47 protein-coding genes and 3 pseudogenes (1 of these 50 running past the window's edge) are annotated in these 45,881 nt (G+C 65.2%); 28 read left to right on the forward strand and 22 right to left on the reverse strand.

Going from position 1 to position 45,881, the window contains the following annotated elements; all coding sequences use genetic code 11:
• A protein-coding gene (locus J8I87_RS23055; protein ID WP_209934252.1) for a class II glutamine amidotransferase crosses the window boundary here: on the forward strand, positions 1-756 show its 3' portion. The gene continues 78 nt to the left of window position 1, outside the view; 756 of the gene's 834 nt are visible here — the last part of the coding sequence; the start codon falls outside the window, past its left edge; it ends in the stop codon at positions 754-756.
• 91 nt (positions 757-847) lie between these two features.
• Positions 848-3,203 (forward strand): annotated as a pseudogene (locus tag J8I87_RS23060) (putative bifunctional diguanylate cyclase/phosphodiesterase).
• Positions 3,204-3,236: 33 nt separating this feature from the next.
• On the opposite strand, the gene J8I87_RS23065 reads toward J8I87_RS23060, so the two are convergent.
• Positions 3,237-3,863, reverse strand: coding sequence for a LysE family translocator (locus J8I87_RS23065; RefSeq protein WP_209934306.1), 627 nt, complete (start codon positions 3,861-3,863; stop codon positions 3,237-3,239).
• A gap of 158 nt (positions 3,864-4,021) precedes the next feature.
• A complete protein-coding gene (locus tag J8I87_RS23070) occupies positions 4,022-4,780 on the reverse strand; it encodes a glutathione S-transferase family protein (protein ID WP_209934254.1) in 759 nt (252 codons plus the stop codon).
• Between the two features lie 209 nt (positions 4,781-4,989).
• On the opposite strand from J8I87_RS23070, the gene J8I87_RS23075 reads away from it, so the two are divergent.
• Entirely contained in the window at positions 4,990-5,160 is a 171-nt protein-coding gene (locus tag J8I87_RS23075) for a hypothetical protein (RefSeq protein ID WP_209934255.1), read from the forward strand.
• 311 nt (positions 5,161-5,471) lie between these two features.
• Here the strand turns inward: J8I87_RS23075 and J8I87_RS23080 are convergent, their stop codons facing one another.
• Complete coding sequence (locus J8I87_RS23080; protein WP_209934256.1) at positions 5,472-6,377, reverse strand: 2-hydroxy-3-oxopropionate reductase; 906 nt, start codon at positions 6,375-6,377, stop codon at positions 5,472-5,474.
• Positions 6,378-6,751: 374 nt separating this feature from the next.
• Here J8I87_RS23080 and J8I87_RS23085 point away from each other — a divergent pair, with 374 nt between their 5' ends.
• The 3 genes from J8I87_RS23085 to dinB all read left to right on the forward strand — a co-directional run bounded on the left by J8I87_RS23085 (position 6,752) and on the right by dinB (position 8,663).
• A complete protein-coding gene (locus J8I87_RS23085; RefSeq protein ID WP_209934307.1) occupies positions 6,752-7,015 on the forward strand; it encodes a hypothetical protein in 264 nt (87 codons plus the stop codon).
• A 3-nt stretch (positions 7,016-7,018) separates the two neighbouring features.
• Positions 7,019-7,324 carry a hypothetical protein gene (locus tag J8I87_RS23090; RefSeq protein ID WP_209934257.1) on the forward strand — a complete coding sequence of 102 codons (306 nt, stop codon included), beginning with the start codon at positions 7,019-7,021 and terminating at the stop codon, positions 7,322-7,324.
• A gap of 184 nt (positions 7,325-7,508) precedes the next feature.
• Positions 7,509-8,663, forward strand: a complete 1,155-nt coding sequence (dinB, locus tag J8I87_RS23095) for a DNA polymerase IV (RefSeq protein WP_209934259.1) — start codon at positions 7,509-7,511, stop codon at positions 8,661-8,663.
• Positions 8,664-8,670: 7 nt separating this feature from the next.
• On the opposite strand, the gene J8I87_RS23100 is transcribed toward dinB, so the two are convergent.
• Positions 8,671-9,012 carry a hypothetical protein gene (locus J8I87_RS23100; RefSeq protein WP_209934261.1) on the reverse strand — a complete coding sequence of 114 codons (342 nt, stop codon included), beginning with the start codon at positions 9,010-9,012 and terminating at the stop codon, positions 8,671-8,673.
• A 217-nt stretch (positions 9,013-9,229) separates the two neighbouring features.
• On the opposite strand from J8I87_RS23100, the pseudogene J8I87_RS23105 reads away from it, so the two are divergent.
• The 4 genes and pseudogenes from J8I87_RS23105 (at position 9,230) to J8I87_RS23120 (ending at position 14,017) form a co-directional block, all read left to right on the forward strand.
• A pseudogene (locus tag J8I87_RS23105) lies at positions 9,230-10,708 on the forward strand (PLP-dependent aminotransferase family protein).
• Positions 10,709-10,984: 276 nt separating this feature from the next.
• The gene (gene pstS, locus J8I87_RS23110) at positions 10,985-12,016 is read left to right on the forward strand and encodes a phosphate ABC transporter substrate-binding protein PstS (protein ID WP_209934262.1); all 1,032 of its coding nucleotides are present in this window, start codon (positions 10,985-10,987) and stop codon (positions 12,014-12,016) included.
• 183 nt (positions 12,017-12,199) lie between these two features.
• Entirely contained in the window at positions 12,200-12,412 is a 213-nt protein-coding gene (locus tag J8I87_RS23115) for a hypothetical protein (protein WP_209934263.1), read from the forward strand.
• 492 nt (positions 12,413-12,904) lie between these two features.
• Positions 12,905-14,017 (forward strand): J domain-containing protein, encoded by a 1,113-nt coding sequence (locus J8I87_RS23120; protein WP_209934264.1) that lies wholly within the window; start codon positions 12,905-12,907, stop codon positions 14,015-14,017.
• Positions 14,018-14,264: 247 nt separating this feature from the next.
• Here the strand turns inward: J8I87_RS23120 and J8I87_RS23125 are convergent, their stop codons facing one another.
• Together J8I87_RS23125 and J8I87_RS23130 are read right to left on the reverse strand one after the other, a co-directional pair.
• Positions 14,265-14,711, reverse strand: a complete 447-nt coding sequence (locus J8I87_RS23125; protein WP_209934265.1) for a tellurite resistance TerB family protein — start codon at positions 14,709-14,711, stop codon at positions 14,265-14,267.
• 73 nt (positions 14,712-14,784) lie between these two features.
• A complete protein-coding gene (locus J8I87_RS23130; protein WP_209934267.1) occupies positions 14,785-14,973 on the reverse strand; it encodes a DUF3563 family protein in 189 nt (62 codons plus the stop codon).
• Between the two features lie 375 nt (positions 14,974-15,348).
• On the opposite strand from J8I87_RS23130, the gene J8I87_RS23135 reads away from it, so the two are divergent.
• The 6 genes from J8I87_RS23135 to J8I87_RS23160 all read left to right on the forward strand — a co-directional run bounded on the left by J8I87_RS23135 (position 15,349) and on the right by J8I87_RS23160 (position 19,349).
• Positions 15,349-15,615 (forward strand): hypothetical protein, encoded by a 267-nt coding sequence (locus tag J8I87_RS23135; RefSeq protein WP_209934308.1) that lies wholly within the window; start codon positions 15,349-15,351, stop codon positions 15,613-15,615.
• 119 nt (positions 15,616-15,734) lie between these two features.
• On the forward strand, positions 15,735-16,043 hold the full coding sequence (locus J8I87_RS23140) for a DUF4148 domain-containing protein (RefSeq protein WP_209934268.1): 309 nt from the start codon (positions 15,735-15,737) through the stop codon (positions 16,041-16,043).
• A 207-nt stretch (positions 16,044-16,250) separates the two neighbouring features.
• Positions 16,251-17,579 carry a sensor histidine kinase gene (locus J8I87_RS23145; protein ID WP_209934269.1) on the forward strand — a complete coding sequence of 443 codons (1,329 nt, stop codon included), beginning with the start codon at positions 16,251-16,253 and terminating at the stop codon, positions 17,577-17,579.
• Positions 17,580-17,591: 12 nt separating this feature from the next.
• Complete coding sequence (locus J8I87_RS23150) at positions 17,592-17,906, forward strand: hypothetical protein (protein WP_209934270.1); 315 nt, start codon at positions 17,592-17,594, stop codon at positions 17,904-17,906.
• Positions 17,907-17,958: 52 nt separating this feature from the next.
• Complete coding sequence (locus tag J8I87_RS23155) at positions 17,959-18,633, forward strand: response regulator transcription factor (RefSeq protein WP_209934271.1); 675 nt, start codon at positions 17,959-17,961, stop codon at positions 18,631-18,633.
• Positions 18,634-19,034: 401 nt separating this feature from the next.
• Positions 19,035-19,349 (forward strand): hypothetical protein, encoded by a 315-nt coding sequence (locus J8I87_RS23160; RefSeq protein ID WP_209934311.1) that lies wholly within the window; start codon positions 19,035-19,037, stop codon positions 19,347-19,349.
• A gap of 93 nt (positions 19,350-19,442) precedes the next feature.
• Here the strand turns inward: J8I87_RS23160 and J8I87_RS23165 are convergent, their stop codons facing one another.
• The 3 genes from J8I87_RS23165 to J8I87_RS23175 form a co-directional block, all read right to left on the reverse strand.
• Entirely contained in the window at positions 19,443-20,696 is a 1,254-nt protein-coding gene (locus tag J8I87_RS23165; RefSeq protein ID WP_209934272.1) for an MFS transporter, read from the reverse strand.
• A 114-nt stretch (positions 20,697-20,810) separates the two neighbouring features.
• Positions 20,811-21,752: a LysR substrate-binding domain-containing protein gene (locus tag J8I87_RS23170; RefSeq protein ID WP_209934273.1), complete on the reverse strand. Its 942-nt coding sequence runs from the start codon at positions 21,750-21,752 to the stop codon at positions 20,811-20,813.
• A 118-nt stretch (positions 21,753-21,870) separates the two neighbouring features.
• Positions 21,871-22,092 carry an FmdB family zinc ribbon protein gene (locus J8I87_RS23175; RefSeq protein ID WP_209934275.1) on the reverse strand — a complete coding sequence of 74 codons (222 nt, stop codon included), beginning with the start codon at positions 22,090-22,092 and terminating at the stop codon, positions 21,871-21,873.
• A gap of 280 nt (positions 22,093-22,372) precedes the next feature.
• Here J8I87_RS23175 and J8I87_RS23180 point away from each other — a divergent pair, with 280 nt between their 5' ends.
• Positions 22,373-22,960, forward strand: a complete 588-nt coding sequence (locus J8I87_RS23180; RefSeq protein WP_209934276.1) for an SLATT domain-containing protein — start codon at positions 22,373-22,375, stop codon at positions 22,958-22,960.
• Positions 22,961-23,325: 365 nt separating this feature from the next.
• Here J8I87_RS23180 and J8I87_RS23185 read toward each other — a convergent pair whose 3' ends face one another.
• On the reverse strand, positions 23,326-24,276 hold the full coding sequence (locus J8I87_RS23185; protein WP_209934277.1) for a PTS sugar transporter subunit IIA: 951 nt from the start codon (positions 24,274-24,276) through the stop codon (positions 23,326-23,328).
• Between the two features lie 208 nt (positions 24,277-24,484).
• Between J8I87_RS23185 and J8I87_RS23190 the strand changes: the two genes are divergently transcribed.
• The 3 genes from J8I87_RS23190 (at position 24,485) to J8I87_RS23200 (ending at position 26,612) form a co-directional block, all read left to right on the forward strand.
• A complete protein-coding gene (locus J8I87_RS23190; protein WP_209934278.1) occupies positions 24,485-25,174 on the forward strand; it encodes a glutathione S-transferase C-terminal domain-containing protein in 690 nt (229 codons plus the stop codon).
• 133 nt (positions 25,175-25,307) lie between these two features.
• Complete coding sequence (locus tag J8I87_RS23195; RefSeq protein ID WP_209934279.1) at positions 25,308-25,898, forward strand: YSC84-related protein; 591 nt, start codon at positions 25,308-25,310, stop codon at positions 25,896-25,898.
• Positions 25,899-26,066: 168 nt separating this feature from the next.
• Positions 26,067-26,612 (forward strand): universal stress protein, encoded by a 546-nt coding sequence (locus J8I87_RS23200; RefSeq protein WP_209934280.1) that lies wholly within the window; start codon positions 26,067-26,069, stop codon positions 26,610-26,612.
• Between the two features lie 34 nt (positions 26,613-26,646).
• On the opposite strand, the gene J8I87_RS23205 is transcribed toward J8I87_RS23200, so the two are convergent.
• Genes J8I87_RS23205 through J8I87_RS23215 form a run of 3 tightly spaced genes read right to left on the reverse strand, consistent with a single transcriptional unit; the run spans position 26,647 to position 31,909 of the window.
• Positions 26,647-29,457, reverse strand: coding sequence for an Hsp70 family protein (locus J8I87_RS23205; protein ID WP_209934281.1), 2,811 nt, complete (start codon positions 29,455-29,457; stop codon positions 26,647-26,649).
• 14 nt (positions 29,458-29,471) lie between these two features.
• Positions 29,472-31,331: an Hsp70 family protein gene (locus tag J8I87_RS23210; protein WP_209934283.1), complete on the reverse strand. Its 1,860-nt coding sequence runs from the start codon at positions 31,329-31,331 to the stop codon at positions 29,472-29,474.
• Complete coding sequence (locus tag J8I87_RS23215) at positions 31,328-31,909, reverse strand: DUF2760 domain-containing protein (RefSeq protein WP_209934284.1); 582 nt, start codon at positions 31,907-31,909, stop codon at positions 31,328-31,330. The genes J8I87_RS23210 and J8I87_RS23215 overlap by 4 nt, the downstream gene beginning before the upstream one ends.
• 403 nt (positions 31,910-32,312) lie before the next feature.
• Between J8I87_RS23215 and J8I87_RS23220 the strand changes: the two genes are divergently transcribed.
• Both J8I87_RS23220 and xth read left to right on the forward strand, forming a co-directional pair.
• Positions 32,313-32,702 (forward strand): DUF3597 domain-containing protein, encoded by a 390-nt coding sequence (locus J8I87_RS23220; protein ID WP_209934285.1) that lies wholly within the window; start codon positions 32,313-32,315, stop codon positions 32,700-32,702.
• A gap of 78 nt (positions 32,703-32,780) precedes the next feature.
• A pseudogene (gene xth, locus J8I87_RS23225) lies at positions 32,781-33,554 on the forward strand (exodeoxyribonuclease III); the annotation flags it as partial.
• On the opposite strand, the gene J8I87_RS46360 reads toward xth, so the two are convergent.
• Together J8I87_RS46360 and J8I87_RS23230 are read right to left on the reverse strand one after the other, a co-directional pair.
• On the reverse strand, positions 33,514-33,885 hold the full coding sequence (locus tag J8I87_RS46360) for a pentapeptide repeat-containing protein (protein WP_409518789.1): 372 nt from the start codon (positions 33,883-33,885) through the stop codon (positions 33,514-33,516). The pseudogene xth and the gene J8I87_RS46360 sit on opposite strands and share 41 nt — an antisense overlap.
• Before the next feature lie 104 nt (positions 33,886-33,989).
• Positions 33,990-34,931, reverse strand: coding sequence for an LLM class oxidoreductase (locus J8I87_RS23230; protein WP_209934288.1), 942 nt, complete (start codon positions 34,929-34,931; stop codon positions 33,990-33,992).
• Positions 34,932-35,238: 307 nt separating this feature from the next.
• Here J8I87_RS23230 and J8I87_RS23235 point away from each other — a divergent pair, with 307 nt between their 5' ends.
• Both J8I87_RS23235 and J8I87_RS23240 read left to right on the forward strand, forming a co-directional pair.
• Positions 35,239-35,517, forward strand: coding sequence for a hypothetical protein (locus tag J8I87_RS23235; protein ID WP_209934289.1), 279 nt, complete (start codon positions 35,239-35,241; stop codon positions 35,515-35,517).
• A 60-nt stretch (positions 35,518-35,577) separates the two neighbouring features.
• Positions 35,578-35,889 (forward strand): superinfection immunity protein, encoded by a 312-nt coding sequence (locus J8I87_RS23240; protein WP_209934290.1) that lies wholly within the window; start codon positions 35,578-35,580, stop codon positions 35,887-35,889.
• Positions 35,890-36,028: 139 nt separating this feature from the next.
• Here the strand turns inward: J8I87_RS23240 and J8I87_RS23245 are convergent, their stop codons facing one another.
• Positions 36,029-36,502, reverse strand: coding sequence for an NUDIX hydrolase (locus J8I87_RS23245; protein WP_313065554.1), 474 nt, complete (start codon positions 36,500-36,502; stop codon positions 36,029-36,031).
• A gap of 469 nt (positions 36,503-36,971) precedes the next feature.
• Here J8I87_RS23245 and J8I87_RS23250 point away from each other — a divergent pair, with 469 nt between their 5' ends.
• A complete protein-coding gene (locus J8I87_RS23250; protein ID WP_209934291.1) occupies positions 36,972-38,438 on the forward strand; it encodes an alkaline phosphatase family protein in 1,467 nt (488 codons plus the stop codon).
• 98 nt (positions 38,439-38,536) lie between these two features.
• On the opposite strand, the gene J8I87_RS23255 is transcribed toward J8I87_RS23250, so the two are convergent.
• Genes J8I87_RS23255 through J8I87_RS23265 form a run of 3 tightly spaced genes read right to left on the reverse strand, consistent with a single transcriptional unit; the run spans position 38,537 to position 41,412 of the window.
• A complete protein-coding gene (locus J8I87_RS23255; protein ID WP_209934292.1) occupies positions 38,537-39,790 on the reverse strand; it encodes a DUF3734 domain-containing protein in 1,254 nt (417 codons plus the stop codon).
• 9 nt (positions 39,791-39,799) lie between these two features.
• Entirely contained in the window at positions 39,800-40,582 is a 783-nt protein-coding gene (locus J8I87_RS23260) for a 3-hydroxybutyrate dehydrogenase (protein ID WP_209934293.1), read from the reverse strand.
• A gap of 20 nt (positions 40,583-40,602) precedes the next feature.
• Positions 40,603-41,412, reverse strand: a complete 810-nt coding sequence (locus tag J8I87_RS23265; RefSeq protein WP_209934295.1) for an acetoacetate decarboxylase — start codon at positions 41,410-41,412, stop codon at positions 40,603-40,605.
• 568 nt (positions 41,413-41,980) lie between these two features.
• On the opposite strand from J8I87_RS23265, the gene J8I87_RS45715 reads away from it, so the two are divergent.
• The gene (locus tag J8I87_RS45715; protein WP_280923091.1) at positions 41,981-42,109 is read left to right on the forward strand and encodes a hypothetical protein; all 129 of its coding nucleotides are present in this window, start codon (positions 41,981-41,983) and stop codon (positions 42,107-42,109) included.
• Positions 42,110-42,223: 114 nt separating this feature from the next.
• On the opposite strand, the gene J8I87_RS23270 is transcribed toward J8I87_RS45715, so the two are convergent.
• From J8I87_RS23270 to J8I87_RS23280, 3 genes are all read right to left on the reverse strand, one after another.
• Complete coding sequence (locus tag J8I87_RS23270; RefSeq protein ID WP_209934297.1) at positions 42,224-42,862, reverse strand: LysE family translocator; 639 nt, start codon at positions 42,860-42,862, stop codon at positions 42,224-42,226.
• A gap of 154 nt (positions 42,863-43,016) precedes the next feature.
• A complete protein-coding gene (locus J8I87_RS23275; protein WP_209934298.1) occupies positions 43,017-43,373 on the reverse strand; it encodes an HPF/RaiA family ribosome-associated protein in 357 nt (118 codons plus the stop codon).
• A gap of 127 nt (positions 43,374-43,500) precedes the next feature.
• Positions 43,501-44,385, reverse strand: coding sequence for a LysR family transcriptional regulator (locus J8I87_RS23280; protein ID WP_209934299.1), 885 nt, complete (start codon positions 44,383-44,385; stop codon positions 43,501-43,503).
• Positions 44,386-44,568: 183 nt separating this feature from the next.
• Here J8I87_RS23280 and J8I87_RS23285 point away from each other — a divergent pair, with 183 nt between their 5' ends.
• Together J8I87_RS23285 and J8I87_RS23290 are read left to right on the forward strand one after the other, a co-directional pair.
• Positions 44,569-45,384: a TerC family protein gene (locus tag J8I87_RS23285; protein ID WP_209934300.1), complete on the forward strand. Its 816-nt coding sequence runs from the start codon at positions 44,569-44,571 to the stop codon at positions 45,382-45,384.
• Positions 45,385-45,467: 83 nt separating this feature from the next.
• Positions 45,468-45,785, forward strand: a complete 318-nt coding sequence (locus tag J8I87_RS23290) for a zf-TFIIB domain-containing protein (RefSeq protein WP_209934302.1) — start codon at positions 45,468-45,470, stop codon at positions 45,783-45,785.
• Positions 45,786-45,881 lie beyond the last annotated feature (96 nt).

The raw sequence follows: 45,881 nt of genomic DNA on the forward strand, positions 1-45,881 counted from the left end.
GACCAGAGCCTGCATTCGCGGCTCGGCGCGACGACGACCAACGGCGACGGTTTTGGCGTCGGCTGGTACGGGCTGCCGGACGAATTGCCGTTTCGTTACCGCTGCGCGCAGCCGGCGTGGAGCGACCGCAATCTGCGCGACACCGCGCGGGCCGTGCGCGCGCCGCTGTTCGTCGCGCACATCCGGGCAGCCACGGATACGCCATCGCAGGAAACCAACTGCCATCCGTTTCGCTTTGGCCGATGGCTGTTCGTGCACAACGGCCTCGTGCGCAATTACCCGACGCTGCGGCGCGATCTGATGCTCGGCATTAAACCTGAACTGTTCCCGTCGATCGAGGGCTCGACGGATTCCGAGGTGATGTTCTATCTCGCGCTCACTTTCGGCCTCGAGTTCGAACCGGTGCGGTCGCTGGAACGGATGGCGTGCTTCGTCGAAGAGACGGCGCAAAAGCACGGTGTCGAGGCGCCGTTGAACATGACGGTGTGCGCCACCGACGGCGAACAGATCGTCGCCGCGCGCTATTCGAGCGAGCGGCAGTCGCGTTCCCTCTATCACAGCACGTCGATCCGTCATCTGATGGAGTTGTATCCCGACGATCCGCGCCTCGCCGCTGTCGGCAGCGATGCGTTTCTCGTGCTGTCGGAGCCGCTCGTGGATGTCGAGGGCTGGTGGCAAGAAGTGCCGGAATCGGTTGCGATTGTGGCGACGCGCGGCCGGATAGAAGGGCGGATCTTCAATCCGCATCGGGTATAGCGCACGGGCCGGCGCCGGGTCGTGCCTAAGCGTAAACCCGGGGTGTGCGGCGTGCGTCCCTCTGCCGTTGTTGCATCGAGGGAGTGCAACCATGAGTCGTCAAGTGACTGCAGACATCGCGACCGGCCAGCCATCCGAAAGCGCTCGCTACGGGTCTGATCTGGCCGCCGAGGTGCTCGCGTCGGAACAGAGCGTGTTGCGCCTTCTCACGCGCAGCACGCCGCTGCCCGAACTGCTGGCGGAGGTGTGCCGCCGCGCCGAGACGCTGCTCGGCGAAGGCGCGTCGTGCTCGATCCTCGTGCTCGACACCGACGGTGTCACCGCGCGCGTCGGCGCGGCGCCGTCGTTGCCGGCGCAATACAGCGCGGCGCTGAACGGCGTCGCCATCGGGCCGGGCGTCGGCTCGTGCGGCACGGCGATGTACGAGCGGCGGCTCGTGGTCGTCGAGGACATCGAAACCGATCCGCTGTGGACGAATTTCCGGCATCTCGCGTTGCCGCTCGGGCTGCGCGCCTGCTGGTCGGTGCCGTTCGAGGGCGACACGGGCCAGGTGCTCGGCGCGTTCGCCGTCTACTACCGCACGCGGCGGCGTCCCGACGAAAGCGCGCACGCGCTGCTGAGCGAAATCGGCCATAGCGTGGGCCTCGCCGTGCATCAGGACGTGATCCGCAAGCGTCTTGCGCAGAGCGAAGAACATCATCGGCTGGTCGTCGATCACCTGAACGAAGGCATCGTCGTGCAGACGCGCGACGGGATCGTGCTGGCCTGCAATCCGAGCGCGCGGCGCATGCTGCGCGTGACGGGCGAAGTGATCGGAAAGGACATCTACAAGGTGATCCTCGCCGCGTACTGGGAAGACGGCTCGCCCATCAAGATGGGCGACCAGCCGACGCAACGCGTGGTCCGCACGGGCAAGCCGCTCGTGGGTATGACGGTGCGGCTCGAGCTGGCGGGCGGCGAATCGATCTGGATCACCGAGAACGTCGTGCCGATCGTCAAGCCGGGTGAGACGGAGTCGGGCGCCGTGCTGATTTCGTTCAACGACATCACCGCCGTGCGGGCCGCGCGCGCAGTTGCAGCACCTCGCCACGCGCGATTCGTTGACGGGGCTCTATAACCGCGCGTTTCTCGCCGACCGGATGGGCGAGTTGCTGGCGCCTCGCGCCGGGCAGGTGGATGGCCATGCCGGCGGGCACGGTGTGCGTGGACCGGCCGTGCCCCGACCGGCCGTGCCTGAACCGGCCGTGCCTAAACTGGCCGTTCTCTTCGTCGATCTCGACGGCTTCAAGAAGGTCAACGACATCGCGGGCCACCAGGCAGGCGACGCGCTGCTGCGCAGTGTCGCCGTGCGCCTCGCGGGGTGCGTGCGTGGCACGGACACGCTCGCGCGCGTCGGCGGCGACGAGTTCGTGATCGTCACGGGCGAGTACGGCGATCCGTCGTTTCTGACGGCGCTTGCGCAGCGTGTGCTCGATACGATCGCGCTGCCGTTCGCCGTCGGCGGCAACGAGTACTACCTGGGCGCGTCGATCGGCATCAGCGTTTTCCCCGGCGACGGACGCGACGCGCAGACGCTGATGCGCAACGCCGATTCCGCGATGTACGACGCGAAGCAGCGCGGCCGCAACAATTTCCAGTTCTTCACGGCCGAGCTGAGCGAGCGGCTGCAGCGGCGCTTCGCGATCGAACAGTCGTTGCGGCGCGCACTGTCCTCGCACGAGCTGAGCCTCGCCTATCAACCGATCGTCGAAGGCGCGACGGGGCGCATCGTCGGCGCGGAGGCGCTGCTGCGCTGGCACAACGGCGAGCTGGGCCACGTGTCGCCCGCCGAGTTCATTCCCGTCGCCGAAGATACCGGCCTCATCATCGACATCGGCCGCCGGGTGCTGGAGAACGCCTGCATGCAGACGGTCGAATGGCGCAGGACGGTGATGCCGCAGCTGATGATCGCCGTGAACCTGTCGCCGCGGCAGATCAGCGGCGAGCTGATCGGGCACGTCGCGAGCAGCCTCGAACGGACGGGGCTCGACGCGTCGGCGCTCGAGCTGGAGATCACGGAAGGCGTGCTGATGCGAGACAGCGACGCCGTCATGCCGCTTCTCATGACGCTCGCGCGGATGGGCGTGCGGATTTCCGTCGACGATTTCGGCACCGGCTATTCATCGCTGTCTTATCTGAAGCGCTTCCCGCTGCATAGCCTGAAGGTCGACCGTTCGTTCGTCGCGGGCTTGCCAGGACATCGCGACGCCGTCGCGATCACGCACGCCGTCGTCGCGATGGCGCACTCGCTCGGCATGAACGTGACGGCGGAAGGCGTCGAGACCACCGAGCAGGCGGCGTTTCTGCGCTCGATCGGGTGCGAGCGGCAGCAGGGTTATCTGTTCGGCCGGCCTGTCGTCGCGGGAGACTTCGCGCGCGAGGCGCATCGCTTGCAGGCGGGCGTTTGAACGTTGACGCCGCGTGCACAGACGCATGCGCCGTCACGCGCGCGACGTCACCAGCTTGAGTCCCGCAAGCCCGAACACGACGGCCAGCCCGCCGTCGAGCCAGCGGCGAATCGACAAATAGATGCGCCGCGCCAACGGAGTTGAAAAGAGCGCCGCGTAGCTGCCGAACACCAGCACGCCGATCGTGAGGCATCCGGCGACCATCGTCAGCATTGGCGCGCTGCCGCCTGCAGGCGACGCGAGCGCGACGACGGATATCCATACGAGAATCGCTTTCGGATTCGTCAGGTGCAGCAGCGCGCCGCGCGCATAGAGACGGCGCAACGACAGTTGCGCGTTCGGCGTGGACGCTTTGGCGTGAGCGGGCCGCAACGCCGCGCGGCCGGACTTGTACGCGAGCCACAGCAGATAGCATCCGCCGAAGATCTTCAGTCCCGCCATCAGCCCCGAAAAGGCCAGCAGTGCCGCCGATAGCCCGAGCGCCGCCAGCGTCGCCCAGAAACACGAACCGCACACGACACCCGCGGCGAACGCGAGCGCGGCCTTGCGCCCGTCCGAGGTCGCGATCGACATGATGGCGAGGTTGCTCGGCCCGGGACTCGCCGTGCCGACGAAATATGCGGAGTAGGCGATCAACAGGTTCGCGGAAAGCATCGGCATGCTGTCATGGGCTGAGGGCGGCGCGGGAGTGAGCGGCCATTGTCCGTGGCGCACGGCCTGCGCGGAATAGACAGTTCGCGCACGATCAGGCTGGCCAGTGAAGCGGGTCGCGCCGGACGGTTCATGACAGTTGCCGCGCTGCCTGCGCGCACTGCCCGTCAGCCGCGAGCCGCCGGCGCGAGATCCCGCCAGCAACGCTGCGCGATCCGCTCGCGATAGGCCATCAGCGCGGGCTGCTTCGCGACGAAATCGCGCACGGGGCTTTCGAACGGATGCGCGACGGTCGTGTGAACCCACGCGAAACCGGTTGCGTCGATGGTCGTCGGCTCGTCGCCGAGCAGATAACGCTGGCCGCCCAGCAGATCGGCGACGGCCTGCCATCCTTCGATGCCCATCTGCACGATTTCGTCATAACCGTGCCGTCCCGTGCCTTGTTCCCACGCCTGGCGCAGCACTTTGCGGCGGACCATGGGCATGACGAGCGGCGCCAGCGCGCCCATCAACGGACGGGCGGGCGGCGGCGCGCTCAGACGTGCATATTCGATCAGATGCGGCTTGTAGATCGCCATGTTGCTGTCGACGGCCCAGCGGAAATACACGAGCACGAAGTACAGATGCGTTTCGAGCAGCGCCTTGATCGCGGCAGCCTGCGCGCGCCTGACGGGATCGAGGGCCGCGTCGCTCAGCGCTTGCGGGTTTCGGCGCTGCAGGCAGGCGATGATCGCCGACGAGTCGCAGATCGTCTCGCCGTCGATCACCGCGACGGGCAACTTCTTCTTCGGCATTGCATTGAGATTGCCGATGCGTCCTTCGTACGGAATGCCCGAGAGTCTTAGCCACGTTTCGAGCTTGACGACGAATGGACTGATATCGGGCGGCATCGCGCCTGAACCGTCTCCGAACTTGTACACGATCATGACGTTGCCCTCGTATCGCGCGTTGCAGTCGTTCGGCCTGAGTTTAACTTTCGTGCCAGCGCATTGGCGGCATTGTTGCCGTCCGCTGAACAGAGATTCCCCGTCCGTACGATTGATGTTGGACGGCAGACCCATAGAATGGCTGTCAAGAGGTGCTGGTTTTCTACGGCACGTGGCGATCAGGATTCAGACGGATATCGGAGGCGGTCATGGACATCGTCGATATTGCACGGCAAGCGGGAATGACCGTCGTGCTCGAAGCACGGATCGGTCGGCAGGAATATCACAGCGTACACGGCTCTCTCGCGGCGCTACAGAGTTTCGCCGAGCGGGTGAGGGCGTCGACGATGGAAGAGGCTATGGCCGTCGAGCAGGATTGAAAAACAGCGGAGCCGTCGACCTGCGACGGCTCCTGGATACAGCATGGTCTGCTGCGTTTCGATCTGGCGATCAGCCGCCGAACAGTTCGATAAGGCAGACGATCATCGCGAAAAGGCCGATGCAACCGCCCAGTGCGGCGGCTCCCTGCGTGAAACCTCCGAGATTTCCCACGTAGCGCTCCTCGATGTTTTGATGGTGCGCTAGTGTAAATCGAAAGAAATAAGAAAGGAAAAAGAAAGTTTGTCGCGCGGTGTGCGCTTTCTCACGCTTGTACGACGACGTATCCCAGCCGTTTAAGCGAATCTGCTAATCACCCTTTCGGCTTTTGACCGATTTCATGGTTCGCCATGATTTCGAGCGCGCGAACCATGCCGGAATGGTCCCACGCCTTGCCGCCGTGCGCGGTGCACGCATTGAACAACATCTGGCAGGTTGACGTGGCAGGCAAGGGCACGCCAAGTGCTTGAGCGGTCGACAAAGCAAGATTGAGATCCTTCTGATGTAATTCGATCCGAAAGCCGGGATTGAACGTGCGTTTCGTCATCCGCTCGCCGTGCACTTCGAGAATGCGCGACGACGCAAAGCCGCCCATCAGCGCCGTCCGAACCTTCTCTGCATCGACGCCTGCTTTTGATGCCAGCAGCAGCGCCTCGCCAACCGCTTCGATGGTCGCGGCGACGATCACCTGATTCGCGACCTTGCACACCTGGCCCGCGCCGACCTCGCCGATCAGCGAGATGTTCTTGCCCATCATGTCGAACAGCGGCTTGACCTTGTCGAACGTGGCTTGCGCGCCGCCTACCATGATCGTCAGCGAGGCCGCCTTTGCGCCGACTTCGCCGCCCGATACGGGCGCGTCCAGATAGTCGGCGCCTTTCTCGCGCACGCGCGCCGCGAAGCCGCGCGTGGCGATCGGCGAAATCGAGCTCATGTCGACCACGATCTGCCCGGCGCGCAAACCGTCCGCGACGCCGTTCTCGCCGAACAGCACGCGTTCGACGTCGGGTGTGTCGGGGACCATGATGAAGATCACGTCGGCCTGTCCCGCGACGGCGGCCGGGCTGTCACAGGCGGACACACCCGCCTGCTTCAGTTCTTCGGGCACGCCGCTGCGCGTGTAGGCCGCCAGCGTGACGTTGTGCTTGCGCAGGTTCTCCGCCATCGGGCGGCCCATGATGCCGAGTCCGATAAAGCCGGCCTTCAATGTCTGAGCCATGAGGTTCTCCAGATTCGTTGTTCGGGCGACATGCGCTTTCAGCTTAATGAGCGCGGGGAGAAATGCCTATGAACTCGCCATTCCGTGTTGCATGGCCTGCAGAAGTGTGGTGCGCGCGAGCTTCGGCGCCGCGCTCCGACAATGCCTTTGTTTTGCGGTTCGCCGCCGTTTCCGACACTTTTGTGCGCCGGGCGTCGCGATTTTGCGACGGCCCGGTTTTTTCGTTGCCGGCGGTCCGCGCGCGCGGGGTAGACTGCTGCGCGCGCTGGCGCACGGTTCGTCGTGGGTATTCGCGCAACGAGAGTGTTCATCGATTGCGCGAAAACCTGTATGAATATACAGTATCGGTGGTGCGATCGATGAGGAACTGCGTCATGGACATGCGCGTGCCGAAGCCCGCCGGCCATCCGATGCCGGAGATCGCCGCGTTCGTCGCGGCGCTGAAATCGGCGTTCGGCGTGCGGGAAATCGATGAGGCGATCCGCCGCGGCAAGGCTGGCGAGGCGACGTTTTACGCATGTGAGAACGGCCGCTCGGTGGGCACAGCAAGTTCGTCCGTGGCAAGCAGTTCCGCACATGAACTTCGTCTGGCACCTGCAAGCAACGCCCGTCAAGACGTACCCCGGCAAGGAGACTGAGCAATGAATGGAGGACGTCTGTCACTCGGACTGATCGCGCTGGTCGTGGCTTCGGCGGCGCACGCGAAGTACGTCGAAATCTGGAATCCGCCTGAAGCGCGCGGCCACTGCGCCGTGCAGAAACCTGTCCGGCCGCATGCGCAAGCGGCGCCAGCACCCGCATCGGCGCCACGGCTCGCCAGGAAGATCACCGAGCCGGACAATGCACGCCCGGACAAGGGGGCATCGTCAGTCATGCCGTCAAAGCCGCCCGCCACCCGGACCATTCCGCGCAAGATCGGCCCTGACGGCAATGTGTTTCGCGTCTAGTGGGAGAGGGAACGCTACCAGCGCCTGTACGCCGACCTCTTGCTAAACCCGGTGGCCGCGCGGGCTTGCCTGTTGCCGTCCACGCGAGCGGCATCGGCGGCGCACGTGGCGTATCGTTGAGGTGACCCGCGCCGGGTTCACCCGTCGCAACCGCATTTCCTCACTGCAAACCGCATCGCCCCACATGAGTGTCACCACCCGCCGTATCGCGCATCTCGACATGGACGCGTTTTACGCTTCCGTCGAATTGCTGCGTTATCCGGAGTTGCGTGGGAAGCCGGTGGTGATCGGCGGCGGTCGCGATGCGACGCCGCAGACGTTGCCTGACGGCACGCGCCGTTTCGCGCGGCTGCGCAATTATGCGGGTCGGGGCGTCGTGACCACGTCGACGTACGAGGCGCGCGCGTTCGGCGTCTTCTCGGCGATGGGCATGATGAAGGCGGCCCAACTCGCGCCCGATGCCATTCTGCTTCCGACCGACTTCGATTCGTACCGTCATTACTCGCGACTCTTCAAGGCCGAGGTGGCGAGATTCACGACACGGATCGAAGACCGCGGCATCGACGAAATCTATATCGACCTGACAGATGTGCCTGGCGATTCCGCCGACATCGGCGCGCGCATCAAGGAGGCCGTTCGCAGCGCGACGGGTCTGACGTGCTCGATTTGCGTCGCGCCGAACAAGCTGCTCGCAAAAGTCGGCTCCGAGCTCGACAAGCCGGACGGCCTGACCATTCTGACGGCCGCGGACATTCCAACGCGGATCTGGCCGCTCGCCGCGCGCAAGATCAACGGCATCGGACCGAAGGCGAGCGAACGGCTCGCCATGCTCGGCATCCATACCGTCGGCGACCTCGCGCATGCCGCGCCGGATCTGTTGCAGGCTCATTTCGGGCTTAAGTACGCGACATGGCTGACGCACGTTGCGCAGGGCGCCGACGAGCGTCCCGTCGTGGTCGAATCCGAGCCGAAATCGATGAGCCGGGAGACGACTTTCGAACGCGACCTGCACCCGCGCCTTGACCGGCCGGCGCTGTCGGAGTCATTCACGCGTCTGTGCGTGCGGGTCGCGGAGGACTTGCAACGCAAGGGCTACGTCGGGCATACGGTGGGCATCAAGCTGCGCTTCGACGATTTCTCGACCGTCACGCGCGATCTGACCATTCCCGTCGCCACATCGGACGCGGCGTCGATCCGGCGCGCCGCTACCGAGTGTCTGAAGCGGGTTGCGCTGACGCGCAAATTGCGGCTGCTGGGCGTGCGTGTGAGCGGGCTGTCGCATGCGAGCGAACAGGCGCCGCCGCTGCCCGTGCAAGCCGAGTTGCCTTTTACGGCTTGACCGCGGATCAGCTGCGTCGAAACCCCACGCGGTCCAGGCGGCCGAGCGAAACCAGCAAGCGCCCGACTGTTGCCCGGAGCGAGTGTTTCGGCGGACCCGGCTCGATTCGCGCGATAGACACGCGCGGCCCCGCCGAAGTCACCTCGACGAATGCCTCGTACGACAGCACATGCCGCTCGCCTTCGCGAACCACGATTGAAACTTTCGGCGCGGCATCGAGCAGCCAATCGAGTGATGCGTCGCGGTAGGTCACGCGAAGCGCGCCGTCGAGTGCGGCAATCGCGCTGCCGCGTCTGAACCACGTGGCCTGGATTTCGTCGGGGGCATATCGTTGCTCGAAGGGCTTCATCGCGAACTCGTTCCAAAGGCGGGTGATCGGATCGGCCCGAAACCATCAGACGCAACGGGCCACATATCGACAGCCTAAGGACGGCTCATCAAGCGCAACAGACTCACACGGCTAGAATCTGTACCGATACAGCGGTTGATTTTCGTTGCCTGTTTCGGTCTGAATTCTCGCGTTCTGTATCTGTTGAACCGTTGGAGCAGCAGGCACGATCGCAAGGATGAATCAGTTGATCGACGAGCTACTTCAGATCGTGCCCGAGACGGACGCGCCCCTCTATGAACGCCTCGCCGGGCACTATCGACGCGTGATTTCGTCCGGGACGCTCTCGCCCGGCGACCGGATGCCGTCGGTGCGCGCGTTGATGAGCCAGCATCACGTGAGTCTGTCGACGGCGATCGAGGTTTTGCGCCGGCTGGAAGACACGGGCTGGGTGCAGGCGAGGCCACGCTCGGGCTACTTCGTGCGGCGCGCGCCTGGCTCGACACTGCCGAGCGTCGCCGAGCCGGAGATTCCGACGCTGCCCGAACCGGCGCTACGTCGGTCTGCATGAACGGATCTCGCGCGTGATCGAGCGGGCTCACGCGTTTCCCGATGCGCTGAATCTGGGTGGCGCGACGGCCGACGCCGCGCTGTATCGGACGCAACGCCTGCAGGCGCTTGCAGCACGCGTGCTGCGCCATCGGCCGACGTTGCTGACAGAAGTGGGCGAGGACGGCGGCTCGGTCGAACTCAGGCAGGCGGTCGCGAAACGTGCGCTGCTGGCGGGCGTCACGCTCGCGCCCGACGACGTGCTCGTGACGAGCGCGGCGTCGAAGCCGTGAACCTCGCGCTGCGCGCCGTCGCCCAGCCTGGCGACACGATTGCCGTCGAATCGCCGGCGTTTTTCGGGCTGCTGCAGATTCTCGAAAGCCTCGGTCTGCGCGCGCTCGAAATACCGACCAGCCCGACGACGGGCCTGTCGCTCGAAGCGCTCGACATCGCGCTGACGACATGCCCGGGCGTCAAGGCGCTCGTCGTCGTGCCGAATCTGCGGAATCCCCTCGGCTGCGTGATGCCGGACGCGCGCAAGGCGGAACCGGTGCGGCTATGCGCGCGCCATCGTGTCGCGGTGATCGAAGACGAGCCATACCGCGAACTGATCGATGATCAGCCGGAACGGGCGCGGCCGCTGAAGGCGTGGGACCGCGACGGCGGCGTGATTTACTGCGTGTCGCTGAAGGTGCTCGCGCCGGGGATGCGCCTTGGCTGGATGTCGTCGGGGCGGTGGCGGGCGCGCGTGCGGCTGTTGAAGTTCGCGCAGACGCGTCATAACGAGTCGCTGGCGCAGTTCGTCGCCGCCGAGTTCATCGGCTCGGGCACGTACGAACGGCATCTGCATCGCCTGCGCGAGAAGTTGCGCGTGCAGCGCGAGGCGAGCGCCGACGCCGTCGGCCGCTATTTCCCTTCCGGCACGCGCCTGAGCCTGCCGCCTGGGGGACTGTTGCTGTGGGTGGCGCTGCCCGACGGCGCATCGTCGGATGCGCTTTTCGAGGCCGCATTGCCGCACGGCATCCGGATCGCGCCCGGATCGATCTTCTCGAACTCGGCGCGTTTTCGCTCGTACATCCGTTTGAGCTGCCCGCGTCCTTTCGATGAGCGCATGGACGCCGCGCTTCGCCAGCTCGGCCATCTGGCCGCGCGGCTGGACGCGGCCTGAAGCGGGGGCATGAATCGGCGGCCTGGATCGGCGGCGTAGAGCGGCAGTCTGAAGCGGCGGCGTAAAGCGGTGGCGTAAAGCGGCAGTCCGAAGCGGCGGCGCAAAGCGGTAGTCCGAAGCGGTGGCCCCAATCGGTGGCCACGGTGCATCGGCCGCGAGGCGGATTCGTCTGGCCGGACGCGACCGCGCGAGCGGCCGTTGCGATCGTCACCGCAATGTCATGATGCGCGGCTAATTTCGAAACGTACCCATACAAAACTTTCGAGGAGGCGCAACATGAAACTCGCTCTTTTCGCAGCGGCCGGCCTGATCGGCGCGCTCTCCGGTTCCTTCGCACAGGCGGCCGACATTACGGGCGCAGGAAGCACGTTCGCGGCGCCGATCTACACGAAATGGGCTGACGCATATCAGAAAACGGGCGGCGCGCGGATCAACTACCAAGGTATTGGTTCGTCGGGCGGCATCAAGCAGGTGCTCGCCAAGACCGTCGACTTCGCCGGTTCTGACGCGCCCCTCAAGGACGAAGAGCTCGCAAAGGACGGCTTGTTCCAGTTTCCGACCGTGGTCGGCGGTGTCGTGCCCGTCGTCAATCTGCCGGGCGTGAAGTCGGGCTCAATCGTGCTGTCGGGCCCCGTGCTCGGTGACATCTTCCTCGGCAAGATCAAGAAGTGGAACGACCCGGCGATCGCCGCGCTCAATCCGGGCGTGAAGCTCCCCGACACCGACATCGCCGTTGTGCGCCGCGCGGACGGTTCGGGCACGAGCTTCATCTGGACGCACTATCTGTCGCAGGTGAACCCGGAATGGAAGAGCAAGGTCGGCGAAGGCACGACGGTCAACTGGCCGACGGGCACGGGCGGCAAGGGTAACGACGGCGTCGCGGCATTCGTGCAGCGGCTGCCCGGCGCGATCGGCTATGTCGAATGGGCGTACGCGAAGCAGAACAAGCTCACGTACACGTCGCTGAAGAATTCGGCGGGCGCGGTGGTCGAGCCGAAGACGGAAACCTTCAAGGCGGCCGCGGCGGGCGCCGAGTGGTCGAAGTCGTTCTATCAGATCCTGACCAACGAGCCGGGCAAGGACGCATGGCCGGTCGTCGGCGCGACGTTCGTGCTGCTGCATTCGTCGCAGGACAAGCCTGACCACGGCAAGGAAACGCTCAAGTTCTTCGACTGGGCGTTCAAGAACGGCAACCAGACGGCACAGGAACTCGACTACATCACGCTGCCGGATGCCGTCGTGTCGGAAATCCGGACCCAGTGGAAGGCGAAGGTCAAGGACGCATCGGGCAAGCCGATCGCCGATTGATCTGAAAATACGCACAAAATCGGACCGGCGTGCAAAAACGCCGGCCGTCATTGAACAGTAACGGGGCGCCGCGATAATGCGATTCTTGGCCCGAGAGCAGATGCGATCGGGCGTGAGGCGAGCGTCCGCCGTTTGCGGCGGAGCGCGTCTCGAGCCCGCTCTACTGAAGCCAGAAACGTATCAATGACCATTCCCATGCTGACGACACACCGAGGGTACCGTTTGCAGGCCAGCGCCGAAATTGGCGAAGATGGCCTGCACGCGGCCGATCTGATCATCGAAAAACCGGGTCTGCCGCCTCGCGCGTTCAACGCGCTCGATTACTTCTACGACGGAGAGCAGGCGCTCAAGTACGCGACCGCGTGGGGCCGCATCTGGGTCGACATGAAAGGCTGATTCCGCATCCGGTGGACAACCGCCCCGCGCGTTCTGAATTCATACGATTACCTTACTTGTGCGTCGCAGCCAGTGTATGGCGTCGCACGCAGCCGTTCCGATGATGCTCGACCGTTGCGTCCGTGCCCGATACGATGGAGCGTGATGGAGCACGTTTGTTTGCCGGCTGATCTCGCCTGCGCCGGCGGTCCGACTCGTGCGATGAATGATTCGCCGGATGCTTCGCCGGATGCTTCGATACGGTCGGCGCATCGGGCGACGCGCAAGAGCGTAGCCGGCAGGCGGCGGAACCGGGCCCGCGGCTGCCCGGCCGGTTGAGCGCCCGAGCGGCGCGTGCCGCGTTGCACGAAACAGGGACGGCGCGGGAAAAAGTGCGGCCTCGTACACGGCCGCGCATCGAAAGCCGTTGTTCGGCCGCATCCGCAAACGGCCGGTGCGTCCGCGCTCGCGTAGAATCATCACAAAAGACCAGCACGGCAACCGGGGACGGTCGTGAAGATTCACAGCCATTACGACAATCTGAAAGTCTCGCGGGATGCGCCGCAGGAGGTGATCCGCGCGGCTTATCGGACCTTGTGTCAAAAATATCACCCCGACCGGCGGATCGACGATCCCGACGCCGAGCGGGTGATGAAGATCATCAACGCGTCCTATGCGGTGTTGAGCGATCCCGTGCAACGCAAGGAGCACGACGAATGGCTCGCACGCAAGGAACGCGAAGCGGCAGCGGCGGCCGCTGCCTCGGCCGCGCCGTCGCGTCAAGCGCCTCCCGCCGCGCAGAAGATGAACTGGCAGACGGCCACACAGGCGAGGCCACGTGCGGCGCCGCGTCCTGAGCCGCGCGCGAGCACATGGTCGTCGCAGGCGCGTATCGATCCGCGCGCCACACGGCGCAAGCCGCGTGCATCGTTCCGCTTGTTTCGAGGCAAGATCTCGCTGCGAAGCTGGGTGGCCATCGGCGCGTGCGCGTTGTTCGGCTACCTGACGATCAGCGAATCGACGACGCCGTGGCCGTACACGCGCAACACGGCGTCGTATGGCTCGTCGTACGATTCGCGCGGCCGCGCGGAGCCGGGAAGCGGTGCGGACGGCGACCGGCGCGCGCTCGCCGCGTTGTCGGCGGCGCAGGCGGCGACGTCGCCCTGGTCGCGCGATGTGTCCGTGTCCACCAGCGACACCGCGGGGCGTCACGAGTTCGTGCGGCCCTCGCTCGCGCCGAACGGCTTGCCGTGGCCGACGGAAGCGGGCTATCTCGACGGGATGTCCGTGGGCGCGTCGGGCGGCCATTCATCGGTGACGATCGACAATTCCGTCAATCCCTTCGACGTGTACGGCAAGCTGGTCTTCAATGCCTCCGTGTTCGATCAGCCCGTGCGCCACTTCTTCGTGCCGGCGGGGCACACGTTCACACTGACGGGCGTTGCGCCGGGCAACTACGAGATTCGCTACCAGAACCTCGCCGACGGCAGCCTGTATAAGTCGCGAGGCTTCGGACTCACGGAGCTGCCCTCCGGCAACGGCATCGACGCGACCAACGTCAGCGTCACGCTGTACCCGCTGCCCGGCAACGAGCGGCCGGCGACGATCGGCCAGGGCGAGTTCTGATCCGCTTGCGGCATCATGCGGCGACGCGCCGTCGCGCCGCGGCGCTCGTTTCACCCTTGTTGCACCACTACATCCTCTATCACCCGATTCCGCCGACACTCACGGGCACGTTGCCTGCCGGCGTGACGCGCCGTTGGTTGCGCGCGCAAGGAGCGCGCGGCAGCGCATCGGTCGAACGGATACATAAAGCGCTCTACCGCCAGGGCGATCGGGGCGCCCGGCGGGAACGAGGCATTGCTTGCAGGCGTCAGCCGGCCGGCATCTGCGCAAGCGTCAGCGTGCGGCGCGGGCGCGCCGTTTCGTGCGCTTCCGGCATCTGCCATGCGGTACGAAGCAGGCGGATGAACACGGCCTCGCCTTCCGTGATGTGCCCGTCCGCGTGCGCGCCTTCCTTGCACAGCGCCACCACTTCACGGCGCAGCCGCTCGTCCTTGACGTCGTGGGCGAGGGCGAAGATCACGGCGGGGTCAAGCCGGCATGTATCGCCCCAGTTCAGATAAGCCGTCGTCGTGAGGTCTTCGCACATCTGCTGGATGACGGCGAGCATTTTTCCGCGGTCCATGTTCAGCCGCTGCTCCATGCCATAGCGCTCGAGTGCTTCGAGTTCGTCGATGCCCACGTGGCCGTCCGCCAGCAGGCACGCGGCCACGAGACGGGCGGCGGCCTCAGGGCTGTCGCATCGATAGTGTCGCATTTCGGATCTCCTTTGCCTGGTTTCCGATTGGTACCGGTCGGTACCGATTGATTGCGGGTGAGCGCGCGGCGCCTCACGCGATCCAGTCGCGCGGCTTCACGCTCGAGTGCACGTGAAACGGATAGCCGCTGTCGTCGTCGAGATTGCGCATGCGGCGTTCGAGATCGGCAAGATCGGTCGCCGACGCGAGGTAGTCTTCGCGTTCGCGATCGCGGGACGACATGAACAGTGAGTCGAGACGTTGTGCGAGTTCGTTCAACATGATGTGCTCCTTCAGTAGTGCAACGAGAGAGGAACGCGCCGGCGAACAGGGTGTTCGCGTGGCGGCGTGCAGGCGATGCGTGCGCTGGATGTTGCGGGCCGGTCGCTTGCCGGTGAGAGTCGCTGCATCGACGGAATGGATCGTAGGCGCGGTGAATTAGCCGGAAATGAGAAGCGGGGTGCGCATTCCGCCGTGCAATCGGCGCTTATGGCATGACGTGATATAAGCGCGATTGCTCGCGCGCGATCGTTCAGCGTTGCTCCATGTCGCTTCATGTCGCGATAGCCGCGCTCATTCCCGGCTCATTCTCGGCGCACAGAATGCGATTCGAGCGATGCATGAATGGACACGGCATCGGACATCAAGGAGAACGACATGAAAGGGATTCGCCACATTGCAGTTGCCGGCGTGCTGGGCTTCGGGCTGGTGAGCGCCGCGCAGGCGCATGTATTCGTCGGCGTGGGCGTTGGGCTTCCCGTCGCCCCCGTCGTGCCCGTCGTGGCTGTGCGCTTTTATGCGCCGCCGCCAACATATTACGTGGCGCCTGCGCCCGTCTATGCGCCGCCGACCGTGGTGGCCGGCTACTGGGGCGCGCCGCATCCGTCGTATGGCCGCTACTACGGCTATGGCTATTGGCGTTGAAGCGCGCGTCAGATGAACCACATGCCCGCTCATTCTTTTCTAATTGTCGATCTTTACGATGAGCTTCATCGCAAACGATGCCTGACAGAAGGCTCAATCAATCACTGGAGGGAAGCATCATGAAATCGCTGATTCAAACGGCTGCAGTGGCCATGCTTGTCGCACTGCCCATCGCCGCATTCGCGCAAACGAATGCACCTGTCACCCGCGCCGAAGTGCAGGCAGAACTCGCGCAACTCGAAAGGGCGGGATACAACCCGGCCGCCGACAACGCGCACTATCCCGCCAGCCTCGAAGCCGCACAGGCTCGCATCGACGCGCAAGGTGCGGGCGGATACGGAGGCGTCGCCGATAGCGCGTCGCAGGGCGGATCGGCTTTTCATCCGCAATACGACGTCGGCATGAAGTCGATCTACGTCGGACATTGAAGGCTGGCCGGTTCCGGCAAGCCCTCGACCATCGAGCCGCGGGCGCGCAGAATTTTCTGCGCGCCCGCATCGTTGTCACTGCAATCAGGAGGGCGTGCAGCGCGGTGTAGAATCGGCTCGCATCGTCGGGACGCCGCGTGACGGGAATCGCGTTGCGCCGTCCCGGTCCACCTGCAAACCTCTTCCGCGGACGGCACGCTGCATATCATGTCCATGCCCAAGATCCGGTCGCTAAGAAATCAACTCGTGCTTGCGTTGTGTGTGCTGGTGAGCATCGTCGGCGTGGTGCAGGGCGTCAGTTCATATCAATTGTCGAAGGCGGGCATGAGCGCGCTGCTCGATCTGCGTCTCGAACAGGTGGCGACGCGCCTGTACCGCAGCGGACTGGCCGAGTCGTTGCCCGCGATTCCCTTGCGCGGTTCGCAACCCGAGCGGGACATCGTCCTCACCGTCTGGAAAGAAGGCATAGAGACCCCTTTCCGCTCGACGGAGCCGTCGCTGGCGCTGCCGCGCAATGCCGAACCGGGCTTCACGACGGAAGTGGTGAACGGCGAAAGCTGGCGCATCTACACGCTGCGCGAGCCTTCGACCGTGGTTCAGGTCGCGCAGCGCTCCCGCGTGCGCCACGAACTCGCGGAAGCGCGCTCGCTGAATACGCTGTGGCCGATGATCGTGCTCGTGCCGCTGGTGTGGGTCGCCGTGCTGCTGGTGGTGCGGCGCGCGCTGCGCCGTCTCACGCGGCTGGGCGCGCAGGTGCAGTCGATCGACATGACGCATTTCCAGCAACTATCGACCTCGGGCGTGCCGACTGAAATACGCCCGTTCATTGTTTCGATCAACAAAATGATCGAACGTCTCGAGCAATCGATCGAAAGCGAACGCAAGTTCATCTCCGATGCCGCGCATGAATTGCGCACGCCGCTTACCGCGCTGCAATTGCAGGCCGACAATCTGCAGCCGCATATCGCGCCCGGCAATCAGGAGCGTTTTCGCGAGCTGCAAAGCGGCATCAGGCGCAGCGGCCGGCTGATCGCGCAGCTCTTGCGGCTCGCGCGCGCCGACGCCACGCTGAAGGCGGATACGGTGACGCGCGTCGACGTCTCGGCCGTGGTCGTCGAAGCCGTCGCGGAAGTGCTGCCGATCGCGATGCAGCGCGGCATCGACATCGGCGCCGACGAGATGACGAGCGCCCATGTGCGCGCGAACGAATCCGATATCGGCATCGCGCTGCGCAACCTGGTGAGCAACGCGATCCGCTATACGCCGGACGGCGGCAAGGTCGATCTGGGCATCCACGTGCGGGACGGCATGGTGTGGATCGAAGTCGTCGACACGGGGCCGGGCATCGACGAGGCGCTGCTGCCGCGCGTTTTCGACCGCTTTTTCCGTGCGAATGTGCAGATCGAGGGCAGCGGTCTGGGTCTCGCGATCGTGCAGGCCATCGTGAACCGGCATGGCGGAGAGGCGCATTTGCGCAACCGCACGGATGGTCAGTCGGGCATCGTCGCGTCGATCGGTTTTCCTGCCGTGCCGTGAGCGCGAAAGCGCGTGTGCGGCACGCTCATTCTTCCGTCACTCTTTGCGCCCAGCATCGAACTGTTGGAGCAGGCCCCTCTGGTTCTGGCAACGGCGATCGGTCAAGCCAGAATCCTTCGGCCGACTGCGCAAGCGGTCGGCTTTTTTTCGGCCTTCATTTTGGCCGTCACATCGCGCCGCGCGCGACGTCGGCTCAGTTATGATGCGATGTGGCCGGTGCGGAATGTCGGGTTCGGTTGGTTCGGCTGGTTCGATTGGTTCGCACGGGCGGGCTACGGCCTGGAATCGCAAGCAGCTGCGGGCGCGCAGGGTGCCGCGGGCGGCTGAACGGTCCGCGTGCCGCAGCCAGTGACATTTTCGTTGCTGTGGATACGACATCATGCGAGTGCTACTGGTTGAAGACGATCTGCAGATCGGCCAAAGTCTGATGCGCGCGCTGCAGGACGCGGACTACAGCGTCGACTGGGTGCGCGACGGCAATGCAGGCAGCGCGGCCATGGCCGCCGCCGAATACACCGTCGTGCTGCTCGATCTCGGCTTGCCCGGCATGGGCGGCATCGAATTGCTGAGGGCATCGCGCGCGGCGGGCAACAAGGTGCCCGTTTTGATCCTCACCGCGCGCGACGACCTCGACGCGCGCGTCCAGGGCCTCGACGTGGGCGCCGACGACTACGTGCTCAAACCCTTCGACGTTCCCGAACTGCTCGCGCGCATCCGCGCCGTCCTGCGCCGCAAGGCGGGCTACGCGTCGTCGCGTCTGGGCGACGATGCGCTGAGCCTCGATCTCGACAGGCGTACGCTCTGTTGCAACGGCGTGTCGTCGGTGCTGTCGGCGCGCGAGTTCGCGCTGATGCTCGCGTTTCTCGAACGCCCCGGCACGATCCTGTCGCGCGACCAGCTCGAAGACAAGCTGTACGGCTGGGGCAAGGAAGTCGAGAGCAATGCCGTCGACGTGCTCATCCATTCCGTGCGCAAGAAGTTCGGGCAATCGGTGATACGCAACGTGCGCGGCCTGGGCTGGACCGTCATGCTGGGCGATACGCCGAAGACGTGACAATGGCTGCGCCGCGCAGCCTCGATTTTCCGCTTATTTTCCGCTCACTCCGAACCGGCACACTCTTCTCGACCACCCAGCAATCACGCTGATGATCTGTCGAGGAGAAAGCGATGAGAGGCATTGCGCAAGTTCAAGTCGTTGATGGATGCAACGATGGGCGCGACGCGCCCGCGTTGAGCGCACGCGTCCTGTGCTGCACGAGCACGCGGATCGCCGTGCATGTCGATTGCACGATGCAGCGCAGCGGCGCGACCGCGAACCGTCCACCCCCCTATGCAGTGCCTGTCTGCGTCAAGCACCGCACGCGGGCGACGGCGCGTACGGGCTCGCGCGTGCGAGATCGGCACTGCGCAGGCTGGGAAGACGGTTGCGGTTCGACACGGCAGTGAGGCAAGGCCATGGCGAACCATCCGGCTATCGACGGGCAGTCCGCACATGATGCGCCGAGCTGGCAGGCGCGCGTCGTTCGATGGGCGATGCCGCCCATCGTGTCGCGGCGCTTTTGCCCATGCCGCGCGTCCGTTCCCGATGTCGCGCAGGTGCGCGCACGCATGCACCGGCCGTCGATGCCGGGCGCGTTGCCGTGCTTCGCGCCGTTCCTGCCCGAAGCGAATCAGGCGTTGCGGCAGGCGGCGATGTTCGCGCGGCGCTGCCTCGCGACGCGCAAGAGCCAGGCTGCTCGTGTCACGGCCGCTCGTGTCACGGCTGAATGAGACGGGCTGGCGTGCCGTGGTCCCGCAAAAAAAAAGACGGCATGAGCCGTCCGCGAAACGAGCCGGGGCTGGCCTCTGGAAGTCTGGAGAGCTTCACGCGCGCGCCGGCTGCGCAGGCGTGCCCGAAGCATGAACGGTATCGTCGATCGGGAAATGCAGCAGCGCGGCGAACAGTCCCGCTAACGCCGTCGCGGCCCAGATCGGCGTGTACGAGCCCGTCATGTCGAACACGAAGCCGCCGAGCCACGCGCCGAGAAACGAACCCAACTGATGGCTGAGAAACACCACGCCGAACAGCGTGCCCAGATGCCGCGTGCCGAACACCTTCGCGATGAGCCCGCTCGTGAGCGGCACTGTGCCGAGCCACGTCAGACCCATCACGGCCGCGAACAGCACGACGGAGAGCGTCGACTTCGGCAGCAGGAAAAAGGCGGCGATCGTCGCACCGCGTATCAGGTACAGCCAGCCGAGCACATGTTGCTGGCGAAAGCGCCCGCCGAGCCAGCCGCACGCCCAGCTGCCCGCCATGTTGAAGAGGCCGATCAGCGCGAGCGCGGTTGCGCCGAGTCCCATCGGCATATGGCATAGCGTCAGATAGCCGGGCAGATGCGTGGCGATGAACGCAAGCTGGAAGCCGCACGTGAAGAAGCCGAGCGTGAGCAGCCGGTAGCCGCGATGCCGGCGCGCGTGCGCGAGCGTGTCGCGCAACGACACCGTGGCGGGCGACGCGTCCCCGTGCGGCGTTGCCGCGCCGTTGCGGCGATCGAGCAGGAGGCCGAACGGCGCGGCGACCAGCATCAGGAAGGCGAGCGCGAACAGCGACGTGGATACGCCCGACGTTTCGCGGACGATCTGCGCGAAGGGCACCATCAGCACCTGTCCGAGCGAGCCGCCCGCGCTTGCGATGCCCATCGCCATGCTGCGCTGCTCGGGTGTCGCGACGCGGCCGACGGCCGTCAGCACGACGCCGAACGTCGTGCAGCTCACGCCGATGCCGACCAGCAAGCCGAGTCCCGCGACGAGCGCGAGGCCTGACGGCGCGGCTGCCGCCAGCGCGAGGCCCGCTGCGAAGGTGGTGGCGCCGAACGCGACGACGGGCGCGGCGCCGTAGCGGTCCGCCGCGGCGCCCGCGAACGGCTGTGCGAATCCCCACACGAGATTGTGCAGCGCAATCGCAAAGGCAATCAGCGTGACGGGCAGGCCACGGTCGAACGAAAACGGCCCGATGAACAGGCCGAAGGTTTGCCGGATGCCCATCGCGGCGCTCAGGATCAGCGCGGCCGCGACGATCACGTAGAGCGTCGGGTTCTTCAGGGATGCTGCGCAAGTGGATCTGACCGTCGACATGTTTCGTTCCTCCTCGCGGGCATCGTCGCAGCAGCGTGGCCGCGCGACAAACGAAAAGTTTTCGGCGTCAGATGAAGAAAATTCACTTGCGGGCGGTCGATCCGACCTTCTGCATCAGCGCGCGTCAGCGGCGGAAGACTGGGCTTCGTGGACGGAAGCTTCCGCGCCGAACGCTTGCGCTTCCTGAATCAGCCAGCGCCTGAACGCCTGCAGATCGGGCCGCTCGTCCTCGCCTGCCGCGCTGACGAGCCAATACGCCGTCTTCGCCTCGACGCTCGACGCGCTCGCGGCGACGAGCGTGCCCGCGTCGAGTTCGCGGTTCACGAGCGGACGTCTGCCTATCGCCACGCCCATGCCCGTGATCGCCGCTTCGAGTGCGAGCTGGATCGTGTCGAAGCGCAGGCCGCCTGACGCATCGATGTCGCCGGGCCCGGCGTTGTCCAGCCACGCCTGCCAGTCTTCGCTGGCCGTATCGACATGAATCAGCGTCGCGCGGCGCAGGTCGACGTTGCCGTGCGCATCGAGCAGCGTATCGCGATACGCGCGGCTGCAGACGGGCACGAGCCGCTCGCCGAACAGCCGGCTCCAGTCGCTGCCCGGCACCGGTCCGCGGCTCAGGTGGATGCCGAAGTCGAAGCCGTCGATGGGAAAGCCGACCTGACGCCGCGACGTATCGACGGACACGTCGATGCCCGGCCAGCGCGCGCGAAACGCGTGCAGGCGCGGCACGAGCCAGCGCACGGCGAGCGTCGGCGCGCAGCTCACTGCGATCGTGCGATGCGTGCGGCCGTCGGGCAGCCGCTGCGTGCCGAGCGCGATCAGCGAGAACGCTTCGGCGATGTACGGGAAATAGAGTTCGCCTGCGGGCGTCAGCGACAGCTTGCGCGGCTCGCGCACGAAGAGGGCGACGCCGAGCGTTTCTTCGAGCGCGACGATGCCGTGGCTCACCGCGCTCGGCGTCAAGTTGAGTTCGGCGGCGGCGAGCTTGAAACTGCCGTGCCGCGCCGCTGCCTCGAAGAAACGCAGCGAATTCAGCGGAGGCAGGCGAAGCGGCATGACGCATCCTTCGACGGTGACGGCGGGCGGGCAGGCAGCCATGCGCGCAGGACGCGGCTTGAGACTATCCACGCGCCGGATGCGCTGCAAGCGGGTGCCGCGACATCGACGGGTTTGTTCAAGGACAGCACGAGCAGCCTCGATGCCGCATGCCATAGCTGCCGGCGCCTTCGGACGCGTCGTTCGCCGAGCCGCCGCCGAGCAGCGCTGGCGCGCCGATCCGCACGCGTTCGGCGGACGTGCCGCAGCGTGGGCAATCAACAGGTTCGTCCCGCTCGGCGATGCGCCGCACTGCTTCAAAGGCGCCGCAATCGGCGCACTCGTAGTCGTACACAGGCATAGGTTGTTCCGTCGTCATTCGCACCGCGCGTGATGCGATCCAGCGCTTGTGCCGGCTATTGCGCGTGCGTTCGTGAAAGCCGTCCGGCTTCAGCAGCTGTCATCGTACCGAATCTGCGGCGCCTGCGTGGCGCTCCGGCACGAAACACAGGCGCACGCATGTGCCGTTCCTGCCGCTCTCGCCTGCACGTGATGCGCACGCGGGCGGCGCGCAACGGCTGCCGCGGCGAGCACCGCGCGATGCTATGCTGGCCTTTCCCCGTCGAAGAGAGGCAGCAGGCATGACGATGGTCGATACGCACGCGCAATCCGGGGCCGGTCCCGGTTCCCGCGCTGGTTCGAATGCCCATAGCGAGTACACGCCGCCCGTCAACGAGGACGAGCTTCTGCTGAAGTGGATACGCCGCGCGCGCGAATCGCAGAAGAGCCATTACGACATGGCCGATCTGCTCGCCGCGCGCAACCGCCTGTTCGGCGTCGCCGTAACGGTGATTTCGGCTGTGGTCGGCACGACAGTGTTCCTGTCGCTGGTAGCGTCGGCGGACTCGCCGTGGGCGCGGCTCGTCGTTGGGCTCGTCAGCATTGCGGCCGCTGTGTCGGCGGCGCTGCAAACCTTCCTGCGTTATGCGGAGCGCGCCGAGGAGCATCGTGCGGCGGGCGCACGCTATGGGGCCGTCAGGCGCCGGCTGGAAGCGATCTACGCGGACGAGCCGGGCGCGCGCGAAGGCCGTCAGCTGAGCGAAGTGCGCGGCATCCTCGACAGGCTCGCGGAAGACTCGCCGAGTGTGCCGCCGAGGGTTTTCCGGCGGACGCAGCAGACGTTGCGCGTCGCGGCGGCACATGGCCGCGACGCCGGCGGATGGGAATGAGCGACGCGCGCAGCCGAACTACGCGCGAACTACGGTCGCAGCCGAACTACGCGCGAACTACGGTCGCAGCCGAACTACGCGCGAACTACGGTCGCAGCCGAACTACGCGCGAACTACGGTCGCAGCCGAACTACGTGCGAACTAGGGTCGCAGCCGAACCACGTGCGAACTACACGCGCAGCCGAACTACGCGCGAACTACGGTCGCAGCCGAACCACGCGCGAACTACGGTCACAGCCGAACCACGTGCGAACTACGCGCGCAGCCGAACCACCTGCGAACTACGCGCGCAGCCGAACCACCTGCGAACTACGCGCGCAGCCGAACCACCTGCGAACTACGCGCGTAGCCGAACCACCTGCGAACTACGCGCGCAGCCGCGCGCCCGCGCGCGAGGACGGGGCGCGCATCGGCATCGGCGACGGCATCGCGGGGCCATCGCCGCCCGTATCGCTGCTGAACAGGCGGCACGCTTCGCTTGCGCTGCCGCATGCATGCAGGCGCTCGCGGAAATGCTGGTCGCAAAAGCGCTGAGCGACGTCGGCGAGCAGATTCAAATGCATCGTGTGCGCGCCTTCGGGCACGAAGAGCGCGATCACGTCGCTGACGGGCTTCGCGTCGGGGGCATCGAAGTCGATTGGCACGGCGGGCCGCACATACATGACGACAGCCGTGCGCAAGCCGGCGATCTGGCTGTGCGGCACGGCAACGCCTTGTCCGAGGCCCGTCGAGCCCAGCGCTTCACGCGTATTCAGTCCCGCGACCACGTCGGCTGCCGGGATGCCGCAGCGAGCTTCGCACAACGCGCCCAGTTGCGCGAACAGCGCCGCGCGATCCGTGGCGCTCACGTCGAGCAGCACGTTGTCGACGCTCAGCAGCCGGTCGAGCGTCTGCCCGTCGTCATCCGGCGGCGTCGCGTGGCGCGCGGGCCGCAGCGCGTTCGCGGCCTTGGTCCACGAGTTTGAGCGTACCAGGTCGCGCCAGCCTTCCGTCGGTGCTTCGGGAATCTCGAACAGATGACCGAACTGCGCGGCGGGCGCAATCCGCGTCACCTGTTCGATTGCGCCGTTCACGGCGTCTTTCGGCAAATACAGCGACAGTTGCACCCGCCCGGTATGCGGCAGCGTCGCGATGCGGATCGTCCACGGCTGGCCCGCGCAGTCGCGCGTGAGCGCGCGGCGCAACGGCGTGACATGCTGGGCGTCGAGTGTCACGCGCATCATGACGCTGCGGCTGTCCGCGTGACCCCGCGGAATATCCTCGCGGCTGCGGTGGATGCCGAAAATCGCGCGCAGAATGGCCCTGGTTTTTGTCATGTCCCTTCTCCAGCCTTTGACACAGTTCCTAGCGTAGCGCGATCCGCATTAAAGCCGAATAAAAAAGCAGCTTCTTGCGGCTGCATGAAATGTGGGGTGTCGCACGCAGGGCGGCGGGAATAGGTGTTAAAGAACGCATGCCGCCGCGATGCTTCGTCCGCAGATGCGTTCCAATCCCGACCACCCGCACGCGCCCGGAGGCCCGTTCATGCTGACGCTCTACTCGTATCCCGATCTGTTCGGCGTCGCCGACAACAATCCGTTCGGTCTGAAAGTGTTCGCGTTCATGCGGCTGTGCGGACTCGATTTCGAGCACCGCCACATTCTCGATACGTCGCTCGCGCCGCGTGGGCAGTTGCCGTATCTGTCGGACGACGGCGAGACAGTCGGCGACAGCGACGCGATCATCGCGTACCTGACGAAGACGCGCGGCCTGCGCATCGACAGCGCGCTGTCGCCGGGCCAGCTGAATCTCGACTTGCTGGTGCGCCGCACACTCGACGATCTCTACTGGCCAATGAGCTATTCGCGCTGGCGCGACGAGCGCTACTGGCCGGCGTTTCGCGACGCCGTGCTGCGCGAGCATGCCGACGCGAGCGCGAGCACGCTCGAAGCGGCGCGCGAATATAACCGGCAGCGCTATCACTACCAGGGCATCGGCCGCTACGAGCCGGATCAGGTGTACGCGCGCGGCATCGGTGACTTGCGCGTGGTGGCCGATCTGCTCGGCGACAGCGGATTCGTGTTCGGCCCCGAGCCTGCGAGCATCGACGCCGCGATCTACGGCTTTGCCGCGAACATTTACTTCTATGAGATCGATACGCCGTTGAAGGCGTTCGTGTTGTCTCGCCCCGCGCTGGTCAGGCATTGTCTCGCCGTGCACGAGCGTGTGGCCTGAGGCTGAATGTGTACCCGAAGCGTGTGCCGGAAGGAACTTGCACGCCGCATCGAAGGTCATCGGATATCAGAACGATCCGGCTACTGCCGCCAACGGTTCCTGCAAGGGAGAGACGACAACGATGCAAACCACCATGCCCCGCCGCCGATTCATCGCCGTGACCACTGCCGCGCTTGCCACGGGCGGGCTCGCGCTTGCGGGCTGCACGACCACGGGCCCGTCGTCCGACAACACGCCCGAAGCGAATGCGGGCAAGCGCCAGTCGATTGACGCCGACGTCAATGGGACGCTCGCGCGTCTGTTCGACAGCATCGGCGGGTCACGGGAACTGGCCGGCAAGTCGCGCGGCATGCTCGTGTTTCCGTCGGTGATCTCGGCGGGCTTCTGGTTCGGCGGGCAGTACGGGCAGGGCGCGCTGCGCATCGGCGGACAGACGACGGGCTACTACAGCATCGCGGCGGCGTCGTTCGGCTTGCAGATCGGCGCGCAATCGAAGGCAATCGTGATGCTGTTCATGACGGACGACGCGCTCAGCAGCTTCACGCGCAGCCAGGGCTGGGCGGCGGGCGTCGATGCGACGGTCGCCGTGCTGAAGGTCGGCGCTAATGGCAACGTCGATACATCGACGGCGACTAACCCCGTTGAAGCGTTCGTGCTCACGAACGGCGGGCTGATGGCGGGCGTGTCGCTCGAAGGCTCGAAGATTTCGCGCCTGATCATCTGATCGCGTCGGGTGCAGCGCGCTTGCCGGGTCATCGCCGTTCATCCGTCGGCTTATCGTCAGTCGAGTCCCGCTTCGCATTCATCACGCGCGCTGCGCTTTGCTCATTCGACGCTAAGTTTCGCGCCGCATCATGCTTGCATCCCGCAGACGCAAAGGACGGAGGCAAACATGGTCAAGCACATTCTGGTAGCAGTCGGCGCGAACCGAAACGACGCAGTGCTCGCGACAGCCATCGACAAGGCGCGCCGCACGGGCGCGCGACTCACGGCGGTGTATATCGTCGATACGATGCCGTGGTGGGCGATGACGAGCGTCGAGTATGGTTGCATCGATACGCTGCAACTGGTTCACGAACTCGAGCGCACGGTCGAACGCCGCTGCCTCGAAACCTTCGAACTCGACGCGTGGGACATTCACACGCGGGCCATCACGGTGCCGCTGGAAGGCAACAGCGTGGGCCGCGCAATCGCGAAGCTGGCGGATGAGCTCGACGCGGATCTGATCGTGGTCGGCGCGGGTCGCGGATCGAAATGGCGCTTCTGGGAAGAACGGATGAGCGATGTGGTCGGCCGATGCACGCGCCGCTCGGTGCTGATCGCGATGCCGGCGAAGCCTGCGGCCGGCGCGCCGGCAAGCGATGCAGCGGCCAGCCAGGCCGATCGAGCCGCTGCACCGTGCAGGCCGCGCGCGAGCGTGCGCACGCACGCCGTCTGAAGTTCGCGCGCGGCGCCCGACGCGCCAACGCGCGTTATGCGCCGCCGATCAGCTTGAGCCCGGCGGGCAACGATTCGCCGAATACGCGGCCCGTGTCGGCCTCGTCGAGCGCGACGGTCTCGCGGACCATCCGGACCCATGCGGGCGCGGCGTTGAGCGCTTCGAGCCGGCGTATCACGGTTTCGCGCGCGTCGTCGGGCAAGTCGCGCGAACGGTCGCCCGTCATCCGCGACAACTGCACGGCGGCGAACGCGGCGGGCTCGACTTTTTTCCAGTCGAGCGCGAGCACGGCATCGAGCCAGGGCAGCGCGACCTCGGGCGGCACCACGCCATGTGCGCTGCCATAGAACGGCAAGCGCGCACCGATGCGGCCGATCGCCCACCACGCCTGATGATTCTCCGCAGGCTTGCGCAGCCGTTCGAGCAGGTTTTGCGCGAGCGCGATCTTGCGCTCGACGGAAATGCGCTCCAGCGATGCCTGCACGCGGATCATGTCCGCGTAGCCGACCTTCGCGGGATCGAACGGCAGCTTCTGCTTTTTGATGCTGGCCGCCTGCAGGAAGTCCATCGCGTCGAGAAGCTGCAGCTGCGCGTCTTCGTTCAGGCCGCCTGCCGCGCGCCGCCATAGCGTCCACCACTCGGACCACACCTGGCTTTCGTTGATGTACTGAATGCCGTCGTCGAAGATCGACCAGAGTTGTTCGACGCGCCATTCATCGAGCGGATAGCCGAAGCCCGGACGCACGCAATAGCCCATCAGATTGAGCCACAGCCGCTCGTGATCCGCAGAGCGCCGCCTGCGTTTCGCGCGCTCCCACAACGCGCCGAACAGCTCGCGTAGCAGCGCGACGTCCCAGCTTTCACGCGCTCCGAGCGCATGTTCGAGTTGCGCGCGCAGCCGCTTCACTTCATTGCGTCCGACGTTCGACGAGCGCGCGCCGAACGTGCGCTCGATCAGCTCGATCGCGTGATCGAGCGACGGATGGCGTCCGGGCTGCCCTTGTTCGTCCGTGGCCGCCGCCGCTTCGTCGCGCCGCAATTCAAATTGCAGCAGCCAGCGTTGTGACGGATCGTCGGTGGCGATGCAGTTCACTTCGAGCGTGCCGACTTCCGTCATCGACGTGGTCAGCCTGACGCGCCGCTCGTCGGCATCGGACGCGTGACGGCGCTGCACGACCGTCGCGATGGGCGGCAGACGCACGAAATCGCCTTGCGACAGATCGGCGAGTTCGCCCGGCGCAAAGCGCGTATCGGCGACCGTCGACATCAGGTGAAAACGCACGGGCTGACCGAGCCGCAATGCGAACATGCGGTCGTCGAGATGGACCTCGTGCGCTTCCTCCGTGCCGCGCGGCAGCAGGCAGATGCCCTCGTTGCCGTCGAGCACGAGGAAGTAGCTGCGCGCCGAGCCGCCGCCGATGCGCGGCGCGAAACCCGCGCGCGCAAGACCATAGGCGACGGCGCCGCGCGCCACCGCGACGTCGGGATGATCGTTCTGCAATACGTGCAGCGGCTTGCCACGCCATCCAGCGAGCGTGTCCGCGAGCCGTTGCGTGAGCGGCTGAGCGCGGAAAACGCCGCCGTTGAGCAGCAGCGTGTCGGGCACGGGCGGCGTGCCGTCACCGCCGCCGAGCGCTTCGCGCGCTTGCGCGGCGAGCCGCGTCAGGAAGGCCGCGACGTGCCGCGTGACGGCGGGGTCGCTTGCATACGGCAGGCCGAATTCGACGATCGCCGCGCGCGAGCGGCGCGGCGCGTCGTCCGCCGCCACGCACGGGAAGAACCCGTCGACGACGACCTGCTCGATCTCGTCGCGCGTCACATGGATGGTGCGCGCGCCGCCGATCACACGCGAGCCCGCGCCGAGCAGCGTGATCGCGGCGGACTCGGGCGGGTTTGCGTCGAGTAGCTGTTCCTTCGCGACGCGGCAGCGCTCGACGAGCTGCGACAGGCTCGCCGCCGACAGGCGAGGCTGGCCGTCCTGCGACTGCGCGAGCCGCGTTTCGACCAGCCGCGCCAGCGCGAGGTCCATGTTGTCGCCGCCGAGCATCAGATGGTTGCCCACGCCGATGCGCGTCAGTTGCGGCTCGCCGGCGGCATCGACGTGCACCTTGATGAGCGTGAGATCCGTGGTGCCGCCGCCGACGTCGCAGATCAGCACGAGCCGCGTATCGGCGAGTTCGTCGGCAAGACTCGCGCGATGGCGGAACAGCCAGTCGTAGAACGCGGCCTGCGGTTCTTCGAGCAGCCGCAGCGCGGGCAGTTTCGCGAGACGCGCGGCTTCGAGCGTCAATGCGCGCGCGCCTTCGTCGAACGAAGCGGGCACCGTGAGGACCACGTTCTGGTCTTCCAGCGCGGCGTGGGGAAAGCGCGCATTCCACGCGGCGCGCACATGCGCGAGGTAGCTCGCGCTCGCAGCGACGGGCGAGACCTTCGCGACGTCGTCGGGCGCGCCCCACGGCAGAATCGGCGCGAGCCGGTCCACGGATGCATGCGACAGCCAGCTCTTCGCGCTCGTCACGAGCCGCCCCGGAACCTGCGCGCCGAGCGCGCGCGCAAGCCGCCCGATGACGGGCGCTGGCGCCGCTCCCGCGTCCTTCGGCTGATCCGCTGCGCGCGACCACGGCAGTTGCAGGTCGGCCGGATTCAGCTCGCCCGCAGCCGGGTGATAGCGCACGGACGGCAACAGCGGCCGCGCGCCCACTTCGCCGGGCGCGACCAGCTGATCGACATCGAACACACGGATGTCGTCGGAGCCCGGCGCGACATACGCGACGACCGTGTTGCTCGTGCCGAGATCGATGCCGACCGTGTAGCGCCCGGCTGACTGCTTCTGCTTTTGCTTCATCGAAGGCTTGTGAGTCAGCCCTGCGCGCCGCCGCGTACGTCGAACTCGACTTTCCAACGCTCGTCGGTGCCGCGCGGGATTGCTTCGAGTTCGAGCGTGCCCGCTTCCGTCACGCGCGCATGCAGCTTGACGGGCACGACTTCGCCGACCGTGCGGCCATCGGCGGGCAGCGTCGCCTCGATCTCTTCGAGCTCCTGCAATTCATCGGGCGACCAGTAGTCGAGCATCGTGCCGACCTGATCAAGCCGCCGCACCGACGATCCGAAGAAGCGGAAGCGCACCGGCTCGCCGACGACGAGACCGAACTCCTGTTCAGGCAGCGGCGCGTCGGTGCCTTCTTCCATGCCGAAGGGCGCGACGCAGAGCGCGGAGACGGGCGGCTCCATGCCGGGCACGGCGGGCATCGCCGATTCGATTGCGACGTAGTACGAACGCGCCGTGCCGCCGCGAATCCGCACGCCACGGCCGCGCTTCACGTAGCCGTAGTAAGCCGCGCCGCGCGCGACGGCGAGATCGAGGTCCGCGCCTTCGAGCAGGCGCGCGGGCGCGCTGCCGTCGGCCGCGAGCCAGCCGTTGAGCGTCGTCATGATGCGCTCGACGAGCAGCGGCGACTTGAACACGCCGCCGTTGAACAGCACGGCCGTCGGATGCAGGAACGTCGCGCTCGCGTCGAGCGGCAACTGGCCGTTGGTCTGCGCACCTTGCAGCTCCGCGAGGGCCGCGACCTGGCGGCCGAGAAACGCCGCCAGATGGCGCGTGATGCCCGCGTCCTGCGCGTACGGCAGGCCGAGTTGCGTGAGACCTGCGCGCGTGCGGCTCAGCGGGCGCGCCGACGCGTCGACTTGCGGGAAGAAGCCTTCGAGGATCGTCTGCGTGAGTTCGTCGCGCGTGAGCTCGGTGCGGATCGAGCCGCCGATCAGCTTCGAGCCGCGGCTCGGCACGACGAGCGGCACGGTATCCGTCGACGGATCGGAGAGCAGCGTTTCCTTCGCGCCACGGCACGCGTAGGTGAGGGCGCGCAACTGCCACGGATCGGCCTGCGTGCCTTGCGACGCGAGCTTGCGCGCGACCATGTGCGCGAGCGCGAGGTCCATGTTGTCGCCGCCGAGCAGGATGTGTTCGCCGACGGCGACGCGATGCAGTTCCAGGTTGCCGTCGCGTTCGATCACGGCGATCAGCGACAGGTCGGTCGTGCCGCCGCCGACATCGACGACGAGAATGATGTCGCCGAGCTTGACCTGCTTGCGCCACGCGCCGTCGCTCTTCTGGATCCAGCTATACAGCGCGGCCTGCGGCTCTTCGAGCAGCGTCATCTGCGCGTAGCCCGCTGCGTTCGCGGCCTCCGCCGTCAGTTCGCGCGCGGCGGGATCGAACGAAGCGGGGATCGTCACGGTGACTTCCTGCTGGTCGAACGGCGCGTCGGGATGCGCGTGGTTCCACGCTTCGCGCAGATGCATCAGGTAGCGCACCGAGCTTTCGAGGGGCGACACGCGCGCGACTTCCGGCGGTGCGTCGCTCGGCAGAATCGCCGCGCGGCGGTCGACGCCCGGGTGGCACAGCCAGCTTTTCGCGCTCGACACGAGACGGATGGGTGTGCCTGCGCCGCGGCTGCGCGCCATCTCGCCGACGGCGAAATCGCGTTCGCCCGTCCACGGCAGCGCGAGATCGCCGGGCGTCAGTTCGCTCGCATGCGGCAGATAAAGAAACGACGGCAGCAGATCGAGGTCTTCGAGCGCGCCGGGGGCCGTCAGTTGCGTGATCGGCATGACCTGCTGCACCGTCTTCTCGCCGTCGCTGGCGGACAGATCGACATACGACAGCGCGCAGTGCGTCGTGCCCAGATCGATACCAATGGAATAGCGCGGATCGCTCATAGTTCCACCTCGGCGGGGGCGAGCACGGTGGCATCGTGGCTTTGCGTGAGCTTCGGCAGGCGCACGTCGGCGGCGCGCCAGCCACGATGGCTGATGCTCCCCGTAAACGGCGCCTTGCCGACGACGTTGCCCGTCAGACGAATGGCCGTCGCGTCGAAGCCTTCATTGATCGTCACGCGGCTGCCTTCGGCTTCGTCGCGCACCGGGCGGATCGTGAAATGCTCGCGCAGCGTCGCGCGGCAGCCGTCGTGCACGAGGCGCGCGGCCGCGCCGATGTCGGCGTCCGAGTATTTCGCGATGTCTTCCTCGACGAAATCGATGAAGCGCGCGTCGCGTTGCAACAGGCCCAGCAGCTGGAGCGCGGCGTCAGGCGTGGCTTCCTTGATGACGGGCGCGGGGGCCGGGGCGGGCGCAGGGGCGGGCGCAGGTGTGGGCGTCGCGACGGGCGCGGCTGCCGGCGCTGCGCCGCTGCGCAGCCGCATCACACTCGCGGCGAAGTCGCCATCGCCCAAAATGCTGAAAAACGTGCCGAAGGCAAGCGAAAGCCTGCCCAGCAACGAAACGTTCGGTTCGGTCATGAAAGATCGCTCCTGATTCTCGGGATACTGCCGCGGCGTGCGGTTCACGCAGCCGCGTGGGTTCGGGGGCGGTCGGAGGCGGCCATCGGATGGGCGGCCGCCGCGTCATGCTCACGCCAAAACCCGTATTTTGCCTTGTTGTGAGCCGTCGACGGCTCGGAGACTGATTTCTGCGTAAGAATGGCGGCCGGATTTTACGTCCTCAAGTAAGAATGAGCGGCATCGTCCTGTCATTTTTTGCGGCCAGGATAGCGGTTCGCCCCGCGCCGGGCGACGCATCCAGCCGGGCGCCAGACGTATCGCCTGCGCGGCCCATCGTCGTGGAACGCCGTGCGGCGATTCTCCCGCGCCGCCGCGGCCACTGCCGCGTGATCGCCTTCAACCGATTCACTGGAGGAAAGCCATGAGCATCTTCGGCACGATTCTCAGCAAGATCTTCCCATCGAACCATCCGGCCGCGCAGGCCGCCGCGCCGGCTCCCGACGCCGCGCCCGCCGCCGATCCGGGCTCGGCACCCGCCGCCGCGCCCGCCGAGCCCGTCGATGTCGAAGCCATCCTCACCGCACTCGCCGATCAGAACGCCGAGAAGCTGAACTGGCGCACGTCGATCGTCGATCTGATGAAGCTGCTCGGGCTGGACAGCAGTCTTGCCGCGCGCAAACAGCTCGCGCAAGAGTTGAAGTACAGCGGCGACACCAGCGATTCGGCGTCGATGAACATCTGGCTGCACAAGCAGGTGATGGTCAAGCTCGCCGAAAACGGCGGCAAGGTGCCGGACGACCTGAAGAACTGAGCCGGGCTGGTTCGCACGGGCGGCCAGCGCGCGGCCACGCGCGGCCGTGGGTATGGCACTTGCGACGCCGCGGTGATCATGAAGCTCGCCACGTTCAATATCAACGGCATTCGCTCGCGACTGCCAGCACTGCTCGAATGGCTGGAGCGGGAATCACCCGATATCGCGTGCCTTCAGGAGTTGAAGGCGCCCGACTCGGGCTTCCCCGAAGCCGAAATCAACCGGGCCGGCTACGGCGCGATCTGGCATGGGCAGATGTCGTGGAACGGCGTCGCGATTCTCGCAAAGAACAGCCAGCCCGTCGAAACCCGCCGCGGACTGCCCGGCGATCCCGACGACACGCATAGCCGTTATCTCGAAGCGGCTGTCGAGGGGATACTGGTTGGCTGCCTGTATCTGCCGAATGGCAATCCGCAGCCGGGCCCGAAGTTCGACTACAAGCTCGCGTGGTTCGAGCGGCTAATCATCTACGCGAAGAAGCTGCTCGACAGCGGCCATCCCGTCGTGCTGGCGGGCGACTACAACGTCGTGCCGACGGATTTCGATATCTACAATCCGCGCTCGTGGCTCAAGGATGCGCTGCTGCAGCCGGAAAGCCGCGAATGCTACGCGCGGCTGCTCGAACAAGGCTGGACCGACGCGTTGCGCGCGCGCTTTCCCGATCAACAGGTCTTTACGTTCTGGGATTACTTCCGGCAGCACTGGGAGAGGAACTCGGGATTGCGCATCGATCATCTGCTGTTGAGCAAACAGGTGGCGGGGAAGATGCGCGATGCGGGCATCGACCGATGGGTGAGGGGTGTGCCGCACGCTAGCGATCATGCACCGGCGTGGGTCGAGCTCGATATCGGCGGGCGCGCGGCTCATGGGAAAGACGCGGCGCATCGGGAGGCACCGGCGGGTCGGGACGTGTTGAAGAAAAGTGCAGGGAAGCAGAGTGCAGGGAAGCAGAGTGCAGGGAAGCAGAGCGCAGCGAAGCAGAGTACAGGGAAGCAGAGCGCAGGGAAGCAGAGCGCAGCGAAGCAGAGTACAGGGAAGCAGAGTGCAGGGAAGCAGAGTGCAGGGAAGGAAAGTGCAGCGAACCGGACTGCAGAAGCGCAAACCGCCGCGAGGCCCAAGGCAGTGAAACGAACTGCCGCGAAGCAAAGTGCAATGAAGAAAACTGCTGCAAAGAAAACCCCAACGCAAAAGCCGCCCGCTGCGAACCCTCGCGCTACACCATCACCCCGTGCGGCGTCTTCACTGAAAACAGCAAAATAGTTTTGCTCGTCCGCGCACGCGAGAACTTCAGGCGTGAAAACCCGGCAGAACGTCGGCAGCCAGTTCCTCCAGCACATCGCGCACGGGGCGGTCCGACGTCAGATTCAGCGTCACGTGATGCGTGCCGTTCTCGCGCATTTCGTCCAGCAGCGCATGCAGCGCGCGCCGTCCCGCGCGATATCCCAGCGACAGCGGCGCAGCGGCCTCACGTGAGTCGTCGCTCAGATCCAGCCGCATCGCGACGCCGAATGCGCGAAACGCGGGCTCCTGCAGGCGATCGACGGCTGCGCGCCACATGCTATGCCGTGCGCGCTGTGTTTCCGGTTCACGGTGGTAGGTCATCCAGCCGATCGAATGGCGCGCGATCCAGTCCACACTCTGTCCGCCGGAGCCGACGGCAAGCATCGGCACGTGCAGCGGCGGCTGCGGCAGCAGCATGAACTCGGGTGCATCTTCCGGACGGCGATCGGGGATCACGCGCGGTGCTTCGCCGAGCGCGGCCGCGACGGTCTCCCAATGCGTGCGGTACAACTCGCGCCGCTCTTGCGGATCGCGTCCGAACGCCGCGTACTCGGGCGGCCGGTCGCCCGAGCCGAGGCCCAGAATGAACCGGCCATCCGACAGCGTTTGCACGGACCCCGCACCCTTCGCGATATGCAGTGGATGACGCAGCGTCAGCACGATCGCGCCGCTCGCCAGCGCGATTTGCGTCGTGCGCGTGGCGAGTGCGCCGAGCAACACCCATGGGTCGAGATGGCCGACGGGGTCCGGATAGTCGGCGCTGTTCAACGGCACGTCGCGCACCCACAGCGCGCGAAAACCCAGCGCGTCGGCGAGCGCCGCGAATTCGAGCTGTTCGCGGAAGTCCGCGACGATCCCGCCCGCGCGTAGCAACGGCAGAGTCAGCCCGATCGACAGGCGGCCTTCGGAAAACACTCGGCGATCGATAGTGGAGTCGGCAGGGGGCATCGAGGTTTCGTCTGTCGCGGCGCGGCGGCCGTGCTGCCGACGATCGCGGCAACTGCCACGGCGACGGCGATTGGAGGAATCCGATCCTAGCATCGCCGCGCAAACGGTACGGACGAAGGGCTCATCGACCCTGATGTCTGCATGGACAAAACCGTCCGTATTCCATTGTTTGGAATTTGGGAACTGTGATTTCAATCTATGAGCATAGAAGTTTGATAGGACTCGCCTAAACTCCTCCTCAATCGACGCCGCGCCAAAACACCAGGTTGCGACGCTTTCCTGATTCAACACTTTGTGGAGTTACATCATGAAAACCCGTCTTATCGCTGCGTTGCTCGTCGCTGTGTCCGCTGCTGTTGCCGCGCCCGCATTCGCTTCGGGTTACGGCCCGGCGCCGTTCTATCGCCCGTCCGTCGGTGCGCCCGCTTCGCAACGCGGTGTCAGCGCGCAAACCTTCGCAGCCGAGCGCAACGAAGCCGTCGACGCGAACACTGCGGTGGGTGGCGTGATCGGCGCGTCGTCGCAATCGGGCAGCCGTCAGGCCGTGCAGGAAGCGCGCGACGTCAACGTGTTCAAGGGTCATTGATCGCGCCGCGCGGCGAGCGAGTCGAGTCGCCGCGCCGACGATGATCGCAGGAGATCATCCATGAAAGCATTCTTCGAAGGGCTGGTGTTGCTCGCCGCCGTGATCGCGTATTTCGTCCCGGCGATCGTCGCCGATGCGCGCGAGCGCGACGATGCATTTGCGTTGACGATCTTCAACGTGCTGTTCGGCTGGACCGTGATCGGCTGGATTGCCGCGTTCGTGTGGGCGCGGCATCGCGTGAGCGAGAAGCGCCTCGCCAACGTCGCGACGAACATGCGTCGCGCAGTGGGCCGCGTGACGATCGCGAAGATCGTTGCGCGTTCGCGCCGTGCACGCGCGGCACGTCGACAGTCGGCGATGTCGGCGTTGTAATTCGCGCGGTCGATGAAGCCGCCGGCCTGTCTCGGGCCGGCGGCTTTGTTTCAGGCGGGAACGAAAGCGCTTCCAGCCCGCGGCGTTGCACTGGGCGGACCGCAATTCATACGGATTCCGATCTAAATGGCGGCTTGCGTTACCACAAGGCCGTCGTCCATCCGCCGAGCCGCACATCCTGCAACGCGTCGCGCAGGTTCTGCACGAACGCGTCGGCGCGCTGATACCGGGTTTGCACGCGCGGATCGTAGCGGCGGTCCAACGCCAACACATCGACGATGCCGCGCGTCGAAACGCTCGTGTCGAGATCCGAGATATCCGTGACCTTGGCCCACGTGCAGCGCGTGATTTCGTTGCTGGGCACGGGTGTATCGCGCTCGTCGATGTGCGCGGCGAACACGTGATGACACGTGCGCGTGCCCGCGAACTCGAACAGATACTGCATGCCGATCGCCTGAAGCCGCGTTTCTTCCATCAGTTCGCGCATCGCGGCCGTTTCGAAAGTCTCGCCGGCATCGGGCTTGCCGCCCGGCAGCGACCAGCGCGAGTTCGTCTTTCCGACCAGCAGAATCCGCGTGCCCATCCGGCACACGATAGTCGCACGTTGCTTCACGGTGTCTCTTCCATATCGGGACGCGAAAGCAGGCGTAGCACGCCGCATGCCGCGAGATGGCGCTCTGAGTCGCCATGCGGCCGTATTGTCCGCCGATCTTCGTTTTTTGGCGTGACACCTTTGTGACAGCGCCCGCCAAACATCACCCGACGTTGTCACACGCATCGTAGAACCTTGAACACGACCCCGCGCCGCAGGGCGCGAAGGCGCATCGATCGCGGGTCGCGACGGCCGCTAGCGGACGTCGCGCTCGCAGGTATGGGTTTGCCACGCCTGAGCATGATGCCGGCCGCGGTATCCCGGCGCGCATGCGCCACCGCGCGTCGCAAGGAAGAACATCTGCTCGTCGATCCGCGCTGCGCCGCAGCGCCAGCGTCGTCGGTCGCGGGTACGTCAAGTGCTGACAAGGACTGATTCGGCCGCTTTAGTCGACGGCAATTGCGTCGACCTTACAACAGGGAGGTAAGCCATGAGCGATCATCAGTCTTCGAATGCACCCGATCCCACGCGCCGCAAGATACTGGCTGCGCTCGCGGGCACGGTCGCGTTGTCGGCGTGTGGCGGAGGGGGTGGGGGCGGGGGCTCGTCGGGCAGCACGGGGACGACGAGCGGCATCCCGCCTGATCGGGCCAGCCTGCCACGACCCGCATTGCCGAACCCGGCGACATCGGGCGTCGATCATATCGTCCTCGTCACGATGGAAAACCGTTCGTTCGATCACATGTTCGGCTGGGTGCCCAATGCGGAACACCAGCAGATCCGCCAGTTCCGCGACGCATTCGGGCAGACGCAAACGTCGTTCGCGTTGACGTCGAACGCTGCGTACGGATTCCAGGCCTGCTCGTTCTCCGACCCGAACCACCTGTATAGCGCCGGGCGCGTTCATCTCGCCAACGGCGCGATGAACGGCTTCCTGCTGACGCCCGGCACGAGTCTGTTGCGCGGCGATCTGCTTCCCATCGGCTATCTGGTCGAGGCCGATCTCGACTTCTATCGAGGCGCGGTCACGCAATACACGGTTTGCGACTACTACATGACGGGCGTTCTGTCGGCGACGTTTCCGAACCGTCTCTATCTGCATAGCGGCGAGACCGATCGTCTCGAGGACACCACGGGTACGTCGTCGCTACCGACCATCTGGGACCGGCTCGACGCGAAGAACGTCTCGTCGGCGTACTACTTCCACGACGTCCCGTTCACCGCGCTGTACGGCAACCGTTATGTTCGCCGCTCGAAGTTGTTCGCGGATTTTCTGGCAGATGCGGCGTCGGGCAATCTGCCGTCGTTCTGCATGGTCGATCCGAGCTTTGAGGGCGAAACGCAGGGCACGTCGAATGACGATCACCCGCACGCGGACGTGCGCAACGGACAGGTGCTGCTCGGCCGGATCTACGACGCGCTGCGCACGGGGCCGAAGTGGAGCACGACGCTGATGATCATCGTGTACGACGAATGGGGCGGCTTCATGGAGCATGCAGTGCCGCCCGTCAAGCCCGTCTCGACGGCGGAGCAGGGTGTCGGCAACGACGGCCGGCTCGGCTTTCGCGTGCCGTGCATGCTGCTCGGGCCGCGCGTGCGCGCGAACGTGGTGTCGCGCTATCCGTTCGATCCCAGTTCGATTCATCAACTGATTGCGTGGCGCTTCGGCCTCGATCCGCTGGGCGTGCGCGCGAGCGACCCGGGCACCGTCAACATGGCCTACGCGCTCGATTTCACCGACGCCGCGCGCACCGACGCGCCCGCGATTGCGGTGACGCAGGGCACGTTCGGCGTCGCCTGCTCGACGGCTGGGATCATTCCGGGGCTAGGCGGCGTCGATCACAGCCAGCAGATTCCAGCGACGCCGGCATCGGAACCGGCCGCCAATCCGCCGGGCGGCCGCTTTGCCGAGTTGCGCGCGAAGGCGACCGCGCTCGGTTTCCCGGCCGGCATGTAGATTCCGCGCACCTTCGGGGCCGCATGAGAATGCGGCTCTGCAACGGAGGTCGCAAAGCCGCAAAGGCGTCGGCAACGACGGCTTCAATCCGCGCGGCGCTACGCGGCTTCCTTGCGGCTCTTGCCCAACGCGGTTTCGACGGTTTCCTTGTCGGACTGAGGCACGCTGCCGACAGGGCGGTGCACGTCATGCGTGACGAAGCCCAGCTCGCGGCTCGGCACGTCGAACCATTCGCGATGCGAGAACGAATCGCGAATGTCGTCGAGGCCGCTTTGCCAGTGTTCGAGCATCGTATCCATGCTGAACTCGTAGTCCTTGTAGTGGCCTTCGTACGGCTTGTTCTTGTAAATCAGATGCACGACATTGATCGCGCTGCCATCGGCTGCCTTTTCGGCAAGACGGAATAGCGGGTCCGCTTTCAGCACCGATGTCGGCACGTGTTCGAGCAGTTCCTTGATGAAGCGCGCGTGCTTCTGCCGTTCAGCGAGCATGTTGGTGATTGCGCGCGTGCGGCTCGAGTACTGAATGTCTTTCGCGCGTTCCGAAATGTCGAGAAAGTCACCGGGCGCATTGCCGCGCGCGCTCCACAGGTCGACCTGGAAAACCAGCGTGTCCTTGTGATCCGAATCGCGCAGCACTTCCGTGAGAGGCGTGTTCGAAACGAGTCCGCCATCCCAGTAGTATTCGCCGTCGATCTCGACAGCGGGAAAGCCTGGCGGCAACGCGCCCGACGCCATGAAATGCTCCGGCGCGAGCCGCATTTTGCGGTTGTCGAAATACGTGAGATTGCCCGTGCGCACATTCACTGCGCCCACGGACACACGAATGTCGCCATCGTTGATGCGATCGAAGTCCGCGAATCGCAGCAGCGTCGCCTTCAGCACGGCCGTGTCGTAGTAACTCACGCGGCTCGGGTCCAGCTTGCCGAGCCCCGCAACGGGCAGCGGAAAGCGCGGCGCGAAAAAGCCGGGCTGACCTTCCGTCAACGCGCGGCCCGCCGCCCACATGCTCGCCCACTTGCGCGACAGGTCGTGCAGGCCGAGACCGGGCAACGTCCATGCGCTGACGCTGCCAACCCAGTCGAGCGGATGGCAGATCGCGTTCCAGAAGCCGCGCAAGGCTTCCACACGGTTTTCCGGCGCATTGCCCGCGATGATCGCCGTATTCAGTGCGCCGATCGACACGCCCGCGATCCAGTCAGGCTCGACGCCGACTTCCGCCAGCCCTTCGACGACGCCCGCCTGATAAGAGCCGAGCGCGCCGCCGCCTTGCAGCACCAGCGCGATCTCGTCGTAGCGCGGCAACACAAACGGCTCCCGCTGCGCGCTGATTTTTTTTGTGTTGCTGCGCATGCGCGCTCCTTATTTCATCGACCAGCCGTGGCTGACGATCACCGACTGTCCCGTCAGCGCCGCCGATTCGAAGCCGGCAAGGAACGCAACCGTGTTCGCGACGTCTTCCACCGTCGTGAACTCGCCGTCGACCGTTTCCTTCAGCATTACGTTCTTGACGACTTCTTCCTCGCTGATGCCAAGCGCCTTCGCCTGTTCGGGAATCTGCTTGTCGACGAGCGGCGTGCGGACAAAGCCCGGACACACGACGTTCGCGCGCACGCCGCGTGGACCGCCTTCCTTCGCGACTACGCGAGCAAGGCCGAGCAGCCCGTGCTTTGCCGTCACATAGGCCGACTTCAGCTTCGACGCTTCATGCGAGTGCACCGAGCCCATATAGACGATCGAGCCGCCGCGCTTGCTGTCGTACATATGCCTGATAGCCGCTTTGGTCGTGAGGAAGGCACCGTCGAGATGAATCGCGAGCATCTTCTTCCAGTCGGAAAATGCATACTCGTCGATGGGCGCCACGATCTGAATGCCCGCATTCGACACGAGCACATCGATGCCGCCAAGTTCCTTCACCGCGCGTTCGACGCCTGCGTTTACGGCTTCTTCATTCGTCACGTCCATTGCAACGGCGATTGCCTTGCCGCCTTCTGCCACGATGCTGGCCGCGACTTTTTGTGCGTTCTCGAGATTCAGATCCGCAATGACGACGGCGGCGCCGAGGTTCGCGAGCTTGCGCGCGCACTGTTCGCCAATTCCGCTTGCTGCACCCGTGACGAGTGCGACTTTATTTTGCAGCGACATATTATTTCCCGTTGAATGGTTTAGAGAGCGAGTTCGAGCGCGTCGTCATTCGACTTCTTCGTGGTCCGCGTTGCCGCTTGAACAGGCGCGAGATAGTCGAACGCAACTTCGCCGATGTCGAGCGTGAGATTCGCAATCACATGACGCGCGCCGACCACGCGCTTGACGGGCAGATCCGCGATGGGCGCCAGCGCATGCGGATGCAGTTCGAGCGCGGCGGGGCCGCTCCATGCGCCCAGCACGGTCACGTCGCGCAGATAAAAACGCACGAGTTCGCAAATGCGCGCCGTGCCATCGACATGCGGAATCACCTTCAGCAGATAGTTCGGCGTATCGGCGAGCTTTGCGCGCTCGGCTTCGATATCGAGCGTGCGATGCTTGTAGCCCATCGTGCCCGTTGCGATGCGCTGCGTGCCGTAGTCGAGCGTGCCGAGCAGCGTGTCGTTGCCGTCGACGCTCAGCGTCGGACGTGCGAGTTTCTTCGGAAAGCCCCAGATTTCGCGGCCGCCCGCTATCGGGCCTTCGTCGTCGAGGTACATCGAGTGCGTGTAATTCGCGAGGCGTCCATCCATGTCGCGCACGGAGATCACCTGGCCGCTTTCCGTGTAGTCGCCGAAACCCGACGAATCCGGCATGCGGATGAATTCATAATGGACCAGCGCGTTTTCCGGTTTCAGCGGCTCGGGCACAACGGCGCGCAGCGCATCGATATCCGTTTCATACGAGATGATGAAGTACTCCCGATTGAGAAAACGAAACGGCGGGCGAGGATAGGCGGGATTGTGAACGGGCATCGCGAAAGCAGACTGCCGGATTGACTTGATGTCCATGAGCTTCCTCTAAACATTCGGTGTTGTTGGAGCACGGCGAATCTTAGAACAAAAGTTTTTCTCGGATCACGTTAATTTTTCCAATACACCGTTGGCCTGCACGCAACAGTGATCGAGCCTTTCAGTTCGGTTAATTGAATCGTCAATCATTGTGAGATCCGGCATAAGCTGTTTTCGTACACGCAATAACGCTGAGCAGGGCGCGAAATAGGGCAATCATTTGAATGGGCGACCGAACTATCGTGACCGCCCGATCGTATTTTAGTTTGCGTTGCATTTAATCGGATGCGAGTTAATCGTCAGTAATCGGATGCCGCGAAGATATTGAGGCATCCGATCGGTTTTTTTGTTTACGTGGACGAGCGGCTGAGCGCATCGCGGGTGCGCGATGCCGCCTCGCGGATGGATTCATCGGTGTGCCGGCTCGCGTGGGAGTTGGAGCAGTTTCGAGCCTGTCGACGGCTTCCCGTAAGCGATGCCAAACCCCTTTTTGATTTGTTGCGGCGCGTCAGAACCGTCTTTATACTAGGGTTATCACCTAGGGTATAACCCGTATAAGGAGTTCGACATGCAACAAGCTACGACTGCCGCTGTCCCGTCCACGAGCTGGCTTTCGCGTCTGCGCGAACTCGCCATTCGCGCCCTCGATCTGCATCTCCAGCATTGCGCCGTGCTCGCCGAAGCCTATCGCCGCTGAGCATCTTGCATAGAGAAGGGGAGTGCCGCGTACTCCCCTTCGTCATTTCAGGCCTCGCAGCCGCATCGCTGAAGTGGCTACGGCAGCCCGGCGTAACCCTCGTTATCACGGCAATCAGATGCCCGCCTTTCTCGCGGCGAAAATCAGCCGCAGCCCCAGCACCGCAATGGCGCCCGCCGCAATGCGGTCGATCCACGTCTTCGCGCGCAGATAGACTTCGCGCGGGCCGCGGCTCGAAAAGCACAGCGCGACAACGGTGTACCAGCCGAACTCGACCGCGAAGACCAGCGGCGGCAGCACGAAATAGCACCAGATGGGCGGATGTTGCGGCAGCAACGCCGCAAAGATACTGCCATACCAAATGGCCGTTTTCGGGTTGCTGAGCTGCGTCGTCAGCCCGATCCAGAATGATTTCTTCGCGCTGCGGATGGGCGCCGGATTGCTGTTGTCCATCGCGATCGGGCGAGCCGCGCCGCGCCAGATCTTCGACGCGATATAGACCAGATACAAACCGCCCGCAACCTTCAGCCCGATATACAGCCATTCGACGGCCACGAGCAGCGTGTACAGCCCGGCGAGTGCAATGCCGCCGAAGAATATCCCGCCGATACCCATGCCGAGCGCGGTCGAAAGCCCGTCGCTGCGGGATAGACTGATCGAGTTTCGCGCGACGAGAACGAAACTCGGCCCGGGGATCATCGCGCCGAGCAGCAGCGCGACGAGGATGGCGAACACAGCGGCGGATGCGGACATCGATCAGTCTCCCTCGTGGCGTGGCGATGCATGAGTGTCGGAAGGATAGATGCATCGTGCAACGCCTGCAACGCACGGAACGGGACGTCCATGTGCGAACGGGCGGCGCCGCGTTCCCAGTGCCGCCCGTTGCCGCTGCGAATCACGTGACAGCCTAAACGCCATCCGGCTGAGCGGGCCACGCGCGCTCGCGCTCTCTGATACGCCGCGTCACGGCGCGAGCCTGCTGCCTGCGAACGATGGAGCGGACCGCGCGGGCGAGCGCCAGATCGAGTGCGCCACGCCAGTCTCTTGCAATCGAGGTCACGACGACGGGCGTCGAATCGGGCGTCTGCACCTGCACCTGGCAGCGTTTATCGAGTCCGCCGCGCGGCCCGTTGATGTCGGAGAGACTGACTGTCGCCGTGGAGATCAGCCAGTCCATGCGGCGAAACACGAAGCGGATGCGTTGGCGCGCGAAGCTGCGCAATCGAACGGCTTCACGGTCGCGGGACTTGAACAGGACTTGCATGAGACACCTCCTTGGTGAGTACGGCTCAAGAGTACGGTGAGGAGGCATCCGCAAAAAAGCAGAAATAGCGGAACGTCAGGTTCGGAAAAGCCGAACCAGCGCGTGGGTCGGGTCGTACGGGACCGGCTCACGCAAGCGCCGAGGCTAGCACCGTCTGTGTCAATGGATGGTGGCGCCCGCGCCGCGATACGATCGCGTGAATTTCTTCCTTCACATCCGGCGACCGGCCGAGCCAGCGCAGTCCCCGATGCATTGGATCGTTGCGCTCGGCGCCGAAGGCCGCGAGCGGAAACACGCCCATGCCGCGCGAAGCGAAAAGCGCCATCAGCGCGCTATCTTCGAACTCGCCGGCGATGCGCGGCCTGATGCCTTCAGCCTCGAACCAGCGGTCGAGCCGCGCGCGCAGCGACGAATGCCCGGTTGGCAGCAGCACGGGCAAAGAGGCCAGGCTTTGCGGGAAGTGATCGACACTGGTCTTGCGCACGATGGCGGCGGGGCCGTACCAGTCGATCGGCGACGCGATCAGACGTTCGCTCGACAGCCGCATGTTCGAGTTATGCGGCGCGGGCTGACTGGACAGCACCAGATCCAGATGATGATGCGCGAGCTCCGCGAGCAGTTGCTCCGCTTCGCCTTCGTGACAAAGCAGCCGCAACGAAGGCGTGTGGAGCACGCTGCCGAGAATCGCATGGACGGCCAGCTTCGAAATGCCGTCCGTCAAACCGACCGCGAAACGCGCGACTGTGCCGCTCGCCGCCTCGCGCACTTCGTCGTGCAGCGCACGACCGAGCTGAAAGATCTCCTCGGCGCGCGCGAAGGCTGCCTGTCCCGCTTCCGTCATGGCGACGCCTCGGCCGGACGGCTTCAGCAGTTGATGCCCCAGCGATTTTTCGAGCTCGCGCACCTGCGCGCTGATGGTCTGCACGGCCATGTCCAGTCGTTCCGCGGCGCGCGCGAACCCGCCTTCCTTCACGACGACCCAGAAATAGTGCAAGTGCCTGTAGTTGAGCATGCGCGGCCTCACTTCGAAAAAATCGAACTAATTGTCAGCTTATCACTGATTTTTTCGATCTCACCACCAGGCGATCATCCTGCTGACGGGCTTTGACCGAAGGCTATGGTCCAAGGCCGTGACCCAAGGCTGCGACCCAGTAATCAGCTGCTTTTTCAATCAACCGGACAACAACGCGCGCAAATGGATTCCCTACTGACCCTCGTCGCCGATCCCGCCGCATGGGCCGCACTTGTGACGCTTGTCGTGATGGAGGTCGTGCTCGGCATCGACAACCTGATCTTCATCTCCATTCTGAGCAACAAGCTGCCCGAAGCGCAGCGCGCAAGGACGCAGCGCATCGGCATCATGCTGGCGCTGGTGATGCGTCTCGCGTTGCTTGGCACCGTTGCGTGGATTGCGCGCTTGACGGAGCCGGTGTTCTCGCTGCTCGATCATGCGTTCTCGTGGCGCGACCTGATCCTGCTCGCAGGCGGTCTATTCCTCGTGTGGAAGGCAACGCGTGAAATGCACCATCACGTGAGCCGCGATAGCGAAGCGTCGAATGTCGCGATGGGCGTCGGCGGTCTGACGGCGACGGCAGCAATCGGTCAGATTCTGCTGCTGGACCTCGTGTTCTCCGTCGACAGCATCATTACGGCCATCGGCATGACGGATCATCTACCCATCATGTTCATTGCGGTGATCGCAGCCGTCACGGCGATGCTGTTCGCCGCGCGTCCATTGTCGAAGTTCATCGAACGCAACCCGACCATCGTGACGCTTGCGCTCAGCTTCCTGCTGGTGATCGGCATGACGCTGATCGCGGAAGGTTTTGGTTCGCACGTGCCGAAGGGTTACATCTACGCCGCGATGGCTTTCGCGGGCTTCGTCGAGGGCATGAACATGCTGGCGCGCGACAGGAAGATGAGGCGCGAGCAGAACATGAGCGGCCCGCAAGCGGGGCAAGCGATCGAGTCCGCCAAGGCGCAATCCGAAGGTTCGGTTTTGCCGAACTAAATGAATCGTTCAGTCAGTCATTTCGGGGCGGCCACGTGTGCCGCGCCATCCACCGAATCCTGAACATCAGAAGGAGCAATGCGATGAAGTGTCCCGTGTGCAAAACGCCTGATCTGCTGATGACCGAGCGGCAGAACATTGAGATCGACTATTGCCCGACCTGCCGCGGCGTGTGGCTCGATCGCGGCGAGCTCGACAAGCTGCTCAACCAGATGCAGGACGAACCGGCGGAGCCGGAGCGCCGAAGCGGCGAGCATGAACGTCAGGCACGCTACCACGACCGCGATTCCCGCCGCGAGAACGAGTGGGGGCGGCGCGACGGCGCATACGACGATCAGCGCAAGCATTACGATCCGCGCCGCAAGAAAAAGTCGCTGTTCGACATGTTCGACTTCGATTGACGGCCTCGAACCGCGACTTCGTTCAATGCGAATGCGCGGGCACCTCTGCACCGCGGCAGCCCACCAGAAAGTCGAAGTCGCAGCCCTGGTCGGCCT

The organism is Paraburkholderia sp. LEh10, from assembly GCF_017814945.1.
Taxonomy (GTDB): domain Bacteria; phylum Pseudomonadota; class Gammaproteobacteria; order Burkholderiales; family Burkholderiaceae; genus Paraburkholderia.

Coding starts and splice junctions, on each gene's coding strand:
- J8I87_RS23065 (WP_209934306.1), bottom strand. CDS start 3,863: ATGCCGATGCTTTCCGCGAACCTGTTGATCGCCTACTCCGCATATTTC.
- J8I87_RS23070 (WP_209934254.1), bottom strand. CDS start 4,780: ATGATCGTGTACAAGTTCGGAGACGGTTCAGGCGCGATGCCGCCCGAT.
- J8I87_RS23075 (WP_209934255.1), top strand. CDS start 4,990: ATGGACATCGTCGATATTGCACGGCAAGCGGGAATGACCGTCGTGCTC.
- J8I87_RS23080 (WP_209934256.1), bottom strand. CDS start 6,377: ATGGCTCAGACATTGAAGGCCGGCTTTATCGGACTCGGCATCATGGGC.
- J8I87_RS23085 (WP_209934307.1), top strand. CDS start 6,752: ATGGACATGCGCGTGCCGAAGCCCGCCGGCCATCCGATGCCGGAGATC.
- J8I87_RS23090 (WP_209934257.1), top strand. CDS start 7,019: ATGAATGGAGGACGTCTGTCACTCGGACTGATCGCGCTGGTCGTGGCT.
- dinB (WP_209934259.1), top strand. CDS start 7,509: ATGAGTGTCACCACCCGCCGTATCGCGCATCTCGACATGGACGCGTTT.
- J8I87_RS23100 (WP_209934261.1), bottom strand. CDS start 9,012: ATGAAGCCCTTCGAGCAACGATATGCCCCCGACGAAATCCAGGCCACG.
- pstS (WP_209934262.1), top strand. CDS start 10,985: ATGAAACTCGCTCTTTTCGCAGCGGCCGGCCTGATCGGCGCGCTCTCC.
- J8I87_RS23115 (WP_209934263.1), top strand. CDS start 12,200: ATGACCATTCCCATGCTGACGACACACCGAGGGTACCGTTTGCAGGCC.
- J8I87_RS23125 (WP_209934265.1), bottom strand. CDS start 14,711: ATGCGACACTATCGATGCGACAGCCCTGAGGCCGCCGCCCGTCTCGTG.
- J8I87_RS23130 (WP_209934267.1), bottom strand. CDS start 14,973: ATGTTGAACGAACTCGCACAACGTCTCGACTCACTGTTCATGTCGTCC.
- J8I87_RS23135 (WP_209934308.1), top strand. CDS start 15,349: ATGAAAGGGATTCGCCACATTGCAGTTGCCGGCGTGCTGGGCTTCGGG.
- J8I87_RS23140 (WP_209934268.1), top strand. CDS start 15,735: ATGAAATCGCTGATTCAAACGGCTGCAGTGGCCATGCTTGTCGCACTG.
- J8I87_RS23145 (WP_209934269.1), top strand. CDS start 16,251: ATGTCCATGCCCAAGATCCGGTCGCTAAGAAATCAACTCGTGCTTGCG.
- J8I87_RS23155 (WP_209934271.1), top strand. CDS start 17,959: ATGCGAGTGCTACTGGTTGAAGACGATCTGCAGATCGGCCAAAGTCTG.
- J8I87_RS23160 (WP_209934311.1), top strand. CDS start 19,035: ATGGCGAACCATCCGGCTATCGACGGGCAGTCCGCACATGATGCGCCG.
- J8I87_RS23165 (WP_209934272.1), bottom strand. CDS start 20,696: ATGTCGACGGTCAGATCCACTTGCGCAGCATCCCTGAAGAACCCGACG.
- J8I87_RS23170 (WP_209934273.1), bottom strand. CDS start 21,752: ATGCCGCTTCGCCTGCCTCCGCTGAATTCGCTGCGTTTCTTCGAGGCA.
- J8I87_RS23175 (WP_209934275.1), bottom strand. CDS start 22,092: ATGCCTGTGTACGACTACGAGTGCGCCGATTGCGGCGCCTTTGAAGCA.
- J8I87_RS23180 (WP_209934276.1), top strand. CDS start 22,373: ATGACGATGGTCGATACGCACGCGCAATCCGGGGCCGGTCCCGGTTCC.
- J8I87_RS23185 (WP_209934277.1), bottom strand. CDS start 24,276: ATGACAAAAACCAGGGCCATTCTGCGCGCGATTTTCGGCATCCACCGC.
- J8I87_RS23190 (WP_209934278.1), top strand. CDS start 24,485: ATGCTGACGCTCTACTCGTATCCCGATCTGTTCGGCGTCGCCGACAAC.
- J8I87_RS23195 (WP_209934279.1), top strand. CDS start 25,308: ATGCCCCGCCGCCGATTCATCGCCGTGACCACTGCCGCGCTTGCCACG.
- J8I87_RS23200 (WP_209934280.1), top strand. CDS start 26,067: ATGGTCAAGCACATTCTGGTAGCAGTCGGCGCGAACCGAAACGACGCA.
- J8I87_RS23205 (WP_209934281.1), bottom strand. CDS start 29,457: ATGAAGCAAAAGCAGAAGCAGTCAGCCGGGCGCTACACGGTCGGCATC.
- J8I87_RS23210 (WP_209934283.1), bottom strand. CDS start 31,331: ATGAGCGATCCGCGCTATTCCATTGGTATCGATCTGGGCACGACGCAC.
- J8I87_RS23215 (WP_209934284.1), bottom strand. CDS start 31,909: ATGACCGAACCGAACGTTTCGTTGCTGGGCAGGCTTTCGCTTGCCTTC.
- J8I87_RS23220 (WP_209934285.1), top strand. CDS start 32,313: ATGAGCATCTTCGGCACGATTCTCAGCAAGATCTTCCCATCGAACCAT.
- J8I87_RS23230 (WP_209934288.1), bottom strand. CDS start 34,931: ATGCCCCCTGCCGACTCCACTATCGATCGCCGAGTGTTTTCCGAAGGC.
- J8I87_RS23235 (WP_209934289.1), top strand. CDS start 35,239: ATGAAAACCCGTCTTATCGCTGCGTTGCTCGTCGCTGTGTCCGCTGCT.
- J8I87_RS23240 (WP_209934290.1), top strand. CDS start 35,578: ATGAAAGCATTCTTCGAAGGGCTGGTGTTGCTCGCCGCCGTGATCGCG.
- J8I87_RS23250 (WP_209934291.1), top strand. CDS start 36,972: ATGAGCGATCATCAGTCTTCGAATGCACCCGATCCCACGCGCCGCAAG.
- J8I87_RS23255 (WP_209934292.1), bottom strand. CDS start 39,790: ATGCGCAGCAACACAAAAAAAATCAGCGCGCAGCGGGAGCCGTTTGTG.
- J8I87_RS23260 (WP_209934293.1), bottom strand. CDS start 40,582: ATGTCGCTGCAAAATAAAGTCGCACTCGTCACGGGTGCAGCAAGCGGA.
- J8I87_RS23265 (WP_209934295.1), bottom strand. CDS start 41,412: ATGGACATCAAGTCAATCCGGCAGTCTGCTTTCGCGATGCCCGTTCAC.
- J8I87_RS45715 (WP_280923091.1), top strand. CDS start 41,981: ATGCAACAAGCTACGACTGCCGCTGTCCCGTCCACGAGCTGGCTTTCG.
- J8I87_RS23270 (WP_209934297.1), bottom strand. CDS start 42,862: ATGTCCGCATCCGCCGCTGTGTTCGCCATCCTCGTCGCGCTGCTGCTC.
- J8I87_RS23275 (WP_209934298.1), bottom strand. CDS start 43,373: ATGCAAGTCCTGTTCAAGTCCCGCGACCGTGAAGCCGTTCGATTGCGC.
- J8I87_RS23280 (WP_209934299.1), bottom strand. CDS start 44,385: ATGCTCAACTACAGGCACTTGCACTATTTCTGGGTCGTCGTGAAGGAA.
- J8I87_RS23285 (WP_209934300.1), top strand. CDS start 44,569: ATGGATTCCCTACTGACCCTCGTCGCCGATCCCGCCGCATGGGCCGCA.
- J8I87_RS23290 (WP_209934302.1), top strand. CDS start 45,468: ATGAAGTGTCCCGTGTGCAAAACGCCTGATCTGCTGATGACCGAGCGG.